This is a genomic window from Candidatus Binataceae bacterium (genome assembly GCA_035294265.1).
Taxonomy (GTDB): domain Bacteria; phylum Desulfobacterota; class Binatia; order Binatales; family Binataceae; genus DATGLK01.
Genome location: DATGLK010000109.1, coordinates 1 through 43,994 on the forward strand (window position 1 = coordinate 1; position 43,994 = coordinate 43,994).

The 43,994-nt window shown below is 61.3% G+C and carries 35 protein-coding genes and 2 rRNA genes; 28 read left to right on the forward strand and 9 right to left on the reverse strand.

All coding sequences use genetic code 11. From position 1 onward, the window contains the following. Window positions 1–297 precede the first annotated feature (297 nt). From VKV28_17240 to VKV28_17255, 4 genes are all read left to right on the forward strand, one after another. Window positions 298–1,479, forward strand: coding sequence for an NAD(P)/FAD-dependent oxidoreductase (locus VKV28_17240; GenBank protein ID HLH78549.1), 1,182 nt, complete (start codon window positions 298–300; stop codon window positions 1,477–1,479). 151 nt (window positions 1,480–1,630) lie between these two features. Next, window positions 1,631–2,434: a hypothetical protein gene (locus VKV28_17245; GenBank protein HLH78550.1), complete on the forward strand. Its 804-nt coding sequence runs from the start codon at window positions 1,631–1,633 to the stop codon at window positions 2,432–2,434. Next, entirely contained in the window at window positions 2,434–4,251 is a 1,818-nt protein-coding gene (locus VKV28_17250) for a fumarate reductase/succinate dehydrogenase flavoprotein subunit (protein ID HLH78551.1), read from the forward strand. The genes VKV28_17245 and VKV28_17250 overlap by 1 nt, the downstream gene beginning before the upstream one ends. After that, on the forward strand, window positions 4,248–5,003 hold the full coding sequence (locus VKV28_17255; GenBank protein ID HLH78552.1) for a succinate dehydrogenase/fumarate reductase iron-sulfur subunit: 756 nt from the start codon (window positions 4,248–4,250) through the stop codon (window positions 5,001–5,003). Before VKV28_17250 ends, VKV28_17255 begins: the two co-directional genes overlap by 4 nt. Window positions 5,004–5,021: 18 nt before the next feature. Here VKV28_17255 and VKV28_17260 read toward each other — a convergent pair whose 3' ends face one another. The 3 genes from VKV28_17260 to VKV28_17270 all read right to left on the reverse strand — a co-directional run bounded on the left by VKV28_17260 (window position 5,022) and on the right by VKV28_17270 (window position 9,936). Continuing rightward, on the reverse strand, window positions 5,022–6,371 hold the full coding sequence (locus VKV28_17260) for a cytochrome P450 (protein ID HLH78553.1): 1,350 nt from the start codon (window positions 6,369–6,371) through the stop codon (window positions 5,022–5,024). Further along, window positions 6,371–8,560, reverse strand: coding sequence for an excinuclease ABC subunit UvrC (gene uvrC, locus VKV28_17265; GenBank protein ID HLH78554.1), 2,190 nt, complete (start codon window positions 8,558–8,560; stop codon window positions 6,371–6,373). Before uvrC ends, VKV28_17260 begins: the two co-directional genes overlap by 1 nt. 77 nt (window positions 8,561–8,637) lie before the next feature. Beyond that, on the reverse strand, window positions 8,638–9,936 hold the full coding sequence (locus VKV28_17270; protein ID HLH78555.1) for a hypothetical protein: 1,299 nt from the start codon (window positions 9,934–9,936) through the stop codon (window positions 8,638–8,640). Window positions 9,937–10,176: 240 nt separating this feature from the next. Here VKV28_17270 and VKV28_17275 point away from each other — a divergent pair, with 240 nt between their 5' ends. From VKV28_17275 to VKV28_17290, 4 genes are all read left to right on the forward strand, one after another. Beyond that, a complete protein-coding gene (locus VKV28_17275; protein ID HLH78556.1) occupies window positions 10,177–11,868 on the forward strand; it encodes a thiamine pyrophosphate-binding protein in 1,692 nt (563 codons plus the stop codon). A 25-nt stretch (window positions 11,869–11,893) separates the two neighbouring features. Next, the gene (locus VKV28_17280; GenBank protein HLH78557.1) at window positions 11,894–12,754 is read left to right on the forward strand and encodes a VOC family protein; all 861 of its coding nucleotides are present in this window, start codon (window positions 11,894–11,896) and stop codon (window positions 12,752–12,754) included. Between the two features lie 5 nt (window positions 12,755–12,759). After that, entirely contained in the window at window positions 12,760–13,824 is a 1,065-nt protein-coding gene (locus VKV28_17285; protein ID HLH78558.1) for an amidohydrolase family protein, read from the forward strand. A gap of 142 nt (window positions 13,825–13,966) precedes the next feature. Beyond that, on the forward strand, window positions 13,967–15,334 hold the full coding sequence (locus VKV28_17290) for a sigma-54 dependent transcriptional regulator (GenBank protein ID HLH78559.1): 1,368 nt from the start codon (window positions 13,967–13,969) through the stop codon (window positions 15,332–15,334). A gap of 117 nt (window positions 15,335–15,451) precedes the next feature. On the opposite strand, the gene VKV28_17295 is transcribed toward VKV28_17290, so the two are convergent. From VKV28_17295 to VKV28_17305, 3 genes are read right to left on the reverse strand one after another with little or no spacing between them, the layout of a single operon-like run. Beyond that, window positions 15,452–16,324 carry a DUF1932 domain-containing protein gene (locus tag VKV28_17295; GenBank protein ID HLH78560.1) on the reverse strand — a complete coding sequence of 291 codons (873 nt, stop codon included), beginning with the start codon at window positions 16,322–16,324 and terminating at the stop codon, window positions 15,452–15,454. Window positions 16,325–16,361: 37 nt separating this feature from the next. Beyond that, window positions 16,362–16,994, reverse strand: a complete 633-nt coding sequence (locus tag VKV28_17300; GenBank protein HLH78561.1) for a DNA-3-methyladenine glycosylase — start codon at window positions 16,992–16,994, stop codon at window positions 16,362–16,364. 60 nt (window positions 16,995–17,054) lie between these two features. After that, window positions 17,055–17,342 carry a hypothetical protein gene (locus VKV28_17305; GenBank protein HLH78562.1) on the reverse strand — a complete coding sequence of 96 codons (288 nt, stop codon included), beginning with the start codon at window positions 17,340–17,342 and terminating at the stop codon, window positions 17,055–17,057. A gap of 241 nt (window positions 17,343–17,583) precedes the next feature. Between VKV28_17305 and VKV28_17310 the strand changes: the two genes are divergently transcribed. The 16 genes from VKV28_17310 to VKV28_17385 all read left to right on the forward strand — a co-directional run bounded on the left by VKV28_17310 (window position 17,584) and on the right by VKV28_17385 (window position 38,313). Next, window positions 17,584–18,024, forward strand: coding sequence for a universal stress protein (locus tag VKV28_17310; GenBank protein ID HLH78563.1), 441 nt, complete (start codon window positions 17,584–17,586; stop codon window positions 18,022–18,024). An 82-nt stretch (window positions 18,025–18,106) separates the two neighbouring features. Then, window positions 18,107–18,574, forward strand: coding sequence for a MaoC family dehydratase (locus VKV28_17315; protein ID HLH78564.1), 468 nt, complete (start codon window positions 18,107–18,109; stop codon window positions 18,572–18,574). Between the two features lie 42 nt (window positions 18,575–18,616). Next, entirely contained in the window at window positions 18,617–19,654 is a 1,038-nt protein-coding gene (locus VKV28_17320; GenBank protein HLH78565.1) for a cobalamin-independent methionine synthase II family protein, read from the forward strand. Window positions 19,655–19,764: 110 nt separating this feature from the next. Continuing rightward, window positions 19,765–21,555 carry a PAS domain-containing protein gene (locus VKV28_17325; GenBank protein ID HLH78566.1) on the forward strand — a complete coding sequence of 597 codons (1,791 nt, stop codon included), beginning with the start codon at window positions 19,765–19,767 and terminating at the stop codon, window positions 21,553–21,555. 153 nt (window positions 21,556–21,708) lie between these two features. Further along, entirely contained in the window at window positions 21,709–22,266 is a 558-nt protein-coding gene (locus VKV28_17330) for a hypothetical protein (protein HLH78567.1), read from the forward strand. Next, window positions 22,263–23,687: a hypothetical protein gene (locus VKV28_17335; GenBank protein HLH78568.1), complete on the forward strand. Its 1,425-nt coding sequence runs from the start codon at window positions 22,263–22,265 to the stop codon at window positions 23,685–23,687. Before VKV28_17330 ends, VKV28_17335 begins: the two co-directional genes overlap by 4 nt. After that, a complete protein-coding gene (locus tag VKV28_17340; GenBank protein ID HLH78569.1) occupies window positions 23,687–26,956 on the forward strand; it encodes a hypothetical protein in 3,270 nt (1,089 codons plus the stop codon). Before VKV28_17335 ends, VKV28_17340 begins: the two co-directional genes overlap by 1 nt. 9 nt (window positions 26,957–26,965) lie before the next feature. Then, window positions 26,966–27,727, forward strand: a complete 762-nt coding sequence (locus tag VKV28_17345; protein ID HLH78570.1) for a hypothetical protein — start codon at window positions 26,966–26,968, stop codon at window positions 27,725–27,727. A 238-nt stretch (window positions 27,728–27,965) separates the two neighbouring features. Beyond that, window positions 27,966–29,207 carry a hypothetical protein gene (locus VKV28_17350; protein HLH78571.1) on the forward strand — a complete coding sequence of 414 codons (1,242 nt, stop codon included), beginning with the start codon at window positions 27,966–27,968 and terminating at the stop codon, window positions 29,205–29,207. Between the two features lie 76 nt (window positions 29,208–29,283). Continuing rightward, window positions 29,284–31,143: a MotA/TolQ/ExbB proton channel family protein gene (locus VKV28_17355; protein ID HLH78572.1), complete on the forward strand. Its 1,860-nt coding sequence runs from the start codon at window positions 29,284–29,286 to the stop codon at window positions 31,141–31,143. Further along, a complete protein-coding gene (locus VKV28_17360; GenBank protein ID HLH78573.1) occupies window positions 31,143–31,736 on the forward strand; it encodes a hypothetical protein in 594 nt (197 codons plus the stop codon). The genes VKV28_17355 and VKV28_17360 overlap by 1 nt, the downstream gene beginning before the upstream one ends. 61 nt (window positions 31,737–31,797) lie before the next feature. Next, window positions 31,798–32,487, forward strand: coding sequence for a phospholipase D family protein (locus VKV28_17365; protein HLH78574.1), 690 nt, complete (start codon window positions 31,798–31,800; stop codon window positions 32,485–32,487). 61 nt (window positions 32,488–32,548) lie between these two features. Beyond that, window positions 32,549–33,505, forward strand: coding sequence for an ABC transporter ATP-binding protein (locus VKV28_17370; GenBank protein ID HLH78575.1), 957 nt, complete (start codon window positions 32,549–32,551; stop codon window positions 33,503–33,505). Window positions 33,506–33,513: 8 nt separating this feature from the next. Beyond that, a complete protein-coding gene (locus VKV28_17375; protein HLH78576.1) occupies window positions 33,514–35,208 on the forward strand; it encodes an ABC transporter permease in 1,695 nt (564 codons plus the stop codon). A gap of 481 nt (window positions 35,209–35,689) precedes the next feature. After that, window positions 35,690–37,066 carry a S8 family serine peptidase gene (locus VKV28_17380; protein ID HLH78577.1) on the forward strand — a complete coding sequence of 459 codons (1,377 nt, stop codon included), beginning with the start codon at window positions 35,690–35,692 and terminating at the stop codon, window positions 37,064–37,066. A gap of 230 nt (window positions 37,067–37,296) precedes the next feature. After that, the gene (locus VKV28_17385) at window positions 37,297–38,313 is read left to right on the forward strand and encodes a kelch repeat-containing protein (protein ID HLH78578.1); all 1,017 of its coding nucleotides are present in this window, start codon (window positions 37,297–37,299) and stop codon (window positions 38,311–38,313) included. A gap of 121 nt (window positions 38,314–38,434) precedes the next feature. Here VKV28_17385 and VKV28_17390 read toward each other — a convergent pair whose 3' ends face one another. Then, a complete protein-coding gene (locus VKV28_17390; protein HLH78579.1) occupies window positions 38,435–38,869 on the reverse strand; it encodes a hypothetical protein in 435 nt (144 codons plus the stop codon). A gap of 845 nt (window positions 38,870–39,714) precedes the next feature. Between VKV28_17390 and VKV28_17395 the strand changes: the two genes are divergently transcribed. From VKV28_17395 to VKV28_17410, 4 genes are all read left to right on the forward strand, one after another. After that, window positions 39,715–40,458 (forward strand): class II aldolase/adducin family protein, encoded by a 744-nt coding sequence (locus VKV28_17395; protein ID HLH78580.1) that lies wholly within the window; start codon window positions 39,715–39,717, stop codon window positions 40,456–40,458. Window positions 40,459–40,506: 48 nt separating this feature from the next. Continuing rightward, complete coding sequence (locus VKV28_17400; protein HLH78581.1) at window positions 40,507–41,736, forward strand: aromatic ring-hydroxylating dioxygenase subunit alpha; 1,230 nt, start codon at window positions 40,507–40,509, stop codon at window positions 41,734–41,736. Further along, complete coding sequence (locus tag VKV28_17405) at window positions 41,733–42,221, forward strand: aromatic-ring-hydroxylating dioxygenase subunit beta (protein ID HLH78582.1); 489 nt, start codon at window positions 41,733–41,735, stop codon at window positions 42,219–42,221. The genes VKV28_17400 and VKV28_17405 overlap by 4 nt, the downstream gene beginning before the upstream one ends. Window positions 42,222–42,311: 90 nt before the next feature. After that, window positions 42,312–43,151 carry a hypothetical protein gene (locus tag VKV28_17410; protein ID HLH78583.1) on the forward strand — a complete coding sequence of 280 codons (840 nt, stop codon included), beginning with the start codon at window positions 42,312–42,314 and terminating at the stop codon, window positions 43,149–43,151. A 269-nt stretch (window positions 43,152–43,420) separates the two neighbouring features. Here the strand turns inward: VKV28_17410 and rrf are convergent. Both rrf and VKV28_17420 read right to left on the reverse strand, forming a co-directional pair. Next, a 5S ribosomal RNA gene (rrf, locus tag VKV28_17415) occupies window positions 43,421–43,536 on the reverse strand. A gap of 106 nt (window positions 43,537–43,642) precedes the next feature. After that, window positions 43,643–43,994: ribosomal RNA gene (locus VKV28_17420) — 23S ribosomal RNA — on the reverse strand; the annotation flags it as partial.

Genomic DNA, 43,994 nt, shown 5'->3' on the forward strand with positions numbered 1-43,994 from the left:
AGCCATTCAGGCCGATCGTGCCAGTATCGGCGGGCGATTGCCTGCCGGCAGATCCTGCGAGCCGCGCTTACAACCATGATCCATCTGGTGGTGGCTGGCCTCCTGGGCCCGCACAGTGCAAGAGAGCGTAGCCGAGCGGCGGGGTCGGCGCTACGGGGCCAGCAGGAGGGCACAAATCTCGAATGCTCGGCAAGCTCGCGAGTAACTTCAACCGCGTCTTCTCTTCTCAGCATGCGGCCTCAGGCGTAACCTCGCCGAAACTTTGTCGAAATTTGGTTTTGAAGGGAGTGTGAGGCGATGGCCACGATAGCCGAACAAACGCGGCGTGACTGCGAGGGACGAATACGCACATTGATCGTGGGGGCTGGCGTGGCCGGATTGACCTTGGCCGCACTCTTGCGCCAGCGCGGCGAGCGTCCGGTGCTGGTGGAGCGCGCGCGCGATCTGAGCGAGGGTGGCTACAACATAGCGCTTTATCCGCTCGGCAGTAGAGTTCTTCATGGGTTGGGCCTGTACGATCGCCTACTCGCCACCAGTCAGCCCTTTCACGACTACCAACTGGGCAACGGGCGGGGCGAGACCATTCACCGCTTCGACCTCCGCAGTCTGGTCGATCGCTATGGCCCCATTCTGGGATTGCGCCGGCACGAGTTGCTGGAGGTGCTGCGCGCGGGCGCCCCCGAGGCCACCATCGTGTTCGATGCGACGGTAGCCTCGATGCGAGAGCAGGGGGGCAGCGTGGAGGTCAGCTTCAGCGACGGCTCCGCGGCAGGGTTCGATCTGGTCGTGGGCGCCGATGGAATTAATTCTGCGCTACGCCAGCAGCTTTTGGCGCCCAGCGAATACGCCTACTGGGACAGCGAATGGGGCTGTTGGCTGGCATGGGCCCCGCCCGGGCTGATGGCGCCCACGGCCAGTGCGGAGTATTGGGGAGCCAGCCGTTTTTTGGGGATCTATCCAGTGCGTGATGGTTTCGGAATCTTTTTTGGCGCCCCCAGGACGATCGTAAAAGCCAGCAACCATCGCACTTTGGCTCGCGAGCTGCGCACCAAGATGAGCGCCGGCCTGGCGCAGGAAGCGCTGGCCGCGATCGAGGCTAGCCAAAACCCCTTCATCTGGGATCTGCATGATTGCCGCAGCGCCCATTGGTGTCGCGGTCGCGTCAGCCTTCTGGGCGACAGCGCGGCAGCCTTCCTACCCACTGCCGGGGTCGGGGCTTCGATGGCGATGCTGTCGGCGGCGGCGCTGGCCGATGAGTTGACCCGGGTGGACGCCGCCCACGTCGACTACGCCCTGCGCCTGTTCGAGCGGCGCGATCGCAAGCGGGTCGAGGCCGCGCAAAACAATTCGCGCCGCTTGGCGCGCCTTATCATGGTGGACTCGGTGCCAATGGCCTGGGGTCGCGACCAGTTGATGAAATTTTACTCGCTGGATCGCGCGCTCAAGGAAGTGGTGGAATTGATGGAAGGCTCAATTTGAGCCCGCGGCTTAGTGGGCGGTGGGGTTCTCTCATCTTGTGATGTAAGCCAAAATGATAGTCAGAGTCTCACAGCATTAGCTGAGGTATTTGGAAATCGGGCTTGCCCGCGCTATGCTGCGCGCGATCCGTAAGCCCCGCAGCGAGGTAGCTATGGCGCAAACAGTGGAAGCGGTAGTGCGCACCCATTCCGGAATGACCGCACGACGCGATATGTGGTGGGTGCAACCGCTGGTGGTGTTCGTGCTGCTGGGCGCGTTCGTAGTGTACGCCACCTGGGCGGCGCTACAGGGGAACCATTATCGTTTCGGGCCGTATCTCTCGCCCTTCTACTCGCCTGAACTGTTCGGCAACCCCCATTACGCCTGGTTTGGTGGCAAACCCGCCTGGTGGCCAGGCTGGCTGCCTTTTTCGGCTGCGATTTTGATCTTGTGGGCGCCGGCCGGCTTCCGCGTTACCTGCTACTACTACCGGGGGGCGTACTACAAGGCGTTTTGGGCCGACCCACCCTCGTGTACCGTGCGCGAGCCGCGTGTCCATTACCACGGCGAATCCTCATTTCCCCTCATCCTGCAAAACGTGCATCGCTACTTCATGTATCTGGCCCTGATTTTCCTTGTAATCCTCGGCCACGATGCTTGGAATGGACTGTGGTTCACCGATCCGGCCACCGGTCGCCAAGTCTTTGGAGTGGGGGTGGGCTCCATCATTTTGATCGTCAATGTGGTGCTGCTGGCGGGTTACACCTTCGGCTGCCACTCCCTGCGCCATCTACTGGGCGGGCGGCTGGACCGCATGTCGGAGCATCCACTGCGGCTTAAATGCTGGAGCTGCGCCAATTTCTTTAATAGCCGGCACATGGGATGGGCTTGGCCCAGCCTGTGCTTTGTCGCGTTCACCGACCTGTACATCCGCTTGTGTTCGATGGGGATCTGGGTCGATTGGAGGATATTCTGATGGCCCAGTACGAGAGCCTCGATTACGACGTGCTGGTGATCGGCGCCGGCGGCGCCGGCCTGCGCGCCGCGATCGCCGCCTCGGCCGCCGGGGCCAAGGTCGGCCTGGTGTGCAAATCGCTCTTGGGCAAGGCCCACACCGTGATGGCCGAAGGCGGAGTGGCGGCGGCCTTGGCCAATGTCGATGACCGCGATAATTGGAAGGTGCACTTCGCCGATACGATGCGCGGTGGCGGCTACGTCAACAACTGGCGGATGGCTGAACTGCACGCCAAGGAAGCGCCCGATCGGGTCCGCGAGCTGGAAGCCTGGGGCGCGGTCTTCGATCGCACGCGCGACGGTCGCATCTTGCAGCGTAACTTCGGCGGCCATCGCTACCCACGCTTGGCCCACGTGGGTGATCGCACCGGGCTTGAAATGATTCGCACGCTGCAAGACTACGGCATTCATCGCGGCATCCAGGTTCACATGGAATTCACCGTGGTGGGCTTGCTCACCGATAGCGGGCGAGTAGCGGGCGCCTACGCCTACGATCGTGAACGCGGCTACTTCCACCTCTTTCGCGCCAAAGCTGTGGTACTGGCAACCGGTGGAGTGGGCCGCGCCTATCAGATTACCAGCAATAGCTGGGAATACACCGGCGATGGGCAAGCCATGGCCTATGCCGCCGGGGCCGAGCTGATGGACATGGAATTCGTGCAGTTCCATCCCACTGGAATGATCTGGCCGCCCAGCGTGGCCGGCATCCTGGTGACCGAGGGGGTGCGCGGCGACGGCGGGGTGCTACGTAACAAAGACGGCAAACGCTTCATGTTCGGCGATATTCCCGAGGCCTACCGCCATCAGACCGCCGATAACGAGGAAGAGGGCTGGCGCTATACGCAGGGCGATCGTAACGCGCGCCGACCGCCCGAGCTTTTGACCCGTGATCACGTCGCCCGCTGTATCGTGCGCGAGATTCGCGAGGGGCGTGGCTCGCCTCACGGCGGGGTCTTCCTGGACGTCTCCTGGCTCAAGGAGAAGCTGCCCAACCACGAAGAGTACATCAAGCGCAAACTGCCCAGCATGTACCATCAGTTCCTCAAGCTGGCCGATATCGACATCACCAAAGTACCGATGGAAGTGGGGCCTACCACCCATTACATCATGGGTGGAATTCGCGTGGACGGCGACTCTCAGATGTCCACCCTGCCCGGCTTGTTCGCCGCCGGCGAAGCGGCGGCGGGCCTGCACGGTGCCAATCGGCTAGGTGGTAATTCGCTTTCCGACCTGCTGGTTTTCGGCAAGCGGGCGGGCGACTTTGCCGCGCGCTTCGCCGCCGAGAACGGCCCGGTCAAGACCGACGAAGCCCAGATCGACGCGCTGACGGCGCGGGCGCTGCGTCCCTTCGAGCCGGTCGCGGGCAAGGCCGAATCGCCCTATGCCTTACAGGGCGAGCTCAAACAGACGATGCAGAATCTGGTGGGAATTGTCCGGCGTGAAGCCGAGATCCAGCAGGCGTTGGAGATCATCGCCAAATTGCGCGAGCGCGCCCAACACGTCCAGGTCGAGGGTAACCGGCAATACAATGCCGGCTGGCACACCGCTCTGGACCTGCACAACCTGCTAACCGTGTCGGAGGCTATCTGCCACGCCGCGCTGGCGCGCAAGGAAAGCCGCGGCGGCCATTTCCGCGAAGACTATCAGCAGCGAGACCCCGAGTTGGAAAAAGTCAACTCCGTTATCCGCAAGGATGGCGACAAAATGGCGCTGACGCTGGTCCAGCGGGCAGCCTTGCCGAGCGAACTACAGCAAATCATCGAGGATCAACAAAAGTGAGCGACAGCGCGACGTTTCGAATCTGGCGCGGCAACGCCCAGGGCGGTCAGTTCCGCGATTACTCGGCGCGGCTTTCCGAAGGAATGGTGGTGCTCGACGCGATCCATCAGATCCAGGCCGAACAGGCCCCGGATATGGCGGTCCGCTGGAACTGCAAGGCAGGCAAATGCGGCTCCTGCTCGGCGGAAATCAACGGTCAGCCCCGTCTGATGTGCATGACGCGACTTAATACCCTGCCGCTGGAGCAGCCGGTGACGGTGGAGCCGCTCCAGACCTTTCCCTTGATCAAGGATTTGGTCACCGACGTTTCCTGGAATATGCGAGCCAAGCTGACTATCAAGCCGCTCAAGATGCGCCCGCCTGACAACCCCGACGGCACTTGGCTGATGGCTCAGGACGACGTCGAGCGGGTCCAGGAATTTCGCAAGTGCATCGAATGCTTCCTGTGCCAGGACGTCTGCCATGTCCTGCGCGAGCATCATCTGCACGATGAATTCGTGGGTCCTCGCTTGCTGACCTTCACCGCCGCCCTGGAGATGCATCCGGCCGACGTCGCGGACCGGCTGCCGGACCTGCGCCAGAGCGAAGGGCTGGCCTACTGCAATATCACGAAGTGTTGCACCAAGGTGTGTCCCGAGGAGATCCACATCACCGACAACGCGATCATCCCGCTCAAGGAGCGAGTCGTGGATCGCTACTTCGATCCGCTCACCCGTCTGCTGCGCGCGGTGGGAGTGGGCAAGCACGACTGAGGTTTGGCTCCCGAGCCCTCAACGGCGCGGGTGTAGCGTCATCAGCACGCCATAGCGCGGGCGCAGAGTCACCAGGGGCTGCGGCTCGATTGGATGGTTGGGGACGAGTCGCAGCCGGTAATGCTGAGCCACTGTGGCCAGGACCATCTGCGCTTCTACCAGCGCGAACTGGTTGCCGATACACAGGCGCGGCCCGCCGCCGAAGGGGAAATAGGCGTAGCGTGGGCGCCGCTCGATTTGCGCACTCTCGAAGCGGCGGGGCTCAAAGCGCTCGGGTTCGGGCCAATACTCGGGATGGCGATGGGTGATATAGGTGCACAGAAAAACATTGGTTCCCCTGCGCAGATAAAAGCCTCCCACTTCGTCGTCCCCGACCGCATGGCGGGAGACGCCCCAGGCTGGAGGATACAGCCGCATCGATTCTTCGATCACCATCCTGGTATACGGCAGGCGCGGTAAATCGGCCGTCGTCGGTAGCGCCCCACCCAGCACCCCATCCAGTTCGTCGTGCAGGTTGGCTTCAACTTCGGGATTGCGCGCGAGTAGAAACCAGGTCCACGCCAACGCGTTGGCGGTGGTTTCGTGGCCAGCCAGCAGCAGAGTCAGCAATTCGTCGCGCAGTTGCCGTTCGCTCATCGCGGGACGTCCACTTTCGTCGCGTGCCGCTAGCATCACCGCCAGCAGATCGTCCTGCGCGCCACCGTCGGCTCTGCGTGCGCGGATAAGCTCGCGCGCGATCCGGTCCAGTTTTCGCACCGCAGCTTGGAAGCGCAGGTTTTCGGGAGTCGGAAAAAATGGCAGCAGCACGGTAATCAGGCTAAGCCGGCCAAAATGGCGGTTGGCGATTGCCAGGTTGTTCGTAACGCTGTCAGCGTGGCGCTCGATATCGAAGCTGAAGAGGGCGCGGGCGACGATTTTCAAAGTCAAGCGCCCCATTTCGGCCGCAACGTCCAATGGCTGCCCGCTTTGCGCCCGCTGGCGCCAATCCGCGAGCATGGCCAGGGTGCTCTCGCTCATCAGGTTGCCCCAACCCATAACCCGCTCGCGATGAAACATCGGCTGAATAAGCCGGCGCTGGCGTAACCAGAAGTCACCCTCGCTGGTCAACAGCCCCGCGCCCAGGAGCTGCCTGAGAACGCGATAATCGAGATTGTTCTTGTCGTAGTTGCGATTGTTATCCTGTAAAACGTGCTTGATGGCCTCGGGATGGGCCACCAGGTAAAAGCGCTGACGCAACAGCCGATAGCCGACCACGTCGCCGTATTCGCGCCAGGTCGCCATCATGTAGCTCAGCGGATCGTGAAACAACGCCCGTCCGCTGCGCATCAGACCGCCCGGGCTTGGTGGCAACGCACCCTGCCCTGCCATTAGACCGGCTCGTCCCTGGGTAAATTCCCCGTCTTGGCTGCCGCTTCATCGGCCAAGTCGTCGGCGGCAATATCATCATCAGGGGGCAATTCTCCGTCGCTTTGCATCGTCTCGCCGGCTTTTCCCGCCAACTCGTCGACTTCCTGGGGGACGATAGCCTCGGCCTGCTCCTCCCGATCCAGGATGGCGCTCATCGCCTGCAAATGGCGTTGCACGGCCTGCGCCAGCTCGCGGTTGATTTCACGCACCTCGGCCAGTTGTTCGACCGACGCTTGGCGAATGCGTTTGAGACTGCCGAAATGGCGCAGCAAGGCGCGCGCGCGCACCGGTCCGATTCCCTCTACATCGGCAAGAATCGTGCGCAGCCGGGCGCGCAAGCGCAGCTCGCGGTTGTAGGTAATCGCGAAACGGTGCGCCTCGTCGCGCAGCCGTACCAGCAGGAACAGTGCGTTGGAGTTGGGCTTGAGCACAACCGGATCCTTGCGATTGGGTAAAAACACCCGCTCCTCGGATTTGACCACCTTGGGTGCGCGCGGATCGTTGAGCACGTGCTGCTTGGCCAGACCGATGACGTCGATCTGGGTCGCCAGCTCGAATTCGCGCAGCACTTCCAGGGCGACGTTAAGTTGTCCCTTGCCACCGTCGATTACCATCAGGTCGGGATACTCCTGTTCCTCCCGCGCCCGCCGCAGCCGGCGGCTGAGGACTTCGTACATGCTGGCGAAATCGTCCTGCCCCTCCACCGTGCGCATCCGATAGCGCCGATAAAGTGCCTTGCAGGGTAGGCCTTCGTCGAACACTACCTGCGATGCCACCACCATCGCCCCTTGCAGATTGGAAATGTCATAGCACTCGATTCGCTTGGGGCTGTTGCGCAGATGGAGCTTGGTGCGCAGTTCCTCCAACATCCGCTCACGCGTCTGGTCGCTGTCGCGGCGCGCGGCGAAGCTCTGGCGGGCGTTTTCGTTAGCCATCTCCAGCAGCCGCTGCTTGGGGCCGCGCCGTGGCACGCCGAGCGTTACCTTGCGCCCGCGCCGCTCGGAAAGTAGTTCGGCACGCGCCGGAGCGTCTTCCAAAGCGACCGGGAGCAGAATTTCATCGGGCAGATAGCGCCCACCGCTGTAGAACTGGGTCAGCAGATCGGCCAACACGTCTTCATCGGCGAATTCCAGATCCTCGAAGCTCCAGCTTTGCGAGCTGGTCAGCTTGCCCCGGCGCACCATCAGGACCAGCGCCTCGATAAAGCCACCCTCCCGATAGAGGCCGAAGACGTCCTGGTCGCCGCCCCAGTGATGGAGCACGGTCTGGCGCTCGACCGTCTTCTCGATCGCCCGCACCTGGTCGCGCAGGCGGGCGGCGTGTTCGAACTCAAGCCGCTCGGCGTGGGCCCGCATCTGCTCGCGTAAAGCTTTGAGCAAGTCACGGTCGCGCCCTTCCAGCAGCATTACGGCGGCATCCAAATGGCGCTGATATTCGGCGCGATCCACCGCCAGGCAGCACGGCCCCAGGCATCGCTTGATCTGATATTCCAGGCACGGACGGGAGCGATTGCGAAAGACGGTGTCGGAGCAAGTGCGCAGCGGAAAAACTTTGCGAATTACGTCGATTGTCTCGCGCAGGCCGTCGGCGGAGCCGAAGGGACCGAAGTAAAGCCCGCCGTCCTTCACGATCTGACGCGTTACCGTGATTCTGGGCCAGGCATGTTTGGTGACTTTGGCGCTGAGATAGGACTTGTCGTCCTTGAGCCTGATGTTGTAGCGCGGCCGGTACTGTTTGATCAGGTTGTTCTCGAGAATCAGCGCTTCTTTTTCGCTGGCAGTGACCAAAGTGTCGAAGTCGTGCACGCGCGCCATCAGGAAGCGGACTTGAAAGCGGGTGTCGCCGCCCTCGCGGAAATAGGCGCGCACCCGCGAGCGCAGCGATTTGGCCTTGCCCACGTACAGCACCTTGCCCGCCCGATCGCGCAACAGATACACCCCGGGGTCGGACGGCACCTGTTCCAGCTTGCGCGCCAGCCCATCGCTCGGCGGCTCACCTTGGGGGCTAGGATCCGCTTGGGTCTGGCCATAATCGATCAGGGATTGATAGGAGCGCCCGACCTCGCGCGGCAGGGCCGTTGGCGGCGCAATTTTGCGGTCATCAGCGGAGTCCAGCCATTTAGGTGCCTGGTCTGCTCGACGCTCGTCCATCGACAGGATTATATATCATCGCCACTATCCTCCGAGAGCGGGGCGGGGCGGCGTAAGGGCAAGCCCAGCTATAGTTCTTACGAGGCGAAGGGTGAGCGCAGGCGGATGCGGCACAGCCCGCTTAGCGCCACAATCGCGAGCAGAACGGGCAGATGCTGGATCAAGGCGCCCAGGCTGGTTTCCAAGGCCAGCTCCACCGCCCACAGAAATTGCACCAGCAGCGCGCTCTGCAGTGCGAAAGCCGCATCCGAATAGGGAGCATCGACGAACATCTCTTCCAGCACTCGGCACAGCATGCCGACCATGAACATGCCAATCACCACGCCGGCGATGCCGAAGTTGGCATAAAATTCGACCAGCATCGGAAAATTGATCGCGGTGTGGTCGTCGTAGCGAGCGACGATGCCGTAGCGTTGGCCAAAGTCCGCGAACAGCAGGGGTTTACCGGGCATCAGAAAGCGCGGCACCAAGCTCCACGCGAGCAACCAGTAACTCTGGCCCTTCCAGTAGGGCACCTCGCGTGGAGTCTGCTCGATTACCACGGCGAAAATATTAATATCGCTCATGCGCGACATCAGCGCGCGCCATTGGTCGTACAACGCTGGATCATCCCAGGTGCTCCGCGCGGCAAGCGCATAAGCTTCCAGCTTCGCCGCGGTGGAGGCCCGCTCCCAACCCGGTAAGGCCTGCCGAAATACTCCTTTGATTCCGGTAAGCAGCACCAGTAACGGCACCAGGGCTAGCAGGGTAGCCCAGGGGATGCGCCGGCGCACATGCAGATAAGCAATCAGGATAACAATCACGTAGGTGGCGGGAGTGGCCAGATAGCCTTGGACCATTTCCAAACCCACTAGCAAGGCGGTGGCCAGCCACAGCCCCGGACGTGGCCAGCCGCGGGCCAACTCGCCGCGAAACTCCAAGAGCCACAGCGCCGACAGGGCAAAAAAACTCAAAATTACCCCGACCATCAGCAGGCCAGCCAATGTGCGAGGCACACCCACGGTTTGCAAGGTGGCGGCCGTCAGCCCAATCGCCAAAAAAATGAAAAGCGTGCCCCGCGGATCGCGCCGCCAGCTAATGGACAAGCCTGGCAACCATGGCATGGTCAATTGAAGCAGCGGCAGTTCATAGGCCAGGACCATCGCGCTCAAGCCCGCCAGGACCAGCCAGGAGGCGTAATCCAGAGTCCGCTCTCCCATCAAGGCCATTAATTCGTCGCGGTAAAAGAAAGTAGTCAAGCCGAACAGAGCGACGTGTGCCAGCAGCAGAGCAGGAACCAAGGGAAAACTTGCCGTGCGATGGCGTATCCGCCGTTCCCAAACGACTGCAAACAACAACGCCAACTCCAGCAGGCTAGTAAACCGATCGATGGTCATCGCATTCGCCGCCCTGGACGGCAGCGCGAATTGTGTCGAGCTACCTATGGCTCTGCTGTCGAAAAAAGACGCTTCGGTGTCCGGCGCAATTTTGTCGCCTTAAGCGGCGCCAGCCTGCCCGCAGCCGTGCTTTCTGCCTTTTCTGTTGTTCACGGCCCTGTGGTATAGGACATTCAGCAAGCAGCGCGGCGGTGAATTGGCGCGCGGCGGCTCAAGTTCCACGCGAAGAGGAAGGTAGTCATGCCCAGGAGCGACGGCGGCGCGCTGGTGGCGCGCGTGATGCGCGAGAATCGGGTCAAGTATTGCTTCACCATCAACGGCGGCCATCTGTTCCCAATCCTGGCCAACCTGCGCAGCAACGAAATTAAGATGATTCACATGCGGCACGAGCAGGCCACCGCCTATGCCGCCGACGCCTACGCCCGCATCACCGGCGAACCCGGTGTATGCATGGTCACGGCCGGCTGCGGCCTGACCAATGCGGTCACCGGCTTGTGCCTGGCCGGCCTCACCGGCAGCGCCGTGGTCTGCATCTCCGGCCAGCATCCTCACACCGAGGACCATTTGGGCTCGTTTCAGGAGGCCTACGGTTCGGAAGTAGTCAGGAGCTTTTCCAAGTACACCAAGCGCGTGACCGATTGGAGTTCGATTGAGTTCGACGTTCGCACCGCTTTCCGCGAAGCGATTGCGCCACCACAAGGGCCGGCGCTGGTCGAGATTCCGCAAAACGTGCTGTATGCCCAGGGCGAGGAGGAGCGCCAGCGCAAGGGCGCCAGCCGCTTCACCGCCGACGATTTGCGCACCAGTGCCGATCCGGCCAAAATCGATCGCGCCTTGGAGATGCTGGCCGCCGCCCAACGGCCGCTGATCGCGGGCGGGGACGGGCTGTTTTGGTCGCAAGCCGGTCCCGAACTGCGGGAGTTCGTCGAGCTGACCGGAATTCCCGCCTATACCCGGCGTGCCGGCCAGGGGGCGCTCTCCGAGGAGCATCCACTGGCGATTCGGGGCGCATTCAAGAAGCCCTTCACCGGACGAGCCGACGTGGTACTGGCCATAGGCTTTCGCTTTTGGAGCGGCGAGCATTTTGGCCAACCTCCAACGTGGACCGATCAAGCGAAGTATATTCAGGTCGATTCCACGCCGACGCGGATCGGATGGCAGGTCGCGGTCGATCTGCCGGTGGTGGGAGATCCCAAACTGGTGCTACGCCAGATGATCCAGCGTATCAAGGAACTCAAGCTGGATTTCAGCCACAATCGCAACTCCTCCTGGACCAAAGAAGTCGGCCAAGCGCGCGCCAATCTCACACGCGCTCTGGTCGAGCAGGTTGACAAGGCTCGTAACCACGCGCCGCTGCACCCTGCCCGGCTGGCCAACGATTTGGTCACGGTGATGGATAAAAACGCCAGCGTTGTCATCGACAGCTTCACTTTGTCGGGCTATATGAGCTTATGGATGGCGGCGCGCTTTCCAGGTCAAATCGTCGATGCCGGGCCGTTGGCTCCAGTGGGCCACGGAGTAGGGATGGGGATCGGCGTGCAACTGGCGCGGCCGGGGGCGCAGGTAGTGGTGGTCAGCGGCGACGGCGGCATCGGCATTGGCGGCTTCGATATGGAAACTGCGGCCCGCTACAAGCTGCCGGTGGTCTGTGTTATCTGGAACAACAGCTCTTGGGGTCCAAGCTTCGAATCGATGCCGATGCTCAAGGATCGTACCGAACCCTTCAACATGCTGGCTGGCATTCGCTACGACAAGATCTTCGCCGAGATGGGATGCCATGGCGAGCACGTCGAGAGCGGTGACGAGATCGTGCCGGCACTGGAGCGCGCCTTCGCCTCGGGTAAGCCGGCGGTGATCAACGTAATCGGCGACAAGACTATCGGCCATCCCAGCTTGGGCGGCAACCTGCTAGGCTCGACCGGTTCCAACTAGTCCAGCCCGCAGAAGGAAGGCGGCCATGGCAACGATCAGACATTTGGCGTTGGCAACCAACGACCCCGCGGCAAGCGCGGCCTTTTATCGCGACGGTTTTGGTTTCGCCGAGGTCAGTCGCAGCCCCAATGCGGTGTTCCTAGCCGACGGCAACCTCAACCTGGCCTTCATCCGCTTCTCCACCGATCAGCTCGGCCGCGGGATGGACTACGTCGGCTTGCACCATTTCGGCCTGCTGGTGGACGACGTCGCGGCTTGGCGCGTGCGGCTGGCGGCACGCGGCATCCATTGCTTCATGGAGCCGCCCAAGGACGGTAGCGGCGATTTCAATTACGAATACAAGTTTCGCGGTCCCGACGGGGTCGTTTTTGACCTCACCGACCATCCCTGGAAGGGAACCACTGACTTGGACAAGCAACAGGCTAGCTCCAAAGGAGATTGCGTGATGGCGAAGATTCGACACATCGCGCTGGCCACCAACGATCCGGTCGCCACCGCCGAGTTCTACAAGCAGGCCTTCGGTTTCCAGGAAATCGAGCGGCGCGACAACCCGTTGGCAACCGGCGTCTTCCTAACCGACGGCTCGCTCAATCTAGCCCTGCTCAAGTTCAAATCGGATCAGCTGGGCAAAGGCATGGACTACGTCGGCCTGCATCATTTCGGCATCCTGGTCGAGGACGTGCGCGAGACCATGGACAAGCTGGAAGCGATGGGCACCCGCTGCTTCCTCAAACCCGAGCCCGGTGACAAATCGGGCTTCGAGTACAAATTTCACGGACCCGACGGCGTTGTCTTCGACATCTCCGAGCATCCCTGGGGCGGGACCCCGGCGCTGGAGCGTGAACCTGCGCCGGCCCCATCGTCAAACCCGCTTAACGCCAAGTAAGGCCGATGGCGCGACGCGAGCAGCAAGAACCCATCGACACCCGGGCCTGGCCCTTGGCCGGGGCGGTTTGGTCACGGCGCGACCTACTGGCGGCGATGGCCACGATGGGCGCGGCGGCGCTAGCCCCAGGGGCACTGGCAGCCAGTGGGCCCAGCCGGCGGATCATCGATGTGCATCATCACATGCTGCCAACCAGCTACGTGGCCCGTTATCGCAAGGACCTGGTGAGCTGGAAATGGAGCCCGCAAAGCTCGATCGACGATATGGATCGCAACGGGGTGCGGATGGCGATCGTGTCGGCGATCGATCCCGGCATCTGGTTTGGCGACGTCAAGCAGGCGCGCGAATTGGCCCGCCAGTATAACGAATATGGCGCGCGCATGGTGCAGGATTATCCCGGTCGCTTCGGCTTCTTCGCCACTCTGCCGCTACCCGATACCGAGGGTAGCCTCAAGGAGATTGCTTACGGCCTGGACGTCCTCAAGGCCGATGGTATCGGCCTGTTCACCGACTATGCCGGCCATTACCTGGGCGAGCCCCAGTTCGCCCCGGTCTTCGACGAACTCAATCGGCGTCGGGCCGTGGTCTATGTCCATCCGGGGCGCCCACCGTGCTGCAGCACCCTAGTGCCACAGGTGGCCACCGCAATCGAGGAATATCCCTTCGATACCACCCGTACCATTACCAGCTTGCTCTACACCGGTACCCTGACTCGCTGCACCAACGTTCAGTTCATCTTTTCCCATGGCGGCGGCACCTTGCCCTTCCTGGCCGACCGAATCGCCAGCGAGGGACGCAACAAGAAACTGGCGGCGCTGCTACCGCATGGCCCGATGCACGAATTGCATCGACTGAATTTCGATACCGCCAGCGTCACCAACGGCCCCGCGTTTGCCGCCTTGCTGAAATTCACCAGCCCGCAACACGTGCTTTTCGGCACCGATTTTCCCTGGGGCAATGCCCATCGCACGCTGTCCGGGCTCGATAGCTTGGGTTTGAGCCGCGCTACCCTCCGAGATATCGAATACCTCAATGCTCTCAATCTATTTCCCCGCCTGAGGCGAACCTAGCCATCTGTTCATGACCTGGGGTGAGCGAATCAGGCTGGACCTCGACCTCCAAACACTTTTTGTTGGCAGAAACCGACATATTGTTAGGATTTCATCGGTTATGCTATTCAATCCCTGACTTGCATAGTTTTTCAAGCCGGTCATGACGGGAAGAATTCTGATTGTCGACGACGAAGAGGCCAGCGCGCGGTTAACTGAGATCGTGCTGGCCGAAGCGGGCCTGGAAACCGAACACTGCAATAGCGCCAAAGCGGCGCTGGAGGCCCTGGGCGAGCGCGGCACGGACGTCGTCATAAGCGACTTGAAGATGCCCGGGATGGACGGCCTTGAATTGCTGCGCGAAATCCGTCGCCAAGATCCCTGGCTGCCGGTTATCCTACTGACCGGCTTTAGCAGCATCTCCTCAGCGGTGGCAGCGATGCGCGAGGGGGCATTCGATTACGTCACCAAGCCGGTGAACGGCGAAGAACTGAGCGCCACCGTCGGGCGCGCGCTCAAAATGACCGAGCTGGAGCGCGAGAACCGCTACTTGCGCAGCGAGGTGGCGAGCCGTTACACACCGGATTCCTTTGTCGCCGAAAGCGAACACAGCAAAACCGTTTTGACAATGGTACGACGGGTGGCGCGCAGCCGCTCGACCGTGTTGATTCAGGGCGAAAGCGGGACCGGCAAGGAGTTGGTGGCACGCCTGCTCCACTATTGGAGCGATCGAGTCGGCAAGCCGTTTGTTGCCGTCAATTGCAAGGCTTTCGCCCCGGGAGTGCTGGAGAGCGAGCTATTCGGCCATGAAAAAGGCGCCTTTACCGGCGCGGCCGGCGAGCATGCCGGATGCTTCGAGCGGGCCACGGGCGGAACTTTGTTTCTGGACGAGATCGGCGAAATCAGCCTGGATTTTCAAGCCAAGCTGTTGCGGGTGCTGCAGGAGGGCGAGGTCTTGCGGGTGGGCGGGACCAAACCACGCAAGCTGAACGTGCGGGTGGTCGCTGCCACCAACCGGGTGCTGCAGCAGGAAGTCGCGGCGGGCGATTTCCGCGAGGATCTGTTCTTCCGCCTAAATGTCATCCCGATCACGCTGGCGCCACTGCGCGAGCGTACCGCGGATATCCTGCCGATCGCTAATCACTTTCTGCGTCACTATGCCGATACCGAGGGACGCCATCTAAGCTTCACGCCCGACGCCGCCCAGGCCCTGCTCTCTCATCGCTGGCGCGGCAATATTCGTGAGCTGGAAAACGTGGTCGAGCGGGCCGTCGTCTTGGCCCATGGCAACGAAATCACTCCCGCCGACTTGATGCTGGAATCCGAACGCCCACCATCCATACAGGGCGACTGGAGCGGGTTGACCCTTCAGGAACATCTGGATCAGGCTACCGTCAGCCGAATCAACGACGCCCTCAAGGCCGCCCGCGGTAGCCGCGCCGAGGCGGCGCGCGCGCTGGGAATTGACCGCACCACGCTCTATCGCCTGATGCGGCGGCTCGGGATGCAAGCCGACGCGGCTCAAGCCTGAAAGCTCGAGATTGGCTTGAGAACGCTTGTTAGGCCGCTCAACCACTGCGCCGCCCACCCTGCCGCTGAGTCCTTTACTGGTTGGATAGCCAGCGAACCAGCGTTGGACTCGCGCAGGTCAAGATTGGCGTAAAAATGTCTGGAGCAGCTCGACGAGCTTGGCGGCTTTCGGATCGCTTGAAGCGCGCGCGACGAACTCGTACAACTGCGCCATGCCGTCATAAATCGTCGCCCCGGTGTGCGCCTGTTCCATAGTCTGGGCGATCTCTTCCATCTCGGCCACGAAGCGGTAAGCCTTGCGCGGCACCGCCGGGATCGTGCTTTGTAGATGGTGCAGGATGCCTTGGGCGCTGCGCTCCAGTTCCGCCTCGAGCATCCCTTCCACCTGATAGCGCGCCGCGGCTACGCTCACCGCCGCCCCCAACGCGGTCAATCCTTTAGTCAGGCCGGCGTAACACATCTTGATGGCCGAAGCCGCACCTGGCGGACCCTCCATCGCGACAACATCAACGCCGTAGCGCGCGCCCAGCGCGGCAAGTTGGCCGACGCCATCGCCGCTGGCAAAAATCCGGGCATAGCCTCGATGCGCGCGATCGAACCGCGGCGGCCCGATAATCGAGGCATCGACAAAGCTCGCCCCGCTGCCCGTCACCAGCTCGCCGATCGCACGGGCGCTGGCGGGTGCAATCGCATTGCAATCGGCATACAGGGTCGGTGCGCCTTTGCGCCTGAGCGGCCCCACAAAGCGCTCGGCTACCGCCCTGGCCTGCCCTGGCGGTACCACCGAGAGCATCACATCGGCCTGGCTGACCAATTCCCAGTCGTCGTCTATAGCGTGCGCGCCCGCCGCCTGCGCGCGTGCCCGGCTGGCCTCGCCGCGGCCGCGCAGCGAGGTCAGCACTCGCGCGCCCGCGCGCACCAGCACCTGCGCCACCGCGCTGCCCATTTCACCATTGCCGATTACTGCGATTACCTGATCGGAGGATTGCATTATCGCTTGCCCTCTGTACCGACCGAAAAAATTGACTTCAAGTACGCGGCGGGACCGAAACCCAGCGGTTGCCAACCTCGTAAAAGCGCCAGGGCTTGTCGGCCCACGCGCCGGCATAGGCCACATTGATGCGGGCCGAGCAGGCGATTTTGCCGTGCCATCCAGCTTGCAGGTACAATTCATCGCCACATAAGTCGCGCCCGTAATCGCGGCCGTCGATAGCCAAGGCTTGGGTCAGCTTGCCCGGACCATTGCAGAGCTCGCGCGAGTGAGCCGGCCGACCCCGCCGCCGCGCCATCAAATCGAGCCCGCGGACGGGCTCCAACGCGCGAATTAGCACTGCGTGCGGCTGATTCTCTTGGCCGGTCACCAAGTTTATTGCCCAGCTGCGGCCATAAAGCAAAAAGAGGTAGGCGTGACCCGGCGGCCCGAACATCGCCTCGGTGCGCCGCGTGCGGCCACGCGCGCTATGGGCCGCCAGATCGCGCGGGCCGCGGTAGGCTTCGGCCTCCACGATTCGCCCTGCGGTTTCGCCTTCGGCGCTGCGCCGGACCAGAATTTGGCCGATGCATTGACGGGCCACCACCAGTACCGGTCGCGCATAGAACGACCGCGGCAAGCGATTCCCAAGCGTACCCAGCGCAGTGGTGGACAACGAAGTTTCCGTCATCAGCTCCGGCGGTAATTTCCCTAAGCCTGCGCCTTGAGCCGGGACCTGCGCAAGTTGCGCTCACAAAATCAGCCCGATGGCGTCACCCACCAGGCGAAAGGGCAGCTCGATAGCGGTTGCCACCGCGTGCGCGGTTGCGCCCAGCAGACTATCGGGCCGCGAGGTGGTGGTCGTGGTGGTCGTGGTAGTTTCAGGCGCTGGCTGGTCAACGTTGTAACCGTTGTCCGCGGGCAGCGAGGTGCTACGCGTAACCGTGGTCTGAGTTTGTTGTCCGGAGGCACATCCCTGCGCGCCGGCGACGGCGAACAACGCGCTTGCCACGAGCAGTGCTAAAATTACTTTCGACATAGCCTTATCCTTTTCATCCTGCCCATCCTTCTCCAACGTCCGACCTGGATCGAAAGCCAGGAGCGTGCCATTACTTTCAACCTGGCAATCAGCAACAATCAGATTCCAAAGTTGTCAGATTTGTAATTCTTACCGGAAATAGGTTATCGATCGGGGTTGCCACTAACGGTATCGAGCATGAACCGCCAGCTTAATCGCTAACGCAGGCGATGGCGAGCATTGCTCATTAAGAGGTACTCTAATGGTATTCGAGGCACGCAATATCCTTTGTCCGATCGAGTTTCACGAGTCTTTCCTCAACGCTCTGACCACCGCGGGCCAGATTGCGCAGCGCAACCAGGGCACGGTCTTTATGATGCACGTGGTGGCGCCAGCCGATCCGCTAGTGGTTGGGGCACCGGCCCGCCCCCAGCATGACGAACGGGTGGCTGAGCGCGAATTGGAAAAGATCGGCCATGAGCGTTTGCAAGGGGTCGAGTATAAAATCGTTCTGCGCGTGGGTGACGCGGCCGAAGAGGTGGTCAACGCTTGCCGCGAGCTGAGCATCGATCTGGTCGTGATGGCGACCCATGCCAACCCCGGGTGGCTGCACCTGCTTACCAATCCCGTGTGCGATCGGATCATTCACGAAGCGCCTTGCCCGGTCCTTACGTTGTGTGAGCGAGCCTGGCCGCAGAAATAGTTTCCGCCCGGGTTTGGAGCGAGCCTTAATTCTCGAACCACTTCTGCTACGCAGCCTACGAAGGTGGGCTGGAGGTCATGCCATGGATAACATCAAGTTTGATGACATCGACGCGCTGCGGGCCAAAATTAGCCAAGAGTTCGGGCCATGGAGCGAAGCGGTCGAGGTGACCCAGGAGCGCATCAATCAATTCGCCGACGTCACCGGCGACCATCAATGGATTCACGTGGAAGTCGAGCGCGCCAAGCGCGAGAGCCCGTTCGGCACGCCGGTGGCACATGGCTTCCTGACCCTCAGCCTGCTGCCCGGGATGCGAAACAGCCAACCCTGGCGCATCGTCGGCCATCGCAACGTGGTCAACTACGGCGGCAATCGGCTGCGCTTCATCGCGCCGGTACCGGCGGGATCCTCAGTTCACGCCCGCTCCCGTCTGATCGCGGTCGAGCCGCGCCCGCAGGGCACGATGATCACGCAGGAAACCGAAGTCGCGGTAGTGGGCCAGGATAAACCCGCGCTGATCTACGAAGGCTTGACTCTCTACGTTCGCTAGGTCACAAAACGCGTTCTATCTTTTCGTTGTAATGGAGCGAGCTTGAACTCACATCAGCTTTTACCCACGAGCCTGGTTGGCAGCTACCCGCAGCCCGACTGGCTAATCGATCGCGAGCAACTGGCCGCTGGCGTGCCCCGGGTCCGCAAGCCGCAGTTGTGGCGTGTTTCTGAGCCCTGGCTGGAGCAAGCCCAAGACGACGCTGTCTTGGCCGTTATCCTGGAATTGGAGCGCGCCGGCGTGGACATTCTGACCGATGGCGAGTTGCGTCGGGAGAGCTACTCCAATCGTTTCGCCAACGCGCTCAGCGGTATCGATCCTTCCCGCCCCGGTCACGTCATCGGGCGCGATGCCAGTCGGCCACCCATCGAGGTCCCCTTGATTAGCGGTCCCGTCCGCCGCCTGGCACCGGTTGAGGTCCGCGATTTGCGCTTCTTGCGCGCCCACACCGACCACCCGATCAAGGTGACTCTGCCCGGTCCCTTCACCCTGTCGGAACAAGCCGAAAACGCCTATTACCCCGACCGGCGAACGTTGGCGCTAGATTTTGCCGCCGCCATTAACCTCGAGCTACAGGAGCTCTTTGCCGCTGGCGCCGACGTCGTGCAGCTCGATGAGCCCTGGATGGAAGCGCGATACCAAAACGCCCGCCAGTATGGGGTCGAGGTGGTCAATCGCGCGCTTGAAGGAATCAGCGGGACCACCGCGCTGCACATCTGCTTTGGCTATGCCTTCGTCACACCCAGCAAGCCCAACCATTACAACTTCCTGGCTGAACTGGAGGCCACGGCGGTCAAGCAGGTCTCGATCGAAGCAGCGCAATCGAATTTGGACTTGACGGTGCTGCGCGAGTTGCCCTCAAAAACGATCATCCTAGGAGTGATTGACCTGCGTGACCCCACCGTGGAGCACGCCGCTGTCGTGGCCAAGCGGATCGAAGCCGCGCTGCGCTACGTCGCCCCCGAGCGGCTGGTGATCGCACCAGACTGCGGGATGAAATATCTGCCGCGGGCGGTGGCGCTGGGCAAAATTAAAGCGATGGTGGAAGGGGCGGCCATGGTTCGGGGTACTCGCAGCTGACTCGACCTAAAGGCTCCAATTGGCTAAAAACCCTTGAAGAATTGATTTGAACAGGACTGAATGACACAAAGGCGATCGTTTAACTCTCCCGATTGTCGTATCGGTCAGGAATGGCGCAGCTCCTGAAAGCATTGGCGCAAAGCTACGCCGAGGCGCTGGCGGGCTACCTGAGCGAACACGGCTCTAAAGCCCTGGCGGGCGCTCGCCAGATTGGCGCGCTGGCGTCGGAACAGGGTTTGAACGCCGACGATTTGGCCGCGATTCATAGCCAGGCGCTCAAAGAGCTGGCGCGCGGACAAATCGCTGTCTCCAACCCGCCAGCGGCGCGCTTTTTGGCTGAAGCGCTGGACGCTTTACGCGGCACGCCCGGCGCCAAGCGCACCGAGGCCTCCACGGTCAGTCGCCGCGAGGCCGAGCTGGAAGCCGAAGTGGCCCGGCTCAGGGCTCACAACGAAGAGCTAGAGCGCAGTAATCGGCTGATGTTAGCGCTGCTGGACGCCAGCACCGCGGTGATTTACGTCAAGGACCGCCAGGGACGGGTGTTGTTCGTCAACGGCCAGCGCGGCTTGGTGCCACAGGAGGAACGCCAGCGGCGCCTAGGGCGAACGCTCTTTGACAATTACCCGGGCGAGGTCGCACAGTCTCTGTTAGACAACGATCGCAAGGTGTGGTCCAGCGGGCAACCTTTGGAGGTGGAAGAAATCATTCCCAGCGCCGAGGGCCCGCGTACCTTCATCTCGCTGAAGTTTCCGCTGCGCGATCAGGACGGCACTATCTACGCAGTAGGCGGGGTCTCCACCGATATCACTGAGCGCAAGCAAGCAGAAGTTAAGTTGCGCCAACTCGAAGATCTGTTTCGCAATGCGCAGTGGGGGATGGCGATCACCGGACCGCACGGGTCGGTCAACGAGAAGGTCAATCCGGCCTACGCCCAGATGCACGGCTACAGCGAGGCTGAGCTGGAAGGGGTACCCATTATCGATCTGTACGCACCGCAGGATCGCGAATACGCCTGGCGGCAGATCCAGCGCACCTTTGAAGTCGGACGCAATCGCTTTGAGGCTCTTCGTCTGCGCAAGGATGGCAGTACGTTCCCAGCCTTGATTACCACCATCGCGGTCAAAGACGAGCAGGGTCGAATTGTGTACGGCGCCGGCAGCGTGCTCGACATTACCGAACAGAAGCAAGCTCAGCGCGTGAGCGAGGAAATGAAGGCGACCGAGCAAGCCAACCGCGAACTGGAGGCGTTCAGTTACGCGGTCGCCCATGACCTGCGCGGTCCGCTGCACATTATCGAAGGTTTCAGCCGCGTTCTAGGCAAGGAATTTGGCGCGAAATTGGACGCCCGCGGGCAGAGCCATTTGACCCACATCAGCGAAGCAGTACGTAATATGGCGGGCACCATCGAGGATCTCCTGACTCTCTCCGGGGTCACCCACAAGGAATTGAATCGCGAATCGGTGGACCTTGCGCAGTTGGCCCGCGAAACCCTAGCTCAACTCTGCGCCAGCGCGCCCCAGCGGCAGGTGGAATTCGTGGCTCCGCCATCCCTGCCCGAGCATGCCGACCCACGCCTGTGCGCGATGCTGCTCGGTAATCTGCTGGGCAATGCCTTCAAATTCACCGCCAAACGTGAGCGCGCCCGCATCGAGCTGGGAGTTCAACCCCACCTGACGCCGCCAGTCTACTATGTGCGCGACAACGGCGCGGGATTCGACATGGCCTATGCCGACAAGCTCTTCGCTCCTTTCCAGCGTCTGCACTCCTCGCATGATTTTGAAGGCACCGGCATCGGCCTGACCACGGTCCATCGCATCATCAACCGCCATGGCGGTCGGGTATGGGCCGAAGCCGCCCCCGATCAGGGCGCGACTTTCTACTTCACCCTATCCAACGCCTGAGCGCTCTCACCCGCACCATCTTTGCGCGGTATGTTACCCTTCCGCGGTCTTCTGGTAGCGGTGTTATTTCTCCGCGTTGCCGCTCGCGGCGGCACGACGCCTTCTTGCCGCCAATAAAAAGTAAGAGCGCGATTGTGCAGCGAGGAGCGTCGTTTGCACGTGCTTGCGCAGGAAGAACCCAATGTGTTACTTCAAAGCAAATTAGGCAAGAGCCTGGAAAGACCTTTCGACCCGGACGGGGGGAGCTCTTTGTTCAGTTACGAATCGAGCTACGCATCAGTGGTTGCGTTCGTGATGGCGGCTCTTGCCGCGTTAGTGCTTCCAGCTCTTTTGTTCTCGTGGAACTGTCCACCTGACGTGCAGTGTAGTCCTGCTTACGCTGGCGAGATCTACTCACTTCTACAGGAGCTAGGCTTGCTGGCCGCGGTTATGTGGGCGGCCACCGGCGGCATCATGCTGTATTGGGTTGCGCTGCAGCGGCAGATCCTTCTGGGCAAAGACCTGTTGCGGAAAAGCTTGGCTTCGGCATTCTCGATGGGCGGCAGCACGTTGAGCGTATTGGTAATGCCACGCTTCGGGCCACCTTGCGGCGCGCCACCATGGTTGGAAGCGGCCATCCCTGCCCTCGTGCTTGCCTTCATATTTTCACTGGCGTTTTCCTTTTGGCGCAAGCACAGACTCAACGCTTTCGTGAGACCAGCTTCGCTATGAGCCGGGTTCTAATCGCGGCGGGCGGCAGCGGTCAGGAAATCGCACTGGCTTGCCTGCGACTGTGCCGCATCGCCGATTTGTCCGCGCCCCGTACGTTCGTGGTGGACTCCGACACTATGGGCTACCCTGAGCAGCCGACGCGCTCTGACTCGTTGCACGAACTCAACGCCCTGTTCAAGCGCTGCGGCCTGGCGGAGCCCGTAAGTTTCGTAGACCCCTACGACCGCGACCAGGTTAGGCATACCGTCGTTGACCTTTTCAGCCCATATGGCGGCCTTGATGGCCGCACAAGACTTGTGCTCGACGCTCTGCTGGACAAAAAGCAACAGAGCACTTCGATTATTGACGGCTTTCATGGCGCGCCAACCGTAGGTGCGATCGCCTTCGGCGATGCGATCGCCTGTGGCAAGCTCGATAAAAGTATCTTCCAGCAGATCGACGAAGCCACGGAGAGCATCAATGAGAAGCATTACATAGTCGTTGCCGGAGGGACTGGAGGGGGCACCGGTCCTGGTGTGATACCGGTCCTGGTTGAGCACCTGTCCAAATGGCGGCAGCAATTAGCACCGGAACGCCGAGGTCAAATCGTCCTCTCTTTACTGGTCGAAACGCCGTGGTTTCAAATCGTCGAGCGCAAAGAGAGCGACATCGACCTGGCGGGAATGAACGGCAATTCGAGCTGTCTCGTGCGATACTACTTCAGCGAAATTGCCAGCCTAGTCGATCGAGTATTGCTCTTAGGCCTACCGAAAGAAATTCAACGGAAAAGTGATGGGGCCAACAAGCAGCGGGAGGGGCGTCACTACCTCAACGTCATGGCCGGTTGGCTGGCGGCCGAGGCGCTGGCGCCTAGCCAGCTACTCGAGAAGAGCTCCGCCCAGGGCATGTATGCGTTCGCGGTCAATGAGCACTGCAATGCCCTTAGTACCGTCGAATTCTCTCTTGAGCGTTCGCGCGACGGCCGCGGCGAACCGCTGCCATTGCATAAAGCGGTAGATGTCACCACTGCCGCGGCTCAGGCGGCCGGAGTTGTCGCGCAACAGTTGGACTATCCGGACGACGTAGCGCTGCCGCGAGAGATTTGGGCGCTGGCTAAGATCCTTGGCAGCTCGCGAGCACAGTTTCAGAAGACGCTGACCACGCTAGGGAAAGCCGACTGGCAGCTTTTGGAGTGGCTTAACGAGAGCTGCGGCGGATCGCGCCCCAGTTCACCGGGGACGCCGTTTGCGCTCGACGGCCAAATACCAGACCCAGGTGGAGCGGCGGCTCGGCTTGACCTTCCGGCGGCCGGGCACAACCTTGCGGCGCGGCTTTTGCGGCAACGGCCGCTACTCACAAATCTTTCGGCAGAAACTGCCGCTGCCGAATGCTATTCGGCTATGCGTAAAAGCGCACGCGTGCTGAACGAGCGGAGCCGGTGATGGCTCGGATGGTACTCCTTCCCACGGGCGATTGGCCCAGCGGCGGGCAGAAGCTGCCGGGCGATGCGGAAATTTTCCAAGTAGCCCAGCTCGAGGTAGACAAAATCTTGGCGCCTCAGGAACGCTTGCTCGCCGAGGGCATTCCGTCGCCATGGGCTCGCAAGCGGCTGATGCTCTGGCGCCTGGAAAACCTCAACACTCCGGAAGGTAGGGAGGCCGAGCAGCTTCTACGAACTTTGTTGCTGCTTCAGTTTTTAGGCGCCCTAAGGCCACAGGTCGTGGAGCTGCGGCCCGGCAGCTCAGGTTTCCAGCGTCTGGCCCGCGTTCTAACTAACGACGGCGACGATGACCTCATAATCTGGGTCGCGGAAGGAGTGGGCGACCTCAAAGACGGAGTTCCCGTCGCCCTTAGCGCCAGCGACTGTCTATTCTTCCCCAGCGCTCAAGTTGAGCCTAAGGACCTGCGCGCCGCGTTGCTCGCCCGGTTCGGTCCAGGGAGTGCGACTTCACTCGTGACCGCGGACGGCGAGCCTGACGACCCGCGCCTTGCGGCCACCTTGAGGGTCTATCTCGGCCGACTAGTACAGGCCGGCCCGGGCTCCGCTTGGGCAAGGGCGTTGGAGCATTGGACAGAATCGCTCCGATCAACCGACAACCCTCTACCGATCCACGAACTGCGGGCTAGCCTGCGGCGGGATAGCGGACCGCTGCACTTCGCCACCTGGGTCGACGCGCAGCTTTGGAATTGCTCCAGCTGTGCGCGCGACAACGACTCCTGGACCAACCACAGAGGGGAACAAACGCTCACCGCTAATTCTACGGAGCTAACCTGTCCCAGGCACCGCGAAGCAGTCCGCTTGAACAACGGTGCCGGCAGTCCCGTAACTCTGAATGATCTGGGGTGTCACCTGGCTGGCGGCGAGTTGTACATTTGGAACCAACCGGAAGTTTGGCCCAGGCAACGCACTGGGTCGAGCCGGATCGACCTGCAATATCAGGAGATTCAGCATTTCTTCAACCTCGTGACGGTCACTATTAAGGGCAGGTTGGTCGCAGACGACGATGTGCTGTTGCCGCCAGAGCAGGTTGCATGGGTGGCACGCCGCGACGGCGAGGATCCGTATCCTGCAGATATTCCCGTACGGGCGGAATACGCAAGCCTGATTGCGTCCGGCAATGCGGACCGCAATCGGCGAAAATGGCAATTCAGCCTCCACGGACGAGGCGACTTCGAGCGGCCCTTCCCCTCACGGGCCCCGTCGCAGTTGTGGGATCGGCCGACGATCCTGGTCTGGCCGCCAAAGGCAGCGCCAGGCTGGCTTGTTGATTACGTAGCCACCGCCGTGCAAGACGACGCGGCCCGTTACCGGATAGTGGCTTCTGGTAATAATGGTCGGTACTCCATCTCAGATGAGTGCTCGCGCTTCCGCCTCTATCGGAGCGAAGGCCGCTGCGAGTACATAGAACTGGGGCAGCACGCCGCGAGGGGCTTTCGTCCCATGGGCCTGATGGTTGTCAGGCGTGAGGAAGTCACCAGCGCATCCGCGGGCCATGCCAGGGTATCGCTCGATTTCGGCACCAGCAGCTCGGCTGTTCTATGGCAGATCGACGACGAGCCTGAGCAATTCTTTCGCTCGGGTCTGCAGCCGAGCCAGATAGCCGAGGCCGCCTCGCGAGTAGCCTTCAGCGAAGGCGCCATCGGAGAGTTCCAGCGCAGCGGCGTCGCGCTCCTTCAGTGGTATCCAACTGAGCCGGTGCGCGATTATGTGCCATCGCTGTTAGCGAAGCTGGATCGATCCGATTGCGTCTTTATTCCTCCTCGCGAAGTTGGCCTCACCTTGATGCGGATGTCGACAGCTACCGTTTCGGCTGGGCTTAAATGGCGTGATTGGGGTAATCCGGCCGTTCGCGAACTAGTTGGTAAGCTTGTAGAGCAGCTTCTGACTCCGGCCCTTTGGGCGCTAAAATCGCGGCAGGCCGGTTCATGGTCGCTGCGGCTTACCTATCCCCTGGCCTTTGAGCAAGCGCAGGGCAATAAGGCCTTCGATTACAAAGAAATCGTAAATGATGCGCTCGACCGTCTAGCGAAGACCACCGGCGTTGCCAGGCGCCCGGAAACCCATTTCTTCAGCGAGTCGCAAGCTGCCGCCGCCATGCTGCAAGAGGCCAATGTTACCCACGAAGTCACGCTGGATCTCGGCGGAGGGACGCTGGATGTGGCGGTGTTGGGCGGCGCCGCGGCCGGCGCTGATCGCGGAAAGGTACTCGCCGCTGACTCGCTTGAATACGGCGCGCGCGATTTTCTCCACGCTGTGATCGTGGCTTACAGATTAAATCCCGGCAATGACGATAGGCTTGGCGGCGACGATAGGGCTTCTGAGTTGCTCATCGAAGAGATGGAGGTTGAGCTTCAAAAAGGCGGCATCAATGGCTTCCGCGCGTGGCTGCGCAGCAAAGGCGCGACACTGTCGGAAGCGGACAGGGCGCTCAGGGAGGCAGACCTCGCAATCAGGTGGAGCGCCCTCATTGCGGGCATGCAGTTGTACGTCCTGCGTCTCCTGCAAGGATGTATCGCGCGGTACATTGATGAGCGTAAGACAGGAATTGGGGTCAGCATCAAGCTGCTCGGACAGGGATGGGAGCTTCTAGACTTTCACGAAGATCGGCAAATAAACGGAGACAACCGCTGGCTCTCGGTCGCGCAGATGGCGGGAGAGAAAGCTGGCGCTAAACAACCCGCAGTCACCTTCCAACAAACCCCACCGCACTTGCGCAAAACTGCCGTCGCGCTGGGGGCAAGACGCCTGGATCCTAGGGAGGCAGCGTCGCTCACAACGGCGAACGTATGGGCTTTAAGCCCCAGACCTCACAAGGCATTTCTCGGCATGGCCTTTCAGGACGCCCATGGGCATGAGTTGTCTCCAACCCTCCCGCTCAGCGAAGTAACCGCGGAGATGCGGCCTCAGGGAGCCGGGGATCCCGGCTACGCACGCTTATTGGAGGAATTATGGGAGCAAGTTCCTGTGGATCTGCTACCGATGGTTAAGCGGCACCTGCTCCAATCCCCGCGCTTGCCCCAAGGACGCGAAGATCAAGTCTGCCAATCCGGCGATCCCTCAACGACACGTTCGGCTCGGCGCCATATAACGCTGCGCGGAGAAAACACGTTCAATCAAAGGTGGCCCGCCGGGAAAGCGCCTGTCACCAGCCCGCTGGCAGATTTCCTGTCCTACGTCTGGCGCCCGCTTTGGTCGCGCCAAGAGTTGTGAGCGGGCGCGATGGCCGACGCAACCGTATGGGTCCTGATCGCGTTAGTCGCAACGCTGTCGGCGTCCGCTGGTTTTTGCACCCGGTTGATACTGGAGAGCCGTGCTCGGCGCAAGCGCGCCATACCCTACACCGGACCGCCCACGATCGATGTCGCGGAAATTTATCAGCGGATTGGGCAGGAGATTGTACGCGCCCTGAATGAGCACGCAAAGGGTGTGAGCACAGCGATTTCGATGACGCAGCAGTTACATGCTCAAGTTGGGCTGATCGCAGGCCCATTGGAGCGAATCGCCGCCGCCGCGGAAGCGCGCGCAAGGCAGGGCAATTCGTTGAATACCTCCCGCGCACCTGCGACGAGCGACACGCCCGCTGCCTCGCCCTCGCTTGACCCTGACTACCCGGAGCGCCGAAGCCGCGAGCTACTCAGCTCACTGGCCGACGGCGGATGGCAAGCCGCTGAATCGACCATCCAAGGTCTGCGGCGGCTGGAAGCCGAAGGCTTGCGGATCCAACCTCTGGTGACCGCGGAGGACAAATGGTTATTGATAGCTGTTAGCCTTCCCGGCTGCGGTGACGGCGTCGTGGTGCCGACCTTGGCAACGGTCATCGGGCCCGTGGCCCTCGCGCCGTGGTACGAATGCCAAGGATGCGATGGCACCACGCCGCTGACCTTGCGTGACGTATCGGTCCTCGCGCGCGCGCACCGAGAGCTGCCCGACGGCGAATGGCGCGTGTCCAAAAAGGGGTTGCTTCGTCGTGAACCGGCGTAATTTGGATCACTGGCAAACTGGGCGCTCTATCGTCACCTGCCTGGCACTGCTGCTGGCCCAACTGTTTTTGTGCTGCCAACGCCGGAGCGAGCTTGCCAGCGCGTCGGGACCTTCCAGCGCCGGCACTACTGCCCCCACTGTGGCGGAGCGAATTGAGCCAATACAAGTGACGAATGCCCCCATACTTCCTCCTTGGCAGCTTACTCATTCTAGCGATTCCGCACGCGTGTATATCGACATGTCCAAAAGCGTACGCGGTTTCGCCACCGATCGCGGGAGACTTTACTATCGCTTGCTGGAGCAGCTCAAAGGGATTCTCGCGCAAGTAGGTATTTACGAATTCGCCGTCGTTGGCGTGGCGAGAAAGCTGACCGATTACGGTCCGCAGGCCCAACTGACTCATTTCGCCAATCCAAATTTTTACAACGGTGCGGAGACCAATCTGCCGGCCGCGATCACAGACGCCGCTCAATGGAACCATGGCACCATCGCGGTAATCACTGACGGGATAGTCTCGATCGGTGAAGCGCAGCGCGTCGTTGAAGGGGGCAATTCGGACCAGGCCTGCGCCTCGGGCTTTGACGCTGTCTGCTTATCCCAAGCCATCACCAGCTACGTTGGACACGGCAACGGGTTCTGGATTGTCTCGATACGAATGCCGTACCAGGGTCCTTACTACGTCGAGGAGCCGGGACCTAACTCTCGCAGGGGGCAAGTACTGCGCGGCTCCTTCCCACCCCATCCGCTACAAATCTGGATTGGGTCGCCCTCGGTCGCCACCGGCCGCGGCTTGGCGCAGGAACTTCTTCAGTACGCAAAAACCCAGCATCTGGAAGCGATCGCGCTGGAGGCCGCTCCCGGCGCATGGACGCGATGGACCGTTGCTCCGCTCAAGCCGACGAACATCGTCGAGTTGCCGGGCTTCGCCGACGGCGACAAATGGGCGAGCATCGGTGACCAGGAAAACCCGCCGAATCTGCAGGTGCTCCAGCCAACCGCGTCGCGGTTCTTGCGCAGGAAGCTCGATCCACGGTTCGGTGTCGCGCTGCCCGTAACCGTCGTTACCTCGGGGTCCGCTGGCCTAACTCCGCTGCTACTGGCCGACGAAACGGTCACGCCCGAACTGCCCGACGTCGATGCCATAGTTAAATTCCCGGCCAGCGAGGCCGGTCAGACTGGGACCTACGCAGAGTTTCGGCTCAAATATCGCAACGCCTTGGCAGAGCAACGCTATTCCCGCAGCGTTGTTTTGGATGCTTCCTGGCACGTGCGCCCCGCAACCGCCAAGCCGCGGGAGTCCTGGTCCTCCGATACCGACGACGACCCCAAGAGCCTTGCCGGGACAGTCAATTTCAGCTCGTTCCTCGGGCTGTTGCAGGAACAGCTCGTGCGTACATCCCAGGACGAGGTCGTACGCGAGCCTCTTCTGCGCCTGGATTACGTTAAGGATAGCGGCGGCGGCTTTGGGCTCCATCACTAGCCAAACGCTGGCCGCGCCAGGACCTACGCAACTTGCTGCGCTGCTAGCACTTGCGGTTGGGGTAGCGGGATTCCTTTTGGCGGCGCTTCGCGCGCTATATCTGGGCGCCGCCAGCCGGCGATTGGCGCGCAGCAAAGCAGAGTGGGAGACCCTGGCTACTATCACCAAACCACAAGGTTTTCGCCGCCTGATGGAATACCTGGAGCGCAGCCGTTCGGCAACCGGAAGCGAGCCACAGGAGGTCTGGCGCGCGGCGCTCGATCAGCTGATGGCCCGAGAGGAGCAGTGGGAGGGTTTCCTGCGGGCATTGATATCCGTCGCCGTCCTGCTTGGTCTGCTTGGTACCGTCCTGGGCTTCATGAGCCTGGCCCCGGCCCTGACCCGGCACGCCCTGGATCAGCTTGACGCCAAACTGGGCGGGGTTTTTATCGGCACCGGCGCCGGCATCCTGAGCGCGCTGCTTATCTACTTGGTCGCCCTCCCGTGGCTGCGTAGCGCAACGGTTAGCTGGGCCGCATGTGTGGAAGACGCTGGCCGCATTGCGCTACTCCCGCTCCTCCCTCGGCCGCCGACCAAGATTCAGGATCTGGTCCTCGACGAACTTACCCGACGGCTCGATGCCGTGGCTCAGGCTTGGGTTTCGACCCTGGCCGAGCCGGCACGGGCGCTCAGGGATGAGGTCGGCGCGGCAGCCACCTCGGTGCAACAAATCAGCGACGCTCTGCGCGCGGTGGAGATAACCAGCGGCGATTTGAAGGCGTTGGCCGCCAGCGCGCGCGGGATGGGCACGGCGGCCAAGTCGATGGTGGAGTCGTCGATGCAGTTCGCCACTGGAGCACAGCACCTGGACACGGTAGCAGGCGGCTTCGGCCAGCAATTGGGGTCACTAGCGACCGTGATTGAAACGAATCGCACTCAGACCGCGGCGCTGGGGCAGACCCTTGCCGAAGGACGTGCCGTGATCGAGCGCGAGGGTACGGAGCTACACGCCGCCTTGGCGCGAATCGCGGAAAATTTCGAACAACTCGCCGGCTTGGTTCACAGCCGCATGAATGAAGAGGCCGGCGTCTCTCAGGAAGCGAGGCGAGCAGTGGAGCGACTGGCTGACGTCGTCGCGTCAACCGAGAAGGCGTTGGCCGAAATGGCCGACAACGCCCACGAAATGAACCTGGCAGCCGCCAAGCTAGCCACGAGCGCGGGCGAGACCCAGGACAGGATCGTTAAGTCGCTGCAGGAGCACTTGGAGCGCTGGACGTCGGCTCAGCAGCTCCTGATGCAACCGATTGCCAGACAACTGACCGGCCTGCCCGAAGCGCTGGGCGAGGCCCGGGAGCATCTCAAAAGTGCCGCCGAGAGCGTTAGCCAAATTGGGCATGAATTCTCGGCTCTCGTGCGTGCCGAAATTTCGAGCGTGGGTCGCACCGCCGCGGAGGCGGTTAATCGCCTGGATACAAAAATGCAGCAAATTTTAGAGGCTGCACGGCCGCCGACGAACTCACCCTTGGCCGTCGATCCGATCGCGTACGAACAACAAGCGACACCGCATGATCGCCCCGCGCTTCAGCTAGCCTCGGCCGCTTCGGCTTCGCGGGATGCAGGCCAGCAGGCCGAACCATCTCCGGGCGGGTTGCCCGATCGTTCGGACGCGGACGGTGAGCGGCAACCTAAAGAAGGCATCAAACCAACCTCGGACGGTGCGCCCACAGAGCTAATTTCCGCGGCCTCCGAGAGGGCTGCCAAGCCCGCGCCCCCAAACGAGGTGTCGCAGGCAGACTCTGGCCTGCCCGCCGCCATACCATTGCCCCCTGCGAGCCCCGAAGCAGCTCTGCCGCACCCCGTGCATACCTCCAAAATGACATCGCACGGGGATGGCGAGCGCAAAGGCACACAAGATAAGCGTGGCGGATTTTTCAGCCGCTGGATGGGGCGTCACTGATGGTGCGGCGAAGACCAGTGGATGGCGCCGGCGAAATCTGGGTCGTGGTAGCCGACGTCTTTATCGGCTTCTTGGTGGTAGTGATACTCATTACTCTGCCGCGAGCGCCCACCAACGCATCGCCCCATCCCCACATCGCACCGACCCCGCCCGCGCTGGATTTCTTAGCTTTCCAGCGTGAGTACCAAGAACTTAAGGTTCGTCTAGAGCAGCTCGCAATGGCTGACGCGGATCTCAAAAAACGCGTCGCCGACCTGCAACAGCAGATCGATCAGTTGAAAGGCCTTCACTCGCCCGCGCTCCCTACCTGCAAATACACCGGGTTAGCTACAGGACCGCTGTTTGACGCTGAAATCCAAGGCGGCGATCGTTTCGAAATCGACGGCCAGGCGTACTCCTTGGAGCAAATCAGCGTGAGGTTCAGACAGCAGTTAGACGCAGCCGATAAGGGCAAGTGCAGGCACACCGTCGGAGTCTGTTACAACTCCGGCCTGAGCGTACCCGATGCCAATACTGGGCGCCAAGCGCTCCAGCGGTTATTCTATGTCGGAGAGTTGAGCGGTCAGCGCTGCGCCGCGCTGTTCCCCAAGTAGACGAGGAGTACCCGCTATTAATCGGCCGCGCCCGTTTCTCTATTTCTACCTGGTGACATTCTTGGTCGCAGTCACGACCCGAATCGCCATGGGGCAGGTTCAGGCATGCTTTTCCCCGCCTCTGCCCAACGGATGCGATCCGCTAACCGCCATCGTCAATGCCATCCAGGCGGCTTCCCACTCGATCAGAGTCCAGATATATGCCCTAACTTCGCAGCCAATAGTCGCAGCGCTGGCCGCGGCCAAACAGCGCAGGGTCGACGTGCGCGTGATTCTGGATAGAAGCCAGCTGGTCGGAGACTCCAGCGAATCGCCCGCGGTTGGCCGGCTCATCTCCGCTGGAATCCCGATCATGGTGGACACCGTACCCGGACTTATGCACGACAAAAACATGGTGATCGACGGGCAGACAGTGTTGACCGGGAGCTTCAATTACACCTGGTCGGCCGAGCATCGCAATGCCGAGACGTTGCTTGTAATCCACAATCCGCAGCTCGCCGCGCAGTACACCAACGATTGGAACATGCGCGCTTCTCGCTCGCGCCCCCTAACCGCTGTTGGCGCACTGCCTCAACTTGATGCAAGCAAGACGCCTGGGGCCGTGCGAGGTAATCGCCGAACGATGATTTATCAGTGGCCGGGATGCCCTTACTACGACAAAATTGCACCCTCCAATCGGGTTAGCTTTCCCACTGCCCAAGCGGCGCAAGCAGCGGGATATCGCGCGGCGCGAAACTGTCCGCCGGACTAGCCCTGATGGCCTGCCCTCACGGGGGACGAAATGGGCCGAGCGATGCGCTAACATTCTGGCCGTGGCGATCGGCGAGGGGATGGTCGAAGTAACAGGGCTGGGCAAGAGCTTTGGCTCGCGCCGCGTGCTGGATGAGGTCAGCTTCAGCGTCCGACCGGGCGAGCTGGTCGGATTGCTCGGTCCCAACGGGGCCGGCAAGACCACCACGCTCTCCATTCTGGCCACCGTCCTCAACCCCGATCAGGGCGAGGTCACTATCGCGGGCTTGGATTTAGCCACCCAGCGCGCCGCGATTCGTGCCCGCCTGGGACTGGTACCGCAAAGCCTGGCGCTCTACCCCACTCTAACCGCGCGTGAAAACCTGCTCTTGTTCGCCCGTCTGCGCGGAGCCACCGCCCGTGAGGCGCGTCGCACGTGCGCCGAAGTCTTGGATGAAGTGGGCTTGACCGAGCATGCCCAGCGCACGGTCGGGCTACTCTCGGGCGGGATGAAACGGCGACTCAATCTGGCCTGCGCCCTGGTCCATCGGCCCCAGGTTTTGTTGCTCGACGAGCCGACGGTGGGCGTGGACCCGCAATCGCGCGAGCGCATCCTGAGCATTATCAAGGAGTTAGGACAGAACGGCACCGCCGTGCTCTACTGTACCCATTACATGGATGAAGTCGAACGCGTCTGCAGTCGGGTGGTCCTGATCGATCATGGGCGCGTGGTGGCCTCTGGCACGACCGCCGAACTGGTGGGTCTGGCCGGCGCACGGCCGCGAATCGAGTTGTATTTTCAATCCCCGCCGCCCCGCAACTGGTACCTAGGACTGCCCGAGGTCAGCGAACTGACACCCGCGCCTAGCCGCAATCATAGCGTGCTGGAATTCGATAGCCTGCCCCGCGTCCAAGAATTATTGAACCGCGCTCAGGCGGTGGGATCGGTGCTGGAGTTCACCGTCCATAGCCCAAATCTCTCCGACGCCTTCATGGCCTTAACCGGCCATCAACTGCGCGACGAGCACGAGTCCGGGTAAGCCGACGCATGATCTGGCGCACCACCAGGCTCATCCTGGTCAATGAATTTCGCCTGCTCCTTCACGATCACGCGGCCCTGTTCATGATGTTCTTGGCGCCGGTGGCGATAATCGCGGTCGCAGGCTTTTCCCTGGGTAACCTCTACGGCGTCCACCCCGACCGCGGCGGCTACTTGGTAGCACTGCTCGATCAGGATCACGGGGTGGTGGCGAGTACGATCCGCGGAGCGCTCAGCCACTCCCCTGGTATTCGGGTGAGGCCGGTTGCCAGCTTGGCCCAGGCGCGCCAATTGATTATCAACGACGAGCGCGCACCGCTGGCGCTTGTGATTCCGGCCGGCACCAGCGCCACCTTCGCGGCCGGCGGCAAGCCGGCCATCGAACTCTATATCGATCCGCTGAAACGGCTGCAGGCAGCCGCGATCCAAGCTCAACTGGCCCAAATCGGCCGTAATCTTCAGATCGCGGCGCAAGCGCGCGCCCAGCATCAAATCGACCTTCGGAGCGCGGCCCTGCGCCGCCGGTTGGAGCAACTGACCGCCGACGCCCGGGCCACTTCCATCCGGGCCGACGCTTACGTGCGCGAGTTGAAGGCAGCGCAAAAGCAGGCCCGGCGCCGGGCCCAAGGCGCAATCCGCCTCCAGCTAAGCGCTGTGCGCACCCAAACCCAAACCGCGATCGATCGCTCGGTGGCCCAGATCAAAAACACGCTGGCGAGCGAATTGAGCGCGCGCCAAGGGGCAATCGACGCGCTGACCCAGTATCTGCGCGCCTTGCAACGAAGCCAAGCCCAATTTCAATCGTGGCTGGACCGACTCAAGCAATTGGCGGGATCCCATGCCGGCCAGATTCCACCACCGCCAATCTGGCCCGCGGCGCCCAACGCCGCCCAATTGGCAATTCTTTCAGCCCCAATGAAAGTTCCCATCAACGCTCCGGTACTGCCCTCGGTCGACGACAGTTTCAAGCTACCCGTGCCGCACGTCAAAATGCCCTCGCCTCCCCCACAAGCGCCCGCTCTGTCCGATCTGGTCCCTGCGAATGCCACCTTGCCAGGCACCGTGGGGTGGGACACTCGACCGCTGATTTCCGGCCTGCAAGTCAATTCCTTCGATCAGTACGTGCCCGGCTTCGGCATCACCTTTCTGCTGATCGACATGCTTTGGGGAGTGGGCGTGGGGCTGATCGACGAGCGCGAGTGGGGCACCCTGCAACGGCTGCGCGCCGGGGGCGCCCCGGTGACTGGGCTGATGCTGGGAAAGCTCTCGGCCCGCCTGCTAATCGGTACGTTTCAGATGGCGGTGCTGTTCGCGGTCGGCCGCCTGCTGTTCGGGATCAGCCTGGGCCACAATCCGGCGATGCTGCTAATGCCCGCGGCCGCCATCGCTTTTGCCGCCGGCGCCTTCGGCCTGCTGATCGCCTGCGTGGCGCGCAGCCGCGACGCCGTGCTGCCAATCGGCTCGGTGGCCGCGATGGCGATGTCGGCCATTGGCGGCTGTTGGTGGCCGCTGGGCTTCGAGCCGGCCTGGATGCGCGCGGTGGCGATGTGGATGCCCACCACCTGGACGATGCGTGCCTTCAACGATCTGATGATTCGCGGCCTGCCCGCGCCCAGCGCGCTGGTCCCGTCGGCTTTTACCTTCGCGCTGGGACTTGGCTATTTGATTATTGGCCTGCTCGGCGCCGTGCGCTTTTACGACTAAATTGCTCCTCAAGCGTACAGATCTTCGACCGCCAAAACTTCGGTCTTTGAACTCCTGACGCGCTTTAGCCAATACCCGCAATCCGGTTCGCCAATCGTCGAAACACATTCCTGTCCTTTTTGCCGAGTTCACAAACTACGCGCTAGCCCACCGAATTGATTTGCGACGAACGCATCGTCGATCGGTCAAATTCACATTTAGCTTATTTAAAAAAAGGTTAACAAAACTGATATCGTTGAAGAAAATAAATACCTTTAGTTGCAAGTAACTCAGCGATTTAGTATATTTTGACTGGTTTTGGCTAAAACAAGATGCTTCTATCCAAATTCGCAGGCCTATGAAATCCTCTGACTTGCAAAAGAAATTCGCCGTTGGTTTTCGCTCGCTTATCATTGCATTGCTTTGCTTTATGTTGCAGACGACTTTCGCAACGGCATCTCATGCCCAGTCGACCAAGATCAGCGCGAAGGTCGCCAAAGCGATGGCCAGTGGCGGATTGCAACGCATGATCCTAGTTATGAGCCAGCAGGCCGATTTATCCGGCGCCCAGCAGCTAACCAGCAAAGCGGACAAGACACGCTACGTGTACGAAACGCTGCGCGAGATGGCTGATAGCACCCAGCCCGGCATCGTCACCGCGCTCTCGCAAATGGGCCTGACTCCGACCGCTCGGTTGTACATCCAAAACGCCATCGTAGTGACGGCTGATGGAGGCAAGGCGATCGACAGCCCGGCAGTCAACTCCTTGGCCGCACGCGCGGACGTCGCGAGCATTGAAACCGACGACCCCATCACCGCCGATCCCTTAGAGCAGCTTGCGGCGACTGGGAATCCCCCGAGTGGCATTGCTTGGAATGTGGCGTGGGTGAATGCGCCCGCGGTCTGGGCCAGCGGTTTTACCGGAAAGGGAATCGTGGTTGGAGACTTGGATACCGGCGTGCAGTGGAACCATCCAGCGCTGATTAACCAGTATCGCGGATGGAACGGCAGCAGCGCGGATCACAACTACAACTGGTGGGATCCAACCACCGAGGCGAGTCCAGTTCCCATTGACCAAGACGGGCACGGAACGGCAACGACCGGAATCATGGTTGGCAATGACGAGCAGGGTAATCAGATCGGGGTGGCACCAGGCGCCAGTTGGATTGCCTGCCGCGGCTTGGGCCCGGGCGCAAACCGCTCTACGCTTCTCACTTGCCTGCAATTCATGTTGGCGCCATGGGACCTCACCGGCGCTAATCCCGATCCATCCAAGGCACCCGACATTGTCAACAATTCTTTCGTATGCCCTTTTTGTGGGTTTCAGACCGCCTTCGCCAATTTACGGGCTGCTGGAATCTTACCTGTAGCTGTCCCCGGCAATTTCGGTCCAACCTGCGGTTCGGTCTTCGATCCCGGCACCTATCCTCAAGTGCTGACGGTTGGCGCGTTATCATACCAGCAGAACATCATCGCCCCCTTCAGTTCGCGGGGCCCTAACACATCGGCACCATTCGTCGTGCCCGAAATCGTCGCCCCGGGTACGACTATCACCTCCTCGGTACCGACCAACGCTTACGCGGTGGGCTCAGGCACCTCCTTCGCCGCGCCGGCGGTTAGTGGAGCAGTGGCATTGATATGGAGCGCCAGGCAATACCTGGTCGGCAACATCGGCGAGACCATACAGCTACTTCAAAGCTCGGCGACACCTGACTTAAGCCTGTCTTGCGGCTCATCGTTCCAGCCCAACAATCTTTACGGCTACGGCACGTTGAACGTCGCCACGGCCTTGGGAATTCCGACTGGCTCGTCTGCATCGACGGCAAGCACGACCCAGGCCCAGACCAAAGCAAGCCTTGGGAGTGCTACATCATGGTAGGCCATCGTCAATCGCCCCGACTGCGCTTCAGATCCTTACCGCAGTCCGGGGCTTTGGGACTCTGGGTGCTGATTGGCTGCGCGCTGTGTGCGTGCTCATCAAATTCCGCGACGACACCGACACCGATTGTGACGGCCACTCCAACGGCGACGTCCAGTTCTACCGCGACTCCGACCGCGAGCCCCTCGCCTACGCCCGCGCCGGATAGTTTCCGGGCGACCGCGGGAAGCATGACCCAGGCGCGCATCGGGGCCTCGTTGGCGGATCTCTCCGCCACGCAGGTCCTAATCGCCGGGGGCTTTGACAACGAGTTGGCGCCGCTAGCCGAGGCGGATATCTACACTACAAGCAAGAATTTTTTCACGACGACCGAAACTCCACTGATACAGGAACGTTACCTTGCCGCCTCGGTCACCTTACCCAACGGGACGGTGCTGATTGCTGGAGGTATCGGAGGCAACGGCGTGGTTTTAAACAGCGCTGAAATCTATGACCCCACCACCGGCGTCTTTCGGCTGACCGGCACCAATATGAGCGACTCGCGCTATGGCGCCGGCGCCGCGCTCCTACCTGACGGACAAGTTCTGATCGCGGGCGGAGTGGATGCCAATAACAATTACCTGGCGAGCGCGGATCTGTACGATCCGGCCTCTGATAGTTTTACCGCGAGCACCAGCGCCTTGAGCACTGCCCGCCAGTATGCAACCGCCACCTTGCTGACCAACGGCCAAGTATTGATTGCCGGCGGCTTTGGGGCTCTGACCGGCGGCTTAAACAGCGCCGACCTGTACGATCCCGCCGCCGATACCTTCACCGCCAGCGCCGGGCAGATGAGCAACTCGCGCTGTGGCGCGGCGGCAACATCCTTGGCCAACGGCGATGTGCTGATAGCCGGTGGCGAGGACTGCACCGGGACCTCTCTGAACACCGCGGACCTTTACAACCCCACCGCCGATAGCTTCACTCCCAGCAGTAGCAGGCTCTCCGATGCGCGGGCGTGGGCTGCCACAGTGGCTCTGGCCAATGGCAAGATTTTGATTGCCGGAGGCAACGACCTCAACGGCCCGACGGCAACGGCTGACCTTTACGATCCGGCGACGAATAGCTTCGTCGCCAGCAAAGGGGCGATGAGCGACGCGCGCGCCTACGCCGTCGCCACATTGCTTTCCAATGGTCGGGCGCTGATTGCGGGAGGGCTTAACAGCGCTGGCGAGATCCTGTCGAGCGCCGATCTCTATTATCCTTAGACTACGCGGGCAACCGCTTCCCCTTTCCTTATCTCTTTCCGCCCAAACGGAGATAAGGAAAGGGGCCATCTTTACCACCCCGATGGCCGTTTCAGCCTGGCGCCAACTTTATCCAGAGAGGCTAATGGTTCGCGGGCAGCCAAGAGCATTGCCCCACACTGTTGCCGGCGGGCGATTCCATCGTGGATTGCCCCAAGCCAGGACGAATGGAGACCATAACCTGGGCTTCGCGCAGGCTTTGCGGGCAGAACAAACCACGGGCACCGTTGAGCACTACCATCGCCTGAATATTCCCGGCATCCACGACGTACTGACCCGGCGAACTGGTCAGATAACGACAGAAGTGGTCGCGATTACGCAAAAAACCCGAGGCCTCCTGCACCACCCCGTGCTCGCCCAACCAAATCCGCAGCGTGCTGCCGTTGCCACCGTCCGCGGTACCCCGATCGAACACGCAGTAATAGTAGCCGGCGGGCGAGCTCTGCACCGGCGGCGCCGCCGCGGTGGCGGACCACAGAATTAAAATGAACAAGCCCGATACCAGCACAGGCTTCATCTTGCCCCCCTCCGACCGCAGATCAGGCCCGAGCAGCTACCTCGTACCCCTTAAGCATCCGTCTCTAGCCTGTTACACGCAATCTTAAAATGGACCAAGCCGAGGTGCCCGCTTCAGAAAAAGCACTTGAAAGCCATCGACCACCACCGCCAAAATTTCCTGCACGCCGCGGTTGCACACCGATTATGGGAGCTTAATGGCAGCTCTAGTTATCCGCCGTCAGGCCGAGTGATTGTCAAATGTGGAGAGCGGCCAACGGTGGTGGAGAGACTCTATACCCCGCAAACCTGCGATGCTCGTTCGGATAGCGCCGGCCTTACCGCCACCGAAAGGGCCCACGCTAAGGGCGTGACCGGATTCCCCCGGCCTGGCCACTCCATTTCGCGCGCGGGGCTGCCAGTGCGCTGCCGCCTCACGCTCATCCCGCTCACGCCTGGCAGACGACAAAACATTTCAGCCGCTGACAAACCGGTGAACTGAAACCGAAGATTCTGATGGCTGCGCTGAAACCGATTGGACAATCACCCGGCTGATGGGATTGCAAAGTCGAGAAAATGAAGATGGAGCAATGCAGATGTTTAACCGGGATTTGCCGTTTCAAATCCCATGGTTAAGCTCGTGCTGAAAATGGCATCAAGCCGGTTTCGAAAGCGTATGCCGCCACAGCGTGACCGCCAGTTATCCCTAAAAAATCTGCCTGAGGCCGCTTGCAAAGGCGCCTGTAGGTGGCCATGACCGTTCGGAGCTTTTGGGCGCTTTTGTCCTAGCATATTTGGCCTGAAGTGCGGCATGATTTGGGCGAGCGTCCTGACGACAAATCTCTAAGGAGTGCCCGCCTTAAGCATATGGACCAACTGCAACGCGCGATTACCGAGCTCACGATCGCCAATCGAATTCTAGCGCACGAGAACGTGGTCGATGCCTACGGCCACGTCAGTCTGCGCCATCCCGTTCATTCCGACCGCTACCTGCTGGCCTGCTCGCGCAGCCCCGAACTGGTCGAGCGCGAAGACATCATGGAATTCACTTTCGATGGCAAAGCGGTGGGCGATGACAAGCGGCCGCCCTACCTTGAACGATTCATTCATGGCGGCATCTACGCCGCGCGCCCTGACATTCAGGCAGTCGTCCATGCGCATTCCGAAGACGTTCTGCCCTTTGGCATCAGTCCGGTAGCGCTGGTACCGGTGATCCATTCGGGTAGCGTGCTGGGTGCTCGGATCCCCGTCTGGGATATCGCCGAGCGCTTCGGCACCGATACCAATTTGCTGGTGACCAACATCGAGCAGGGTCAAGATTTGGCCCAGGCCCTTGGCGCCGAGCGCGCGGTCCTGATGCGCGGCCACGGTTTCGCCGCGGCGGGCCGCAACCTGCTCGAAGTCCTGCGGATCTCCATTTTCATGCCGCGCAATGCCCGCGTGCAGCAGGCCGCGATGCGCATGGGCGGCTTCAAATCGCTCAATCCCGGCGAGATCGCCGCCCGTGGCGCCATCTTCCAACCTGGTTCCTCCGAGGTGATGCGCGCCTGGGAGTACTGGGCACGGCGCGCGGGCTGCGAGCAATTGCTTGCCGAGCTGGCCCGACCCTAAATTTACTTCACGAGCGTCGCAGAGTTGCTCGGTCTATCGAGGAAACAAATGGCAACGCTGGATTTACATTGGCCCGAACCGCGAATCACCCGAGTGCCCTATGCCCTCTACACCCGCCCAGATGTCTTCGAGGTCGAGCGCGAGCGCCTGTTCATGGGCCCGACCTGGAATTTTCTGTGCATGGAGGCTGAATTACCCCAGCCCTGCGATTACCGCGCGAGCTGGGTGGGCGACGTGCCCGTGCTCGTGACTCGCGACGACAACGGCGAGCTGCACGGCTTCGAGAACCGTTGCGCCCATCGGGGAGCGTTGATCTGCATGGGCGCGGGCGGTAACGGCACCCGCATCGCCTGCGTCTATCACGGCTGGACTTACGATCTCAAAGGCAACCTAGCCTCGGTCACCTTTCGTCACGGCGTCAATCGCCAAGGCGGGATGCCGGTCGATTTCAAGTTGGAGGAGCATCGGCGCAAGCCGCTGACAGTGGAGAATTTCGCCGGTTTGCTTTTTGGCAGCTTCGCCTCCGCACCGCCACCCTTGGCCGACTACCTGGGCGAGGAAATCGCCAGCCGCATCCGCCGCGTGATGCGGGGACCGGCGCGGGTGCTGGGATATAACAGCCAGGTATTGAACAATAACTGGAAGCTGTATATCGAAAACGTCAAGGATCCCTATCACGCAAGCCTGCTTCACCTGTTCTTCAATACGTTCCGCCTCAATCGGCTTTCCGCCCAGGGTGGTATCATCATCGATTCCAGCGGCGGCAATCACGTCAGCTACTCCAAGGCCGCCAGCGACCGCGCCAGCACCGATTACGACAGCACTGCGCTGCGCGCCAAGCGCGAGGACTACCGCCTGGCCGATCCCTCGCTGATCGCTTCGCGCGACGAATTCGGCGACGGCATCACGCTGCAGATCCTGTCGGTCTTTCCCAATTTCGTCCTGCAGCAGATCCAGAACTGCCTGTGCACCCGCCAAGTGGTACCGCGGGCGCACAACCAAACCGAGTTGCTCTGGACGTATTTCGGCTTCGCCGATGATGACGACGAACTCAGCCAGATGCGACTCAAGCAGAGCAACTTGGTGGGCCCCGGCGGATACGTTTCAATGGAAGACGGTGCGGTGGGCAATTTTGTCCAGCGTGCGTTGGCGGGCGCGGGCGACGATAGCGAGCTCTTGGAAATGGGCGGACGCGAGATTTTGTCCCAGGCCACTCGCGCCACCGAATCGCCGATTCGAGGCTTTTGGAAAGTGTACCGGGAGCGGATGGGCTTATGAGCGGCGACGTTGCCATCGATAGCGTCCTTCAGTTTGAAATCGAGCGCCTGCAAGCGCGCTACGTCACCTGTATCGACGACGATCGGCTAGAGGAATGGCCCGCATTCTTCACCGAGCAGTGCCGCTACCAGATAATTTCGGCCGAGAACTACACGCGCAAGCTGCCGGTGGGGGTGTTTTTCGCCGACAGCCGAGCGATGCTCTCGGATCGCGTGGCGGCGCTGCGCCAGGCCAATATTTATGAAGCCCAGCGCTATCGCCATCTGGTCGGCGCAACCCTGATTAGCGCGCGCCATGGCGAAATCGTCACCGCGCAATCCAACTACCAGGTGGTCCGCGTGCTGCAGGACGGCAGCACCATGATCTTCAGTGTCGGACGCTACCTGGACCGTATCAATCTCAACCGCGGCGCGCCGCTGTTCGAGGAAAAGCTGGTGGTCTTCGACAATCGCCGCATCGATACCCTGTTGGCGATACCCATTTAACCTATGCTCGCCCTTGCGACCAGGGCCTGATTGCACGACGATGGGCCAGCGCGGCCACCGTGTGTACCAGCCGCCCACAAAGGAGCCACGATGAAAAGCCTCACCATCGGCCGACGAGTTTTTACAGTTGTGACGGCAAGCGCGGCGCTGATGCTGCTGCTGGCCGCCTTTGGTGTCGCGTCACGCGCCCAGATGACGCCGGCAGCCGCCGCCGAGGTTGCCGAGGAACCGGCCATCCCGCAAGGCCAAATTCCCGCCTACATCTCCAACGCCATCCGCAGCCGTTCAGCCGCCGACAAGAAGCTTGACGGGGCGCGCAAGCCCGCGCAGATGATGGCCTTTTTGGGAATCCGGCCAGGCATGAAAGTCGCCGATATTTTTGCCGCCGGCGGCTGGATGACCGAAGTCTTGTCGCGTACCGTCGGTCCGGACGGAACGGTCTACTCGATCAACCCGCCCTTTCCTCCGCGCTTCCATATGATTTCGGCGGCTTGGCAAAAGCGCCTGAAGAAACCCGAACTCAAGAATGTGGTTGCAGTAACCAAACGTCTGGATGCTCCGGACCTCATCCCGGGACCCGCCGGATCTCTGGACGCCGCCGTGATCGATCTGAATTATCATGATTTGGTAGGGATGAAGCGCAATCGCGACGCGCTCAATGACGCGATTTTCAAGGCGCTGAAGCCTGGTGGCATCTATGGCGTAATCGATCACAGCGCCAAAGCCGGCACTGGCGCCCAGGCCGCATCGACCCTACATCGCATCGATGAACAATTTGTTATCAACGAAGTGGAAAAGGCCGGTTTTAAACTAGCGAGCGCCTCCAGCGCTTTGCGTAATCCACAGGACCCGCGCACCGCGCTCAGCCGCACCTATTCCGGCCCAGGCCACACCGATCGCTTCATGCTGAAATTCGTCAAACCGTCATAGCTTCGCGCCGGCAGCGCCGCCAAGCTGCGAGAGCGACAGGCCAAGCGTCTCCGCTACTCAGATACCAGCCGGAGAGAATGGTTGCCCCAGCGATGACCCCCTACCTGGTCAGGGAGGGGGTCATCGGGGCGGCTCATCTGGAGCGAGTTACGGAACATGAACTTCTTAAAGACGGACGCAGCGACGGTGCCGCTGCCCAATATGCAGTTTCCTGAGGGGCAGAAAAGCAATGAGGCGCGAGACTTTAGGCCTCGCGCCTCATCGGGACTTCCCGGCCGCGTCCTACTCTCCCGTACGGCGACCGTACAGTACCATCGGCGCTGGAGGGCTTAACTGCCGTGTTCGGGATGGGAACGGGTGTCTCACCTCCGCCATGGCGACCGGAAACTTGGGGCACCACCGTAAGATGGTGCGAAATATTTGACAACTGAAAGTAGGTACAACTCGCATGCTGCAGACTTGGCTACGCCTGACCGTTTTGGAGAATGGTGTTGGTCAAGCCTCACGGCCGATTAGTACCAGTCAGCTCCACGCATTACTGCGCTTCCACCTCTGGCCTATCAACCTCCTTGTCTAGGAGGGGCCTTTAGGATCTTGCGATCGGGATACCTCATCTTGGGGAGGGCTTCCCGCTTATATGCTTTCAGCGGTTATCCCGTCCGCACATGGCTACCCGGCTATGCAGCTGGCGCTACAACCGGCACACCAGCGGTGCGTCCGTCCCGGTCCTCTCGTACTAGGGACAGCACCCCTCAAGTATCCTACGCCCACGGCGGATAGGGACCGAACTGTCTCACGACGTTCTGAACCCAGCTCGCGTGCCACTTTAATCGGCGAACAGCC

Excerpts from the sequence above, each read along its gene's own strand:
- VKV28_17240 (HLH78549.1), top strand. The coding sequence starts at position 298 with ATGGCCACGATAGCCGAACAAACGCGGCGTGACTGCGAGGGACGAATA.
- VKV28_17245 (HLH78550.1), top strand. The coding sequence starts at position 1,631 with ATGGCGCAAACAGTGGAAGCGGTAGTGCGCACCCATTCCGGAATGACC.
- VKV28_17250 (HLH78551.1), top strand. The coding sequence starts at position 2,434 with ATGGCCCAGTACGAGAGCCTCGATTACGACGTGCTGGTGATCGGCGCC.
- VKV28_17260 (HLH78553.1), bottom strand. The coding sequence starts at position 6,371 with ATGGCAGGGCAGGGTGCGTTGCCACCAAGCCCGGGCGGTCTGATGCGC.
- uvrC (HLH78554.1), bottom strand. The coding sequence starts at position 8,560 with ATGGACGAGCGTCGAGCAGACCAGGCACCTAAATGGCTGGACTCCGCT.
- VKV28_17270 (HLH78555.1), bottom strand. The coding sequence starts at position 9,936 with ATGACCATCGATCGGTTTACTAGCCTGCTGGAGTTGGCGTTGTTGTTT.
- VKV28_17275 (HLH78556.1), top strand. The coding sequence starts at position 10,177 with ATGCCCAGGAGCGACGGCGGCGCGCTGGTGGCGCGCGTGATGCGCGAG.
- VKV28_17280 (HLH78557.1), top strand. The coding sequence starts at position 11,894 with ATGGCAACGATCAGACATTTGGCGTTGGCAACCAACGACCCCGCGGCA.
- VKV28_17285 (HLH78558.1), top strand. The coding sequence starts at position 12,760 with ATGGCGCGACGCGAGCAGCAAGAACCCATCGACACCCGGGCCTGGCCC.
- VKV28_17290 (HLH78559.1), top strand. The coding sequence starts at position 13,967 with ATGACGGGAAGAATTCTGATTGTCGACGACGAAGAGGCCAGCGCGCGG.
- VKV28_17295 (HLH78560.1), bottom strand. The coding sequence starts at position 16,324 with ATGCAATCCTCCGATCAGGTAATCGCAGTAATCGGCAATGGTGAAATG.
- VKV28_17300 (HLH78561.1), bottom strand. The coding sequence starts at position 16,994 with ATGACGGAAACTTCGTTGTCCACCACTGCGCTGGGTACGCTTGGGAAT.
- VKV28_17305 (HLH78562.1), bottom strand. The coding sequence starts at position 17,342 with ATGTCGAAAGTAATTTTAGCACTGCTCGTGGCAAGCGCGTTGTTCGCC.
- VKV28_17310 (HLH78563.1), top strand. The coding sequence starts at position 17,584 with ATGGTATTCGAGGCACGCAATATCCTTTGTCCGATCGAGTTTCACGAG.
- VKV28_17315 (HLH78564.1), top strand. The coding sequence starts at position 18,107 with ATGGATAACATCAAGTTTGATGACATCGACGCGCTGCGGGCCAAAATT.
- VKV28_17325 (HLH78566.1), top strand. The coding sequence starts at position 19,765 with ATGGCGCAGCTCCTGAAAGCATTGGCGCAAAGCTACGCCGAGGCGCTG.
- VKV28_17335 (HLH78568.1), top strand. The coding sequence starts at position 22,263 with ATGAGCCGGGTTCTAATCGCGGCGGGCGGCAGCGGTCAGGAAATCGCA.
- VKV28_17340 (HLH78569.1), top strand. The coding sequence starts at position 23,687 with ATGGCTCGGATGGTACTCCTTCCCACGGGCGATTGGCCCAGCGGCGGG.
- VKV28_17345 (HLH78570.1), top strand. The coding sequence starts at position 26,966 with ATGGCCGACGCAACCGTATGGGTCCTGATCGCGTTAGTCGCAACGCTG.
- VKV28_17350 (HLH78571.1), top strand. The coding sequence starts at position 27,966 with ATGTCCAAAAGCGTACGCGGTTTCGCCACCGATCGCGGGAGACTTTAC.
- VKV28_17360 (HLH78573.1), top strand. The coding sequence starts at position 31,143 with ATGGTGCGGCGAAGACCAGTGGATGGCGCCGGCGAAATCTGGGTCGTG.
- VKV28_17375 (HLH78576.1), top strand. The coding sequence starts at position 33,514 with ATGATCTGGCGCACCACCAGGCTCATCCTGGTCAATGAATTTCGCCTG.
- VKV28_17380 (HLH78577.1), top strand. The coding sequence starts at position 35,690 with ATGGCCAGTGGCGGATTGCAACGCATGATCCTAGTTATGAGCCAGCAG.
- VKV28_17385 (HLH78578.1), top strand. The coding sequence starts at position 37,297 with ATGACCCAGGCGCGCATCGGGGCCTCGTTGGCGGATCTCTCCGCCACG.
- VKV28_17390 (HLH78579.1), bottom strand. The coding sequence starts at position 38,869 with ATGAAGCCTGTGCTGGTATCGGGCTTGTTCATTTTAATTCTGTGGTCC.
- VKV28_17395 (HLH78580.1), top strand. The coding sequence starts at position 39,715 with ATGGACCAACTGCAACGCGCGATTACCGAGCTCACGATCGCCAATCGA.
- VKV28_17400 (HLH78581.1), top strand. The coding sequence starts at position 40,507 with ATGGCAACGCTGGATTTACATTGGCCCGAACCGCGAATCACCCGAGTG.
- VKV28_17405 (HLH78582.1), top strand. The coding sequence starts at position 41,733 with ATGAGCGGCGACGTTGCCATCGATAGCGTCCTTCAGTTTGAAATCGAG.
- VKV28_17410 (HLH78583.1), top strand. The coding sequence starts at position 42,312 with ATGAAAAGCCTCACCATCGGCCGACGAGTTTTTACAGTTGTGACGGCA.